56 protein-coding genes and 5 pseudogenes (1 of these 61 only partly in view) are annotated in these 55,589 nt (G+C 71.2%); 37 read left to right on the forward strand and 24 right to left on the reverse strand.

Annotated features, from left to right (window positions below; genetic code table 11):
- Positions 1–32 precede the first annotated feature (32 nt).
- Entirely contained in the window at positions 33–1,376 is a 1,344-nt protein-coding gene (locus IE212_RS25445; protein ID WP_190200273.1) for an FAD-dependent oxidoreductase, read from the reverse strand.
- 210 nt (positions 1,377–1,586) lie between these two features.
- On the opposite strand from IE212_RS25445, the gene IE212_RS25450 reads away from it, so the two are divergent.
- On the forward strand, positions 1,587–2,042 hold the full coding sequence (locus IE212_RS25450; RefSeq protein WP_190200274.1) for a DUF6214 family protein: 456 nt from the start codon (positions 1,587–1,589) through the stop codon (positions 2,040–2,042).
- 253 nt (positions 2,043–2,295) lie between these two features.
- On the opposite strand, the gene IE212_RS25455 is transcribed toward IE212_RS25450, so the two are convergent.
- Positions 2,296–2,703: a hypothetical protein gene (locus IE212_RS25455; RefSeq protein ID WP_190200275.1), complete on the reverse strand. Its 408-nt coding sequence runs from the start codon at positions 2,701–2,703 to the stop codon at positions 2,296–2,298.
- Between the two features lie 223 nt (positions 2,704–2,926).
- Complete coding sequence (locus IE212_RS25460) at positions 2,927–3,580, reverse strand: DUF305 domain-containing protein (RefSeq protein WP_190200276.1); 654 nt, start codon at positions 3,578–3,580, stop codon at positions 2,927–2,929.
- Between the two features lie 192 nt (positions 3,581–3,772).
- Between IE212_RS25460 and IE212_RS25465 the strand changes: the two genes are divergently transcribed.
- Complete coding sequence (locus tag IE212_RS25465; RefSeq protein ID WP_190200277.1) at positions 3,773–5,275, forward strand: LVIVD repeat-containing protein; 1,503 nt, start codon at positions 3,773–3,775, stop codon at positions 5,273–5,275.
- On the opposite strand, the gene IE212_RS25470 is transcribed toward IE212_RS25465, so the two are convergent.
- The 4 genes from IE212_RS25470 to IE212_RS25485 all read right to left on the reverse strand — a co-directional run bounded on the left by IE212_RS25470 (position 5,269) and on the right by IE212_RS25485 (position 9,011).
- Positions 5,269–5,949, reverse strand: a complete 681-nt coding sequence (locus IE212_RS25470; RefSeq protein WP_190200278.1) for a TetR/AcrR family transcriptional regulator — start codon at positions 5,947–5,949, stop codon at positions 5,269–5,271. The genes IE212_RS25465 and IE212_RS25470 overlap by 7 nt on opposite strands.
- Before the next feature lie 655 nt (positions 5,950–6,604).
- The gene (locus tag IE212_RS25475; RefSeq protein ID WP_190200279.1) at positions 6,605–7,300 is read right to left on the reverse strand and encodes a phosphatase PAP2 family protein; all 696 of its coding nucleotides are present in this window, start codon (positions 7,298–7,300) and stop codon (positions 6,605–6,607) included.
- Positions 7,301–7,427: 127 nt separating this feature from the next.
- Positions 7,428–8,363, reverse strand: a complete 936-nt coding sequence (locus IE212_RS25480) for a M56 family metallopeptidase (protein WP_190200280.1) — start codon at positions 8,361–8,363, stop codon at positions 7,428–7,430.
- Positions 8,364–8,462: 99 nt separating this feature from the next.
- The gene (locus IE212_RS25485; RefSeq protein ID WP_190200281.1) at positions 8,463–9,011 is read right to left on the reverse strand and encodes a DUF5134 domain-containing protein; all 549 of its coding nucleotides are present in this window, start codon (positions 9,009–9,011) and stop codon (positions 8,463–8,465) included.
- Positions 9,012–9,161: 150 nt separating this feature from the next.
- Here IE212_RS25485 and IE212_RS25490 point away from each other — a divergent pair, with 150 nt between their 5' ends.
- Together IE212_RS25490 and IE212_RS25495 are read left to right on the forward strand one after the other, a co-directional pair.
- Positions 9,162–10,844, forward strand: a complete 1,683-nt coding sequence (locus tag IE212_RS25490) for an FUSC family protein (RefSeq protein ID WP_190200282.1) — start codon at positions 9,162–9,164, stop codon at positions 10,842–10,844.
- A complete protein-coding gene (locus tag IE212_RS25495; protein WP_190200283.1) occupies positions 10,841–11,428 on the forward strand; it encodes a MarR family winged helix-turn-helix transcriptional regulator in 588 nt (195 codons plus the stop codon). Before IE212_RS25490 ends, IE212_RS25495 begins: the two co-directional genes overlap by 4 nt.
- Positions 11,429–11,462: 34 nt before the next feature.
- On the opposite strand, the gene IE212_RS25500 is transcribed toward IE212_RS25495, so the two are convergent.
- Complete coding sequence (locus IE212_RS25500) at positions 11,463–12,224, reverse strand: VOC family protein (RefSeq protein WP_190200284.1); 762 nt, start codon at positions 12,222–12,224, stop codon at positions 11,463–11,465.
- A 179-nt stretch (positions 12,225–12,403) separates the two neighbouring features.
- Here IE212_RS25500 and IE212_RS25505 point away from each other — a divergent pair, with 179 nt between their 5' ends.
- Positions 12,404–13,318, forward strand: coding sequence for a GNAT family N-acetyltransferase (locus IE212_RS25505; protein ID WP_190200285.1), 915 nt, complete (start codon positions 12,404–12,406; stop codon positions 13,316–13,318).
- Positions 13,319–13,320: 2 nt separating this feature from the next.
- On the opposite strand, the gene IE212_RS25510 is transcribed toward IE212_RS25505, so the two are convergent.
- Entirely contained in the window at positions 13,321–13,713 is a 393-nt protein-coding gene (locus IE212_RS25510) for a VOC family protein (RefSeq protein WP_190200286.1), read from the reverse strand.
- Positions 13,714–13,796: 83 nt separating this feature from the next.
- On the opposite strand from IE212_RS25510, the gene IE212_RS25515 reads away from it, so the two are divergent.
- Positions 13,797–14,339, forward strand: a complete 543-nt coding sequence (locus IE212_RS25515) for a GNAT family N-acetyltransferase (RefSeq protein WP_190200287.1) — start codon at positions 13,797–13,799, stop codon at positions 14,337–14,339.
- On the opposite strand, the gene IE212_RS25520 is transcribed toward IE212_RS25515, so the two are convergent.
- Positions 14,340–15,059, reverse strand: coding sequence for a glycerophosphodiester phosphodiesterase (locus IE212_RS25520; protein ID WP_190200288.1), 720 nt, complete (start codon positions 15,057–15,059; stop codon positions 14,340–14,342).
- A gap of 250 nt (positions 15,060–15,309) precedes the next feature.
- On the opposite strand from IE212_RS25520, the gene IE212_RS25525 reads away from it, so the two are divergent.
- Genes IE212_RS25525 through IE212_RS25535 form a run of 3 tightly spaced genes read left to right on the forward strand, consistent with a single transcriptional unit; the run spans position 15,310 to position 18,574 of the window.
- Positions 15,310–16,707 (forward strand): DUF6421 family protein, encoded by a 1,398-nt coding sequence (locus IE212_RS25525; protein ID WP_190200289.1) that lies wholly within the window; start codon positions 15,310–15,312, stop codon positions 16,705–16,707.
- A 50-nt stretch (positions 16,708–16,757) separates the two neighbouring features.
- A complete protein-coding gene (locus IE212_RS25530) occupies positions 16,758–17,507 on the forward strand; it encodes an SDR family NAD(P)-dependent oxidoreductase (protein ID WP_190200358.1) in 750 nt (249 codons plus the stop codon).
- Positions 17,504–18,574, forward strand: a complete 1,071-nt coding sequence (locus tag IE212_RS25535) for a threonine aldolase family protein (protein ID WP_190200290.1) — start codon at positions 17,504–17,506, stop codon at positions 18,572–18,574. Before IE212_RS25530 ends, IE212_RS25535 begins: the two co-directional genes overlap by 4 nt.
- Positions 18,575–18,631: 57 nt before the next feature.
- Here IE212_RS25535 and IE212_RS25540 read toward each other — a convergent pair whose 3' ends face one another.
- A complete protein-coding gene (locus IE212_RS25540) occupies positions 18,632–19,360 on the reverse strand; it encodes a lysophospholipid acyltransferase family protein (protein WP_190200291.1) in 729 nt (242 codons plus the stop codon).
- 188 nt (positions 19,361–19,548) lie between these two features.
- Entirely contained in the window at positions 19,549–19,965 is a 417-nt protein-coding gene (locus IE212_RS25545) for a DUF4395 domain-containing protein (protein WP_190200292.1), read from the reverse strand.
- A 78-nt stretch (positions 19,966–20,043) separates the two neighbouring features.
- Here IE212_RS25545 and IE212_RS25550 point away from each other — a divergent pair, with 78 nt between their 5' ends.
- From IE212_RS25550 to IE212_RS25565, 4 genes are all read left to right on the forward strand, one after another.
- The gene (locus IE212_RS25550) at positions 20,044–20,457 is read left to right on the forward strand and encodes a TlpA family protein disulfide reductase (RefSeq protein WP_190200359.1); all 414 of its coding nucleotides are present in this window, start codon (positions 20,044–20,046) and stop codon (positions 20,455–20,457) included.
- An 83-nt stretch (positions 20,458–20,540) separates the two neighbouring features.
- Positions 20,541–21,032, forward strand: a complete 492-nt coding sequence (locus IE212_RS25555; protein ID WP_190200293.1) for a flavin reductase family protein — start codon at positions 20,541–20,543, stop codon at positions 21,030–21,032.
- Between the two features lie 216 nt (positions 21,033–21,248).
- The gene (locus IE212_RS25560) at positions 21,249–22,037 is read left to right on the forward strand and encodes an electron transfer flavoprotein subunit beta/FixA family protein (RefSeq protein ID WP_190200294.1); all 789 of its coding nucleotides are present in this window, start codon (positions 21,249–21,251) and stop codon (positions 22,035–22,037) included.
- Between the two features lie 55 nt (positions 22,038–22,092).
- The gene (locus IE212_RS25565) at positions 22,093–23,055 is read left to right on the forward strand and encodes an electron transfer flavoprotein subunit alpha/FixB family protein (protein ID WP_190200295.1); all 963 of its coding nucleotides are present in this window, start codon (positions 22,093–22,095) and stop codon (positions 23,053–23,055) included.
- Positions 23,056–23,109: 54 nt separating this feature from the next.
- Here the strand turns inward: IE212_RS25565 and IE212_RS25570 are convergent, their stop codons facing one another.
- Positions 23,110–24,015, reverse strand: coding sequence for an endonuclease/exonuclease/phosphatase family protein (locus IE212_RS25570; protein ID WP_190200296.1), 906 nt, complete (start codon positions 24,013–24,015; stop codon positions 23,110–23,112).
- A 191-nt stretch (positions 24,016–24,206) separates the two neighbouring features.
- Here IE212_RS25570 and IE212_RS25575 point away from each other — a divergent pair, with 191 nt between their 5' ends.
- The gene (locus IE212_RS25575; RefSeq protein ID WP_190200297.1) at positions 24,207–25,508 is read left to right on the forward strand and encodes a DUF6986 family protein; all 1,302 of its coding nucleotides are present in this window, start codon (positions 24,207–24,209) and stop codon (positions 25,506–25,508) included.
- A 64-nt stretch (positions 25,509–25,572) separates the two neighbouring features.
- Here IE212_RS25575 and IE212_RS25580 read toward each other — a convergent pair whose 3' ends face one another.
- Positions 25,573–26,376: a hypothetical protein gene (locus IE212_RS25580; protein WP_190200298.1), complete on the reverse strand. Its 804-nt coding sequence runs from the start codon at positions 26,374–26,376 to the stop codon at positions 25,573–25,575.
- 7 nt (positions 26,377–26,383) lie between these two features.
- On the reverse strand, positions 26,384–27,448 hold the full coding sequence (locus IE212_RS25585; protein ID WP_190200299.1) for a LacI family DNA-binding transcriptional regulator: 1,065 nt from the start codon (positions 27,446–27,448) through the stop codon (positions 26,384–26,386).
- 163 nt (positions 27,449–27,611) lie between these two features.
- Between IE212_RS25585 and IE212_RS25590 the strand changes: the two genes are divergently transcribed.
- From IE212_RS25590 to IE212_RS25665, 16 genes are all read left to right on the forward strand, one after another.
- Positions 27,612–28,565, forward strand: coding sequence for an ROK family protein (locus IE212_RS25590; protein WP_190200300.1), 954 nt, complete (start codon positions 27,612–27,614; stop codon positions 28,563–28,565).
- Between the two features lie 133 nt (positions 28,566–28,698).
- A complete protein-coding gene (locus IE212_RS25595) occupies positions 28,699–29,172 on the forward strand; it encodes a helix-turn-helix transcriptional regulator (RefSeq protein ID WP_373301430.1) in 474 nt (157 codons plus the stop codon).
- Between the two features lie 10 nt (positions 29,173–29,182).
- Entirely contained in the window at positions 29,183–29,602 is a 420-nt protein-coding gene (locus IE212_RS25600) for a VOC family protein (RefSeq protein ID WP_190200302.1), read from the forward strand.
- Between the two features lie 75 nt (positions 29,603–29,677).
- On the forward strand, positions 29,678–32,071 hold the full coding sequence (locus IE212_RS25605) for an ATP-binding cassette domain-containing protein (RefSeq protein WP_190200303.1): 2,394 nt from the start codon (positions 29,678–29,680) through the stop codon (positions 32,069–32,071).
- Positions 32,072–32,180: 109 nt separating this feature from the next.
- Positions 32,181–32,456, forward strand: a complete 276-nt coding sequence (locus IE212_RS25610) for a hypothetical protein (RefSeq protein ID WP_190200304.1) — start codon at positions 32,181–32,183, stop codon at positions 32,454–32,456.
- Positions 32,457–32,506: 50 nt separating this feature from the next.
- Positions 32,507–32,722 carry a hypothetical protein gene (locus IE212_RS25615; RefSeq protein WP_190200305.1) on the forward strand — a complete coding sequence of 72 codons (216 nt, stop codon included), beginning with the start codon at positions 32,507–32,509 and terminating at the stop codon, positions 32,720–32,722.
- A gap of 76 nt (positions 32,723–32,798) precedes the next feature.
- Complete coding sequence (locus IE212_RS25620) at positions 32,799–33,017, forward strand: hypothetical protein (RefSeq protein ID WP_190200306.1); 219 nt, start codon at positions 32,799–32,801, stop codon at positions 33,015–33,017.
- Positions 33,018–33,165: 148 nt separating this feature from the next.
- Positions 33,166–34,209: an NUDIX hydrolase gene (locus IE212_RS25625; RefSeq protein ID WP_190200307.1), complete on the forward strand. Its 1,044-nt coding sequence runs from the start codon at positions 33,166–33,168 to the stop codon at positions 34,207–34,209.
- Between the two features lie 305 nt (positions 34,210–34,514).
- On the forward strand, positions 34,515–35,546 hold the full coding sequence (locus tag IE212_RS25630) for an ABC transporter permease (RefSeq protein ID WP_190200308.1): 1,032 nt from the start codon (positions 34,515–34,517) through the stop codon (positions 35,544–35,546).
- Positions 35,547–35,620: 74 nt separating this feature from the next.
- Positions 35,621–37,306, forward strand: coding sequence for an ABC transporter substrate-binding protein (locus tag IE212_RS25635; RefSeq protein ID WP_190200309.1), 1,686 nt, complete (start codon positions 35,621–35,623; stop codon positions 37,304–37,306).
- Between the two features lie 75 nt (positions 37,307–37,381).
- Positions 37,382–38,374 (forward strand): ABC transporter permease, encoded by a 993-nt coding sequence (locus IE212_RS25640; protein ID WP_190200310.1) that lies wholly within the window; start codon positions 37,382–37,384, stop codon positions 38,372–38,374.
- A 26-nt stretch (positions 38,375–38,400) separates the two neighbouring features.
- Positions 38,401–39,504 carry an ABC transporter ATP-binding protein gene (locus tag IE212_RS25645; protein ID WP_190200311.1) on the forward strand — a complete coding sequence of 368 codons (1,104 nt, stop codon included), beginning with the start codon at positions 38,401–38,403 and terminating at the stop codon, positions 39,502–39,504.
- A gap of 26 nt (positions 39,505–39,530) precedes the next feature.
- The gene (locus IE212_RS25650; protein WP_190200312.1) at positions 39,531–40,634 is read left to right on the forward strand and encodes an ABC transporter ATP-binding protein; all 1,104 of its coding nucleotides are present in this window, start codon (positions 39,531–39,533) and stop codon (positions 40,632–40,634) included.
- Positions 40,635–40,848: 214 nt separating this feature from the next.
- The gene (locus IE212_RS25655) at positions 40,849–41,511 is read left to right on the forward strand and encodes a hypothetical protein (RefSeq protein ID WP_190200313.1); all 663 of its coding nucleotides are present in this window, start codon (positions 40,849–40,851) and stop codon (positions 41,509–41,511) included.
- Between the two features lie 3 nt (positions 41,512–41,514).
- Positions 41,515–41,931 (forward strand): phage holin family protein, encoded by a 417-nt coding sequence (locus IE212_RS25660; protein ID WP_190200314.1) that lies wholly within the window; start codon positions 41,515–41,517, stop codon positions 41,929–41,931.
- Positions 41,907–42,587 carry a DUF3618 domain-containing protein gene (locus IE212_RS25665; RefSeq protein ID WP_190200315.1) on the forward strand — a complete coding sequence of 227 codons (681 nt, stop codon included), beginning with the start codon at positions 41,907–41,909 and terminating at the stop codon, positions 42,585–42,587. The genes IE212_RS25660 and IE212_RS25665 overlap by 25 nt, the downstream gene beginning before the upstream one ends.
- A 104-nt stretch (positions 42,588–42,691) precedes the next feature.
- Here IE212_RS25665 and IE212_RS25670 read toward each other — a convergent pair whose 3' ends face one another.
- Complete coding sequence (locus tag IE212_RS25670) at positions 42,692–44,053, reverse strand: dipeptidase (protein WP_190200316.1); 1,362 nt, start codon at positions 44,051–44,053, stop codon at positions 42,692–42,694.
- Positions 44,054–44,187: 134 nt separating this feature from the next.
- On the opposite strand from IE212_RS25670, the gene IE212_RS25675 reads away from it, so the two are divergent.
- Positions 44,188–45,444: a geranylgeranyl reductase family protein gene (locus tag IE212_RS25675; protein ID WP_190200317.1), complete on the forward strand. Its 1,257-nt coding sequence runs from the start codon at positions 44,188–44,190 to the stop codon at positions 45,442–45,444.
- Here IE212_RS25675 and IE212_RS35095 read toward each other — a convergent pair.
- Positions 45,428–45,581, reverse strand: a pseudogene (locus tag IE212_RS35095) (deazaflavin-dependent nitroreductase); the annotation flags it as partial. The gene IE212_RS25675 and the pseudogene IE212_RS35095 overlap by 17 nt on opposite strands.
- Between IE212_RS35095 and IE212_RS25680 the strand changes: the two are divergent.
- Both IE212_RS25680 and IE212_RS25685 read left to right on the forward strand, forming a co-directional pair.
- Positions 45,565–45,780, forward strand: a pseudogene (locus IE212_RS25680) (sensor histidine kinase); the annotation flags it as partial. The pseudogenes IE212_RS35095 and IE212_RS25680 sit on opposite strands and share 17 nt — an antisense overlap.
- Positions 45,747–45,894: pseudogene (locus IE212_RS25685) on the forward strand (DNA-binding response regulator); the annotation flags it as partial. The pseudogenes IE212_RS25680 and IE212_RS25685, both read left to right, overlap by 34 nt.
- On the opposite strand, the gene IE212_RS25690 reads toward IE212_RS25685, so the two are convergent.
- Positions 45,855–46,139 (reverse strand): DUF6332 family protein, encoded by a 285-nt coding sequence (locus IE212_RS25690; protein WP_190200318.1) that lies wholly within the window; start codon positions 46,137–46,139, stop codon positions 45,855–45,857. The pseudogene IE212_RS25685 and the gene IE212_RS25690 sit on opposite strands and share 40 nt — an antisense overlap.
- Positions 46,140–46,147: 8 nt before the next feature.
- Complete coding sequence (locus IE212_RS25695; RefSeq protein WP_190200319.1) at positions 46,148–47,071, reverse strand: SAM-dependent methyltransferase; 924 nt, start codon at positions 47,069–47,071, stop codon at positions 46,148–46,150.
- Between the two features lie 116 nt (positions 47,072–47,187).
- Between IE212_RS25695 and IE212_RS25700 the strand changes: the two genes are divergently transcribed.
- The 4 genes from IE212_RS25700 to IE212_RS25715 are packed head-to-tail and all read left to right on the forward strand — an operon-like array spanning position 47,188 to position 50,804.
- Positions 47,188–48,183, forward strand: coding sequence for a branched-chain amino acid ABC transporter permease (locus IE212_RS25700; RefSeq protein WP_190200320.1), 996 nt, complete (start codon positions 47,188–47,190; stop codon positions 48,181–48,183).
- Between the two features lie 11 nt (positions 48,184–48,194).
- Positions 48,195–49,187: a branched-chain amino acid ABC transporter permease gene (locus IE212_RS25705; protein ID WP_190200321.1), complete on the forward strand. Its 993-nt coding sequence runs from the start codon at positions 48,195–48,197 to the stop codon at positions 49,185–49,187.
- Positions 49,177–50,061, forward strand: coding sequence for an ABC transporter ATP-binding protein (locus IE212_RS25710; protein WP_190200322.1), 885 nt, complete (start codon positions 49,177–49,179; stop codon positions 50,059–50,061). The genes IE212_RS25705 and IE212_RS25710 overlap by 11 nt, the downstream gene beginning before the upstream one ends.
- A 2-nt stretch (positions 50,062–50,063) precedes the next feature.
- A complete protein-coding gene (locus tag IE212_RS25715; protein ID WP_190200323.1) occupies positions 50,064–50,804 on the forward strand; it encodes an ABC transporter ATP-binding protein in 741 nt (246 codons plus the stop codon).
- A 22-nt stretch (positions 50,805–50,826) separates the two neighbouring features.
- Here IE212_RS25715 and IE212_RS25720 read toward each other — a convergent pair whose 3' ends face one another.
- The 5 genes and pseudogenes from IE212_RS25720 to IE212_RS25735 all read right to left on the reverse strand — a co-directional run.
- Positions 50,827–52,074 (reverse strand): ABC transporter substrate-binding protein, encoded by a 1,248-nt coding sequence (locus tag IE212_RS25720; RefSeq protein WP_190200324.1) that lies wholly within the window; start codon positions 52,072–52,074, stop codon positions 50,827–50,829.
- Between the two features lie 167 nt (positions 52,075–52,241).
- Positions 52,242–52,765 (reverse strand): annotated as a pseudogene (locus IE212_RS35100) (MFS transporter); the annotation flags it as partial.
- A 22-nt stretch (positions 52,766–52,787) separates the two neighbouring features.
- Positions 52,788–53,516 carry a maleylpyruvate isomerase family mycothiol-dependent enzyme gene (locus tag IE212_RS25725; RefSeq protein ID WP_190200325.1) on the reverse strand — a complete coding sequence of 243 codons (729 nt, stop codon included), beginning with the start codon at positions 53,514–53,516 and terminating at the stop codon, positions 52,788–52,790.
- Positions 53,517–53,570: 54 nt separating this feature from the next.
- Positions 53,571–54,470, reverse strand: a complete 900-nt coding sequence (locus tag IE212_RS25730) for an SDR family oxidoreductase (protein WP_190200326.1) — start codon at positions 54,468–54,470, stop codon at positions 53,571–53,573.
- 272 nt (positions 54,471–54,742) lie between these two features.
- Positions 54,743–55,589: pseudogene (locus IE212_RS25735) on the reverse strand (MFS transporter) (it continues 324 nt past the right edge of the window).

Raw genomic sequence — 55,589 nt, forward strand, 5'->3', positions numbered from 1 at the left:
CTCCTGGCTCGTCGCCCGGTTCGCCGCGTCCCTTACGGGGCGCCACCGTGCGCGGCGTTCAGCAGGGACCGCCAATCAGGGATCTTGACCACTCCGCGTCCCAGTGACGCCCCCAGTTCCGCTTCCGCCCGCTCGATCGACTGCCAGCCCCGCCATTCGACCGGGTGGGCGCCTTCCGCGCGCAGGGCCGTGAGCGCGTCGTCCGGGACGGTCTTCCGTTCGAGCAGGTGCGCGTCCTCCAGCACGGACGTGGCGGTCTCCTTCGCGCACGGGCGATTGGTGCCGATGACGCCGGTCGGGCCCCGTTTGATCCAGCCGGCCACGTACTCGCCCGGGGCTACGACGCCCTCACGCAGGACCCGCCCGGCGAGGTTCGGCACCGTGCCGGTGCGCGCGTCGAACGGCAATCCCTCGAGGGGCACTCCGCGGTAGCCCACCGAGCGCAGGACCAGCTGCGCCTCGATGTCCTCGTACCGCCCCGTGCCCCTCACGCCGCCTTGCCCGTCCGGTGCCGTGCGCTCGAAGCGGACCGCGCGCACGTGGTCCCGTTCGGCGAGCAGTTCGACCGGGCGGAGGAAGAAACGCAGCCTGATACGGCGCCGCGCGGCCGCCGGTGGTGCCTCGGCCCAGCCGCGCAGCGCTTCCACGTTGCGGCGCTGCGGGGCGGGCAGCGCGGACGGGTCGCGGTAGCCGGGGTCCGGCGCCAGCTCCGCCGGATCGACGGTGACCTCCGTCCCCGGGAGGGTGCCCAGCTTGCGCAGTTCCTTCGTGGTGAACCGGGCCTGGGACGGGCCGCGCCGGCCCACCATGTGGATCTCCGTCACCCCGCTGGCGGCAAGCGCGCTCAGGGCGGCCTGCGGCATGTCGGTCGGGCTCAGGTCGGCCAGGCCGCGCGCCAGCATCCGGGTGACGTCCACGGCGACGTTCCCCACGCCGATCACCACCGCCGACCGGGCGTCCCGCAGGAACCCGCCGTCCACGGCGTCCGGGTGGGCGCTGTACCAGGCGACGAACTGAGTCGCCGACCAGCTCCCCGGCAGGTCCTCGCCGGGGATGCCCAGGCGCCGGTCAGTGGCGGCGCCCATGCAGTACACCACCGCGTGGTAGAGCTCCCGCAGCCGGGCGACCGGTACTCCACCGGGGCCGGCCTCGACGCCCCCGAGGAAGCGGACCCGCTCGTGCTCCAGGACCGCACGCAGGTTGTTCTGCAGCGACTTGATCTTCTCGTGGTCCGGAGCCACGCCGTAGCGGACCAGGCCGTACGGGCACGGCAGCCGGTCCAGGACGTCGACGCGCACCCCGGGGTCCAGCTGGACGAGGCTCTGGGCGGTGTAGCACCCGCTCGGCCCGGACCCTACGACGGCGACTCGCAGCACGGCGGAACTCCTTACCCGAGGGATCCCGGCGGATCTCCGGAGAGCGCTGACGCCTCCAGCATCGCACCGGCGGGGCTCCGCTGACAGGGTGCTGTGCTCCGCTCGGGGCGCGTGTCCGATCTACTGGGAAGGTGATCATTCGGTTACGTTCCGTGTGTGCTGGAAGCATCCTTTCTTAATCTTTCTGATCGCTCTCCGGCGGACGGAGCGGTGTCCGTACGGCCCGCATGGGAAGTGCGGGAGAACGGGGACGCGACACGGTGGTTCGACGTCTGCCTGGCCTTCATGGACGGCGCCCGCGTCGACGTGCTGGCCGTCGTGGCCGGGGGAAACGTCGGAGTCGAGGACGTACGTGCTCAGCCGGCGCTGTCCCTGGACGACCTGGCGGTGCTGGCCGACTGGATCGAGGACTCGCTGGCCGAGGCGTGCGGTGCCGGTGCGGCTCCGGACGGCGGCGCGGGCCAGGGGCGGCGGGCCCGGCCGGCCTGGCCGGGCGGTGCGGAGGGGCGGTGGCTGGTGGCGCAGGAGTACCGTGCGGCCCAGCGCAACGGCGCCGACCCGGTCCTCGCCGTGATGTGCGCGACCGGACACAGCCGCCGCAAGTCGCTCAGGCTGATCGGCCAGGCCCGGGACGCGGGTCTCCTGGCGCCGCGCCACGGGCGCTGAGACGGTGTCGCAGGACCGCGGTGCGGAAGCCGGCGTGCCGCGGTGCCGGGCGCTCGTCGGTGGCCGCCGGCGTGTGAGGCCGAGTCGGCGTGCCGGCCCGCGGATCGGCGGGGCACGGTGTGTGGTGGGGACGGGCGGGGCGAACGGCGTAATCAGTCAACCGCCGGCCCGGAAGGTCCCGGGTGTCCGGCATCGAGATGTGTCTCCTTCGCCCGGGCCGGTTCCCCGGAACCGGCCCGGGCGCTCCGCTGGGTCAGGTCAGACGGGTCACCGAGTAGTCGAAGGTGGTTCCGGTGACGGTGTACGTGGCCGTCTGACCGTTGTCGCAGTAGGACACATAGGAGCTGCCGAACTCATTGGTCCCACCGACTGCCTGGACGTACGGACGGACGTCGGTGCCCTCCGGCCATGAGGTGGTGGACAGGTCGATGACCCTGGCCTGGTTGATCGGATAGTCGTCGGTCGGGGCCGACTGTTCGCCCGTGCGGGCCGTGGCGGCCCAGGAAAGGACGAAGCCGGCGTTGTTGACGACAGCCATCTTCTGTACGCAGGGCTGGGCCTGCGTGGGCGCCGCCGCGGCGGTGACCGAGGGCAGGACGGCCATTGCCGTCGCGCTCGCCAGGATCGCGGCCGACCGGCGGTGTAAGCGGGTCCGGTTCATGATCGAAACTCCCTCCCGGCCGGGGCCGTCCCGGCCGGTGGCGGGCGAGTTTCCCGATGGGGCATCAGAAAACCTGTGACACTGCTGAGTTGAGATCGTCTCACCGCTGCAGGAGGGGATGTTGGTCGGTGTGGGTACGGGGGCGTGAGCTGGGACCGGGTGGTCTGAGCCGCGAGCCGAAATGATCACCGAACGTGACCAGGGCGGGCGGCGAAGAACGAGTTCAGAGCATGTCCCGCATCCTGGTGATCTCGCTCGTCTGCTGGGCGATCACCTCGTCGGCCATCTCCTCGATCCGGATGTTGTTGCCCTGTCCCTTCACGTCCGAGGCCATGGTGACCGCCCCCTGGTGATGGGTCGTCATCAGGGCCACGAAGAGCCGGTCGAACGCCTGCCCCTCGGCCGTGCGGAGCTTGTTCAGCTGCGCCGCAGTGGCCATGCCGGGCATCGTGGTGTGCTCGTGCCGTTCGGCCTTCAGCGGCTTGCCGTACGACTTCAGCCAGCCCTTCATGGCCTCGATCTCCGGTCTCTGCCCGGCGGCGATCCGCGCGGCGATCCGCTTCACCTCCGTCGACGCGGCGCGCTTCGGAGCCAGCTCCGTCATCACCAGGGCCTGTGCGTGGTGTTCGATCATCATGCGGGCGTAGGAGACGTCTGCCGAGTTGGGGGAGTCGTTCTCCGCGTTCCGGTCGGCGGCCTCCTCGGCGGACAGGGTGCGGTTCGCCTCGCCGGGCTCACCCGGCGCGATCACCGCGGGCCCGTCCGCGGCGGCCCGCCCGCGGTCGGAACCGGAGTCGCAGCCTCCCGCCGTCAGCGCGGCCAGGGCGACCAGCCCGGTGGTCAGGACGGATACACGGGACGCGCGGCGGAAGGGCACAACGACCTCCTGGGGCGAGCGGGTTGCGGGACAACTCGTGGACGTGCGGGTCCATGCGGGCGCGCTCCCGTGAGTCATGGTCCGGGAGCCCCTGATGCCCTCCCGTTGCCCCCTGTTGGGATGTGCATGACTAAGACGATACTGCGTGGTGCGTGAACCGTTCCGCAGTGAACGGAACCAGGGAGGAAAACAGTGATCCTGTTGAACGACCGCAGAACGCGCCGCAGACGCGTGGGAGTTGCGGCAGTCGCCGGTGGACTGCTGGCCGCGCTCCTCACCGCTGCCCCGGCGGGAGCCACCCCCGATCCGGGGGACGCGCCGCCCGCGCCGAAAGAGGTCTCCAAGAGCGCCCAGGCCGAGGTGCGTGAGGCCATCGCGACCGGCGCGATACCCGGACAGGACGAGATCGTCCACTCGGACAACATCCAGCACCTGGCCCATGTCCCCAAGGACGTCCTCCAGGGCACCAATTCGGACCTCGCCTTCCAGGGCAGATACGCCTTCGCCGGCAACTACGACGGCTTCCGCATCTTCGACATCGGCAACCCCGGGTCACCGAAGACCGTCGCCCAAGTGCTCTGTCCCGGTTCGCAGAACGACATCTCCGTCTCCGGCAACCTGTTGTTCCTGTCCACCGACTCCTCGCGCAGCGACAGCAGTTGCTCCAGCACCACCCAGCCCGCGACCGAGAAGTCCTCGTGGGAGGGCATGAAGGTCTTCGACATCAGCGACAAGCGCAACCCAAGGTACGTCGCCGCCGTCGAGACCGCCTGCGGCTCGCACACCCACACGCTGGTGCCCGAGCGTCGCGACATCTACGTGTACGTCTCCTCGTACTCGCCGAACGCCGCCTACCCCGACTGCCAGCCGCCGCACGACGGCATCTCCGTCATCAAGGTGCCGCGCCACGCCCCGGAGAAGGCGGCGGTCGTGGGCTTCCCCGTGCTGTTCCCCGGTGAGGGGCCGGACGGCGGCGGCAACCCGGGCGGTCCCACCAATCCGGGCGTCTCCAAGACCACCGGCTGCCACGACATCACCGTGCTGCCGTCGAAGGACCTGGCCGCGGGCGCCTGCATGGGCGACGGCATCCTGCTCTCCATCAAGGACCCGGAACGCCCGAAGGTCATCGACCGCGTGCAGGACAACGTGAACTTCGCGTTCTGGCACTCGGCGACCTTCAACCAGAAGGCGAACAAGGTCGTCTACACCGACGAGTTGGGCGGCGGCAGCGCGGCCACCTGCAACGCGGAGATCGGTCCGGACCGCGGCGCCGACGGCATCTACGACATCGTCGGCAAGGGCGACAAGCGCAAGCTCGTCTTCCGCAGCTACTTCAAGATCCCCCGCCACCAGGCGGACACCGAGAACTGCGTCGCCCACAACGGCTCGCTGATCCCGGTCAGGGGCAGGGACATCATGGTCCAGGCCTGGTACCAGGGAGGCGTCTCCGTCTGGGACTTCACCGACTCGGCCGCCCCCGAGGAGATCGCCTACTTCGACCGCGGCCCGCTGACCACCGACACGATCAAGTCGGGCGGCTCGTGGTCGGCGTACTACTACAACGGCTACATCTACTCGAACGAGTACGCCCGGGGCTTCGACGTCCTGAGGATCGACGACCGGCGCACGGCCCCGGCGCGCTGGGTCCACATGCGCGAGCTCAACGTGCAGACGCAGCCGGACTACTTCTACTGACCCAGCGGATCGCGCTCCGGTTCGGCCCCCGTGGCGAAGAACCGGGACAGATCCCTCTCCCCGCTCCCGCCGGAGGCCCCGGTCTCCGGCGGGACACCCAGCTCCCAGTCGAGCCGGTAGCGCTTGAACAACTCGGCCCTCAGCACCGCAACCGGCATCGGCACCCCGGGCACCAGAGCGGCGTACACCGCACCCATCAGCAGGGCGCGCAGCATCGGGTAGTCGCTGTCGACGTCCCGGGAACCGTGCCGGGCGACGGTGTCCCGCAGCAGTTCGGCCAGGCGGCGCTGCTCCGGGCAGGTCACAAAACCCTCGGCCTGCAGCAGCCCGGCCATGTGCTGGCGCATCAGTACCGGCCGGTCCCTCGCCAGGCCCAGGATCGCGTCGATGGCCCGGGCCATCCGCTCCCGGCCGTCCCCGGTACGCGGCTCGCGCTCCAGCGCCTCCTCCAGCGTGCGGTGCATCAGCCGGTGCACCGCGGACTGCACGAGCTGGCGCTTGCCCGGGAAGTAGTACGAGACCAGCCCGCGCGCCGAGCCCGCCCGGTCGGCGATGTCGCCGAGCGTCGTGGCCTCGAAGCCGTGCTCGCTGACCAGTTCCACCGCCGCCTGCAGAAGCCGCTCCTTCGAACGCCTCCGCAACTCTTCGTTGACCGAGGCGCTGCGCGGGGACATGCTGTAACTCCTCGTTGACTGGCTGCCAGCCAACTATACTCGGAGTCGTCCGGCCGGGACCGCGCTGTCCAGGCCGGGAATGCCGCCTGCCTCGGGCGACGCGGGGGATCGTCCGGGGCGGGCGAGCGGACGGTCAGGTGGTGGCCTCGGGCTACTGCTTCGGCCGCCAGACCGGCGCGGATCAGCGCCGAGCGCCTCGCATCGTGCCTCCCGGAGGGCGGGAGCAGGCGACGTCCGGATTCGGTGCCCCACCCGGCGGGAACTCACCCGGCGGTCGTGCGGCGCGGCGCGCGCCGCCGGGGCCGGCAGTGCGGCCAGTCGGCAGGAGCCGGTGCAGTCGGTGCGGTGCGGGGCACTGCGGTCGCGGAGCGGCCCACGCGTCGGCGAGCCCTCCGGCGTCCTGCGGGTCGGCGGCCCCGGGGCCCGCGCCCCGGGCCGCCTCCCGTGCCCGCGCCGCGGCGGAGACGCCCAGTTCGGCGATCCGGAGTCCGGCCCAGGGGGTGTTTCGAAAGTCCTGTGCGGTGCGCGGTGTCCGGTGCGTGCTCTCGGCGTGCCGGACGCAAGCCCTGGTACTGGACGTACTCGGGCTTGCGGCCGGTGCGGCGAGAGTGCGTGCCGGGCCCGTGGGTGCTGTGCGGGACTTTCGAAACACCCCCTAGGGGGCCGCGTCGTCGGGCCTGGTCCGCGGCTGCCGGTGCTCGTACGTCCACACCGCCAGGGCCACCACCAGGGCGCCCAGCAACCAGCCGCCCACCACGTCCGACGGCCAGTGGACGCCGAGCCAGACGCGGGTCAGCCCGACACCTGTCACCGAGACGACGGACACGGCCAGGGCCGTGCGCCACACCGCGCGGCCGACGCCGTGACGGTGCAGCAGCCACAGGAGGAGGCCGCAGACGACCGTGGCGGTCATGGCGTGGCCCGACGGGAAGGCCGCGTAGTGGGCCGAGTCGACGGGGTCCGGCCAGACCGGACGGGGGCGGTCCACCGCCGTCTTGAGTCCCTGCTGGAGCAGCGAGCCCAGCGTGACGGCCAGCGCCAGCCACGCCGCGGTCCAGCGTGCCGCCAGTCGCACCACCAGCCACACCACGACGACCGCGCACACCAGGCGCATCGTCCACGGATCCCACACCCAGTCCGTCAGGATGCGGCACGCCCGGGTGATGGCGGACTCCTCCACCGCCCAGCGGTGCGCCGTGGCGGAGACGTCCCCGTCCGCGCTCATCAGCGGGCTCCATCTGGCCGCGACGAGGGTCAGCAGCAGAGCCGAGCACAGCGCCAGGGCGCCGGCCGAACGGGCGGCGGTGCGGGGCTCCGGACGGGGCGGGGACTCGACGGACGTGGTGTGCATGATGCGATCCTCGCCGAAGCGGGGGCTCCGGATCCAGTACGCCGAGGATCTTCGGACCCGGGACGGCGTGCTTCGGCCACGCCTGCCTCGACGCGAAGGCCCCGAGGCGCCCGCGTCGCACACGCGTCTACCCCAGCGCCCGCAGCCCCGGTACGAACGCCACCAGCACCGGCACCACGGGCACCAGCGCGGCGGCCGCCGTCAGCCGCAGGCGCCGAGCGGCGGGCAGCCGGTCCGGGGGAGTGAGCAACCGGTGCACCCGCGCCGGCACATGGGCCTGCGGCGCCGGGCAGGGGCCGAACACGCCGCGGTGTTCGTTGAGTTCGACCAGGGCCAGGGCCGTGGTCAGGCTGCCGAAGCGACGGGACGCCGTGTCGTCGGCGGCCAGTTCGACCAGGCGGTGCATCTCGTCGCGGAACGCGGCGAACACCGGCACCTGCGGAAACCCGCCCGCCAGCGCTGAGGAGCAGTTGAGCAGCCAGTCGTGCCGGGCCCGTGCGTGCCCCTGCTCGTGGGCGAGCACGGCGTCCAGTCTGCGGCCCTTCAGCCGGCGCAACGCACCCGTGGTGACGACCAGTTGCGGCGGAGTGCCGGGCAGCCACCAGGCGTCGGGCCGCTCGCTCTCCAGGACGACGAGCCGGCCGGACACCGCCACCTCGCCCGGCAGCAGCGGAGCCCGGACCAGCAGATCGGCCCGCCGGCTGCGGCGCCGGGCGCGGGTCCGCCCGACCTCGCGGACCAGCATGGCCACGCTCCACAGCCCGCCGCAGGCCAGCGCGACCGCGGTGGTCGCCGCCCAGGGGCCCGCCGTGCCGAGGGCGTAGGCCTCTGCCACCGGACCCGGTGCCGTCGCGAAGACATGCCCGCCGACCGCGTTCCATGCGGCCGCCGCGCTGAGCGTCATCGACAGCGCACAGCACAGGATGACGGCCGCCACCGCGCACTGCCACACCCACAGCGCGACCACCGGCTCGCGGTCGGGCCAGTCCGCCCGGGCGAGCAGCCGGGGGGCGACCACGGCGGTCAGGGCGCCGAGCAGCAACAGTGCCGCGGGGAGGGTCATGAGGGGCAGCCTATGAGCGCGGCGCCGCCCACGGGTACGGCTTGTGGCGCCGAAGTGACGCAGGCAACGGGACCGTACGGCGGCAGCGGGCGGTCCCGCTCACAGTGCCAGCAGCATCGCCACCATCGAGATCCCCATGGACAGCCGGCAGGCCCGCGCCAGCTCCGGGCGGTCACCCCACCCGGCCCGCCCGCCGCCCCCGGCCACGGCGGCGACCGGAACCAGCCGTACGCCGGTCAGCAGCACGTACCCGGCGAAGTAGAGCAGCAGTGCCCCGGTCAGGAGCGGGACCCCTGATCCGCCCGGTCCGTGCGGGTGCGCGGGGGCGGCGGCCATGGCGACGGCCATGTAGACCATGGCGCCGGCCCCCACCAGGTGGTGCAGGTGATGCGCACCCGACCGTGCCGCCCACAGTGCGCGTACCGCCGCCGCGCCGAACACGGCCGCGTAGCCGGGCCAGGCCCACGAGGGCGGGGTGAAGACCGCCGCCGGCACCGCCATCGCTGCCATCCCGAAACCCATCAGTGCCTCGCCGCCCGCTGCGCTGCGCTGCTCCTCGCCGCCGCCGCGCATCCGCAGCAGGCAGGAGACGCCGGTCGCCGCGCACAGCGCCACCAGCAGCCAGCCGGACGAAGCCGGTCCGTGCACGTGCACCTCCCCGCTCGACGGTCGGTCATTCGATGCCCGGGCCATGCGGCGCGTACGCGAGCGCAAGGGTGCAGACGGGGGGCATTCGACGGAGCACCCGAGGCCAGGAAGTATCTTTCACGAGTAAAACACCTGCTAACCTTGCCTCCCATGAGCAGTGCGACCCCCACGCCCACCCCCGCCTCCCCGTCCGCCCGGCGTCTTCCGCTGGCGGGCGCGCTGCGCGTCGGGCGGCCGTCGGACATCTGGTTCAAGCCCGCGCTGAGCGTGGTCGCGGCGATCGCTCCGCCCAACCTCACCCTGCTGGCGCTCGGCCGGCTCGACCTGGCGATGTACACGATGGCCGGATCCCTGTGCGCGCTGTACGCCCACAACCGCCCGTACGCCGCCCGGGCCGGGGTCCTGGTGTGGGTGGTGCTCGGCATGGTCGGCGGGCTCGCCGTGGCCCTGGTCACGGCCTCGCTGACCGGCAGTGCCGTGGCGCTGGTCACCGTCGGTGCGCTGCTGGCCGCCGCGCAGAAGGCCATGTGCGACGCCACCGGGATCGGCCCGCCGGGCAACGTCGTCCTCACCTTCGTCAGTTCCGCCTCGCTGTTCGCGCCGCAGACCCTCGCCCAGGTCCCCGGTCACCTGGCCCTCGCCACCGCTGCGGGTGCCTGGGCCTGGCTGGTCTGCATGGCGCCCGCGCTCGTCCGCCCCCACGGACCGGAGCGCCGCGCCACCGCCCACGCCCTGAAGGCCGCCGCCGCGTACGCCGGCACGGGCGGCGCGGGCCAGGGGCATGCCCGGTCCCGCGCCGCCGGCTACGCCGCCGTGCACGCGGCCTGGCAGGCACTGTGCGCGACGGACAGGCGTTCCCCGACCCGGTGCGGCCTCGAACGGCTCGTGGTCCGGGCCGAGATCGCCCTCGCGGCGCCGACGGAAACCGACTCCGAACGCCTTGCCGCCTGGGCGCGCTCGCTGCGCGGCACCGGGCCCGTCCCGCGGACCGGACTCCCGCGGCCGGCCACCGACGAGCTGCTCGGGGTGGACGCCGCCCGGCCGCTGTGGACCCGGCTCGGCCCGCTGACCCCGATCGCCGTGCGCACCGTACTCGGCTGCGCGCTCGCGGGCTACGCCTCCCTCGCGCTCGGCGTCGGACGCCCCTACTGGGCCCTGGTCACCGCCGCCTCGCTCTACCAGGCCAACGTCGCCCTGACCTGCAGCCGGGCCGTCCAGCGCGTCGTGGGCAACGTCGCCGGAGTGCTCGTCTTCGCGGCGGTCGCGCCGCTCGCGCACCTGAACCAGGCGGCCCTCGTCCTGTGCTGCCTCGCGTTCAGCTTCGGCGCGGAGCTGCTGATCAGCCGCAACTACTGGCTGGGCAGCGTCTGCGTGACCCCGATGGCCCTGCTCATCACCGAGTTCGCCGGGTACCGGAAGCCGGGCGAGCTGATGACGGAGCGAGTCGTGGACACCGTCGTCGGTGCCCTGGTCGGCTTCGCCGCCGCCCTGGCCGTCACCGACCGGCGCGCGGGCGACCGCGTCGAACGCGCCCTGACAGCCGCCGACCGGGCCCGCGAGCGCGCCGCCCGGCTCCTGGCCGAGCCGGCCCCCCGCCCCGCCGCTCTGGAGTCCGCCCGCCGCGCACTCGCCGTCGCCCTGGCCGACCTGCGAGCCACCGCTGACGCCGCGGCCGGCGAATGGTGGCGGCGGGCCCTGCCCGAGGAGCGGGTCGTGCTCACCGAGCAGTCCGGACACCGTACGCTCGCCGCGACGGTACGGCGCCAGGGGCTGCTCCCGGACCGGGGGGCAGGCGCGGACAAGGACAACGAGACGGAGGACGTGCGGCCATGACGGCGACGGAGGGACCATCGTCCGAGCGGGACCAGGCCGGCGAGCCTCCCGAGGACCGGGAGGGTCCGGCCGGCGGCCGGCGGGGCGACACCGTCGCCGCCGTCGTGCGGCAGTGGCGTGCCGTCCACCCCGGGCTCGACACCGGGCCGATGGAGGTCATCGGGCGGATCAACCGCTGCGCCGCCCTGCTCCAGCAGGCCGAGGACGCCCCCCTGCGCCGGGCCGGGCTCAGCCGGCCCGAGTTCGATCTGCTCGGCGCGCTGCGTCGCACCGGGCACGAGCTGACGCCCGGGGAGCTGGCCCGCGAGACTTTCTCCTCGGGGGCCGCCGTCACCAAGCGCGTCAAGCAGCTGACCGAACGCGGCTTGGTCGAACGGCGCGGCGACGCCCGCGACCGCCGGGTCGCCCATCTCCGCCTCACGGACGCCGGACGCGACCTGGTCGACGGCATCCTGCCCGCCCAGCTCGCCTACGAGGCGGCAGTCCTGTCCGGTATGGACGCCCCCGATCAGGGCGAACTCGCCTCTCTCCTCGGGGAGTTGCTCGGCCAGCTGGAGGGCCGGCTGGGCGCGCTGCGGACCTGAGGCAGCAACCCGCCCGCCTGTGGGACGCCGGCGATCAGCCCTCGTCACCGGCCCGGTACACGCCGAACATCGCGCCCTGCGGGTCCCGCAGCACCGCGATGCGCGGCCCGTCGGGCACGGACGTGGGCACCATCAGGACGTCGCCGAGCCGCTGGACCACGGCGGTCGTGGCGTCCACGTCCGCCACGGCGAAGTACGGCAGCCAGTGCGCCGGCACCTCGGGCGGGAACTTGGCGTCCATCGTCACCATGCCGCCGAAGTCCGCGCCGCCGACACCCCACTGGGTATAGCGGTCCGAGGGGGCGACGGTCCAGCCGAACACCCGCGCGTAGAAGGCCACGGCCTGGTCCGGGTCGCGGGTGTACAGCTCCACCCAGCCCAGCGAACCGGGCACGTTGAACAGCCCGGCGCCCGGGAAGGTCCCGGCCTGCCACAGCTGGAACACGGCACCGGCCGGGTCCGCGGCCACCGCGAACCGGCCCACGTCGAACACGTCCATCGGTCCCAGCAGCACCGTCCCGCCCGCCTCGGTCACCGCACGGGCGGTGCCGTCCGCGTCCGTCACCGCGAACGACACGTTCCACGCGACCGGCTGCGACGGCTGGTACAGCGGGGCGAGCGCGGCCACAGCCGCGTCCCCGAGGTGCGCGACGGTGTACCCGCCCGCCTCCTGACGCGGGTCCCGCTCGGGCCGCCAGCCGAACAGCCTGGTGTAGAACCGCTGGGCCGCCTCGAGGTCCGTGGTGCCCAGCTCGGCCCAGCAGGGACCGCCGGTCACCGGTGCGTCGAGCTTCATGGCGTTCCTTCCGCAGGGGGAGCCCCCGGACGTGAGGTTCTCCTGCACGCTAAGCCGCTGCCCGTCCCGCCTGCCATCCGGGAAAACCCACTGGTGTGCCGTACCCGCCCGCCGTACGCTCGCCCCGTACCGCACCGTGTGGCGGCCGCCGGCTCCTTCACCCTGCCCGGAGGTTTCCCATGCCCGTGCTCGAGGTGCGGCCCTTTCGCCGAGCCGACCGCGACCAGCTCACCGATCTGGTCAACATGCACGTCGCGGCCGTCGTCCCCGGCGTCTCCGTCTCCGTGAACACCGTCCTGGGCGGCCTGGAGCGGCAGCCCGGCGAATTCATCACCGACCCGTGGGTGGCCGAGCGGACGACGCTCGTCGCCGAGCAGCGCGGCCACGTCGTCGCCGCCGCGCACCTGCTGCGCTACCGCGCCGACGGCGAGGTCGGCGAGGCCTACCGGGACGCCGCCGGGATCGACTGGTTCGTGTGCCGTCCGGCGGCCTCCTTCTGGCCGGACGCCGACCAGGCCGCGGACCTGCTGATGCGGGCGTGCCTGGCCCGGTTCGCCCGCTGGGACGTCCGCGTCCGGTACGCCGACGGCGCGCTGCCCGCCCCCCTCGTCTACGGCCTGCCCCGCAACTGGCCGCACATCCGGGCCGTCTACGAACGCGCGGGCTTCCGGCACGTCGGGGACACCGAGGTCGTCCTGATCACCCGCGTGGCCGACCTGCCGGAGCCCGAGCCCCGGCCGGGCGTCTCGGTCGAGCGCACGCTGGGGGAGTGCGGCACCCGTCTCACGGCCTGTGCCGGCACGCGCGTCCTCGGCTTCGTCGAGATCGACACGGGCCTGGCCCGCCCGGAACGCCACCCCCGCGCGGCCGGCCTGGCCGACATCGGGAATCTCCACGTCGAGCCCGCGCAGCAGGGCACCGGCCTCGAACACTGGCTGCTCGCCCAGGCCGGCGACTGGCTCCGCATGTGCGGCGTCGACCGGCTCGCCGCCTGCGAAACCGCCGGCGACGGCGCCGGGCTCGATCTCCTGACCAGCGCGGGCTTTCGCGAGCTGACGCGTACCGACCGGGGGTGGGAGCACCGCCCGGGGTGACCTCAGATGCCCGGCCGGTAGCGCATCGGATGGTCCGCCGGCACCTCCACCAGCACGATCGGCGTGCCGTCCGGGTCCTCGATCCACATCTCGACCAGGCCCCACGGCTCCTTCACCGGCGGCCGCGCGATCTCCACCCCTTTCGCACGGAGCTCCTCCCGGGCCGCGGCCACGTCGTCGACCTGAAGCCACAGCCGCGTGGCCGGCGCGGGGGGAGTCTCGGACCGCCCCGAGATCTCGAGGAAGCCGCCGCCGAGGAAGTAGACCGTGCCGCGTTCCGGGCCCGTGCCGAACTCCCGGTAGACGGGGAGCCCCAGCTGTTCGCCGTAGAAGGCCCGGGAACGCCCGGGATCGGTGGGGCGGAGCAGGATCCGGCTGCTGAGTACATGCACCATGCACGGGAGCCTAGTGCCGCGGCACTGTTGGGGGCGTTACCCTCTTCCGTGCTCGAGCCGCGCTCGGAAAGGGAGACGTACTCATGGACACCGCCGCCACCGGACTGATCTTCCGCGACGCCTCCGACGCCGACGTGGACGAGCTGGTCGCGCTGATCGAATCGGCGTACCGGGGTGACGCCAGCCGGGTCGGGTGGACCACCGAGGCGGACATCCTGGAGGGGCAGCGGACCGACCCGGAGGGGGTGCGGGCCGTCATCAAGTCGCCGGACAGCCGGCTGCTGACGGTGGAGCGGGAGGGGCGGATCGTCGCCTGCTGCCAGCTCGAGCACCGCGGTGACCACGCCTACTTCGGGATGTTCGCGGTCAGCCCCCGACTGCAGGGCGCGGGTTTCGGCAAGGTGATCATGGCGGAGGCGGAGCGACAGGCCCGCGAGACGTGGGGCGTGACGGAGATGCACATGACCGTGATCTCCGTACGCGACGACCTGATCGCCTGGTACGAGCGCCGCGGCTACCGCCGTACGGGACGGATGACCCCGTTCCCGTACGGCGACGAGCGCTTCGGCATACCCCGGCGAGACGACCTGCAGTTCGAGCTGCTGGTCAAGGAGCTCGTGCGATGACTAGGCCGTGAAGCGGCCCGTGCGCTTGATGTCCGGGTGGTCGGTGGTGGCGCCGTCCAGCCCGAAGGCCCGGACGAGACGCAGATGGTCCTGCGTGTTCACCACCCAGCCGATGATGTTCAGGTCGGCCTTGCGCGCGTGCTCCACGATCTCCAGGGTCAGACGGCGGATGTTCAGGCAGACGGTCGCGGCACCGGCCGCGACGGCGCGTTCCACGATGTCGGTGCCGGTGGGGGTCCCCCCGCTCGAGTTCTTCCGAGAATGGCGGAGGCTGGAGATCAGCGCGGTGCGCACGCCCGGCACCAGGCGCTTGATCTCGGCGATCGCCTCGTCGTGGAACGAGGACACCTCGACCCGGCCGGCCAGGTCCCGTGCGTTCATCACCTCGGCCAGGGCCCGGGCCGCCTGCACATCCTTGATCTCCGCCTGGAGCGGCGCCTGAACGGCCTCCAGGACCTCCTCGAAGACCGGGACCCGCTCGCCGAGGCCGGCGTCCAGGGCCCGTAGCTCCGCGAGTGTCTTCTCGGCGATCGGACCGGTGCCGTCGGTCGTGCGGTCCACGTCCGTGTCGTGCATGACGACGAGCGCGCCGTCCTTGCTCAGATGCAGATCGAGTTCGATGGCGTCGAGACCGGCCTCCTGGGCGGCGACGAAGGACCGGAGGGTGTTCTCGGGCTCCACACCCATGACTCCGCGGTGACCGATGGTGAGGAAGTTCAAGACGCGACTCTCTTCCGTCGACAGGCGGCACTGGGGGCCTTGCGGCCCACCTGGACCGTATCGCCTGTGGCCACCCCCTGCAGAGGGAGAGGGCATGGCTGACGCACATACGGGCACAAGCATGACCGGCAGGAAAAAGTGCGGTGAAGGCCCCTGTGAGGCAGGATAATTTCCTGAGGCCGCCCTTGCTGGAAGGAACCTCGCGTGTATACGGTCTGCACACGTGAGATTCTCCCGTGGAGGATGGGACATGACGGAAATTCTTGTGCAGGTGGGTTCGGAGGAGCGGGTTCCTCCCGTGGCCAGGGTGGTGGAGCACCCGGCATGGCCCGTGCTCAAGGATGCCGTGGAGCGGATCCGGCCATGGCAGTCCAAGGACGGGTCGATCGACTTCGGCGCCGAGGGCGCCCCGGACCGCGCCGATGCCGAGCACGCCGTCCGCCAGGTCGCCGACGCGGTCCAGCAGCTCTCCCCGCTGCTCCCGCACGACCGTGACTACCACGAGGCCCTGGTGACGGACCTCGGCCGGTGGGCGGACGGCGGCTTCCAGGTGCCCGACTTCCTCGACTCGCTGCTGGCCTTCCAGCCGGCCGCCCACCGCGCCGACGGCCTGCAGCACCTGGTCGTCTTCCCGATGTACACGCAGAACGGCAACCCGGACCGCAACCTGGAAGCGGTCGTGCTGCGCATGGTCTGGCCGCAGTGGCTGGCCGAACTGGAGCGCACGCGCTACGACAACCCGCTCTTCTGCGGCATCAAGTTCGAGGACTTCACGTCCGGTTACGACACCAACTCGGCCGTCCTCTTCCCCGAGACCATCGCCGTGCGCGAGGCGCCGGAACGGTTCTCCTGGGGCGGCATCTTCTGCGACCGCGAGGCCGCCCGCTTCCGCCGTGTCACGGCCGCCGCCGTCGACATCCTGGGCCTGGAGCTGCCGGAGGACGTCGCCGCGATGGTGCACGACCAGAAGCGCTGCGAGGAGGCCTTCGTCCTGTGGGACATGGTCCACGACCGCACCCACAGCCACGGTGACCTGCCCTTCGACCCGTTCATGATCAAGCAGCGCCAGCCGTTCTGGATGTACGGCCTGGAGGAGCTGCGCTGCGACCTCACCGCCTTCAAGGAGGCCGTGAAGCTCGCCCAGGACGGCGTACCGCAGGCCCGTGACGTGCAGGTCGCGGTCCTCTTCGACCGCATGTTCCGCTTCCCGGTCACCGGCGAGCGGGTCCGCAACTACGACGGCCTCGGCGGCCAGCTCCTCTTCGCCTACCTGCACAAGCACGACGTCGTCCGCTGGACCGACAACAAGCTCACCATCGACTGGGAGCGTGCCCCGCGGGTCACCAACCAGCTGTGCGCCGAGATCGAGCAGCTGTACCGCGACGGCATCGACCGCCCCAAGCTCGTCCACTGGTTCGCCGGCTACGAGCTGGTCTCCACCTACCTCGCCCCGCACCCGGGCTCGAAGTGGGCCAAGGGCCCCGACGCGCTCGACGTGACACAGCCGCCCCGGAAACTCGTCGATGACGTGCTTCCGGACGAGTTTCCGCTGAGCATGTTCTATGAGGCACTGTCCAAGAAGCTCAAGAACGTGATCGCCTCCACCAAGGGCATCACGGCGGACGGCGCCGAGCGGATCGCCGCGTGAGCGGCGGCACCGTGCGCGCGACCGGGAACACTGCTCAGGAGGCGAAGAAGATGGCGGGGAACGGAGCTCTCAGCGGTGCGGTGATCGCGGTGGCCGGCGCGGGCGGCCCCGCCGGCCGGGCGGCGCTGCTCAGGCTGGCCGAGGCGGGCGCGACCGTCGCGGCGGCGGACAACGATCCCGAGCGGCTCGCGGAGGCCGTGGACGCGGCGCGTTACGCCTCGGGCGGCGCCACCGTCACCGGCGAACCGGTCGACCTGCTGGACCTGCGGTCCACCCGTGACTGGGCGAGCCACATCGAGAAGGACTTCGGCCGCGTCGACGGCCTGGTCCACCTCGTCGGCGGCTGGCGCGGCAGCGAGACCTTCATCAAGACGAGCCTCGACGACTGGGACTTCCTGGAGCTGCTGCTGATCCGCACCGTGCAGCACACCTCCCTCGCCTTCTACGAGAGCCTCCAGCGCAGTGACCGCGGCCGGTACGTACTGATCAGCGCCGCCGGTGCCTCGAAGCCCACCGCGGGCAACGCCTCGTACGCCGCCGCCAAGGCCGCGGCCGAGGCCTGGACGCTCGCCCTGGCCGACGCCTTCCGCAAGGCCGGGGGCCCCGAGGGCCCGACCTCGGCGGCCACCATCCTGGTGGTGAAGGCGCTGGTGCACGACGCGATGCGCGCCGACCGCCCCAACGCGAAGTTCGCGGGCTTCACCGACGTCGACGACCTGGCCGAGGCCATCGCCGAGGTCTGGGAGAAGCCCGCCGCCGAAGTGAACGGAAACCGTCTGTGGCTCACCGAGAAGCCGTGAACCCGCCCAAGACCGACGCGCGTCGCCATCACGACCCCGAAGTCCGCGGTTTCGCCAGCGACAACTACGCCGGGGCCCACCCGGAGGTACTCGCCGCGCTGGCCCTGGCCAACGGCGGACACCAGGTGTCCTACGGCGAGGACGCCTACACCGACAACCTCCAGAGCGTCGTGCGCAGCCACTTCGGCCCCACCGCCGAGGCGTTCCCGGTGTTCAACGGCACCGGCGCCAACGTGGTCGCCCTCCAGGCGGTCACCGACCGCTGGGGCGCGGTGATCTGTGCCGAGAGCGCGCACATCAACGTCGACGAGTGCGGGGCGCCCGAGCGGGTCGGCGGCCTGAAGCTGCTGACCGTGCCGACACCGGACGGCAAGCTCACCCCCGAGCTGATCGACCGGCAGGCGTACGGCTGGGACGACGAGCACCGCGCCATGCCGCAGGTCGTCTCCATCGCCCAGGCCACCGAACTCGGCACGGTCTACACGCCGGAGGAGATACACGCCCTGTGCGAGCACGCCCACGCGCACGGCATGAAGGTGCACCTGGACGGCTCCCGGCTGGCCAACGCCGCCGCCACCCTGGACGTCCCGATGCGGACGCTCTCCAACGCCGCGGGTGTCGACATCCTCTCCCTGGGCGGGACGAAGAACGGCGCCCTGTTCGGCGAGGCGGTGGTGGTGATCAACCAGGACGGCGTCCGTCACATGAAGCACCTGCGCAAGCTGTCCATGCAGCTCGCCTCCAAGATGCGCTTCGTGTCGGTGCAGTTCGAGGCCCTGCTCGCCCGGGACCTGTGGCTGCGCAACGCCCGCCACTCCAATGAGATGGCCCAGCGCCTCGCCGAGGGCGTGCGTTCCGTGCACGGGGTGGAGATCCTGTACCCCGTGCAGGCCAACGCCGTGTTCGCGCGCCTGCCGCACGACGTGAGCGAACGCCTCCAGAAGCGCTTCCGCTTCTATTTCTGGGACGAGGCCGCGGGTGTCGTCCGCTGGATGTGCGCCTTCGACACGACCGAGGACGACGTGGACGCGTTCGTCGCGGCGCTCAAGGAGGAGATGGCCCGCTGACGCTCCCAGAGCGCTCTGAGGCGGCAAGCCCCCCCCGGCCGGGGGGGGCTTGCCGCCTCAGAGCGCCTCGGCCGCCTTCACCTGCTCCGGCGTCGGCGCGGTGCCGCCGAGGTGCGCCGGCATCCACCACGTGTCGTCCGGGCCCTTCGGGCGCACCGGGTAGGCGCGCTGGGCGGCCTCGAGGAGTTCCTGCACGCGCTCGCGCAGCTGGCGGGTGATGGCGCCCGCGTACTTGTCGCGGGAGGCCTCGATCGCCTCGCCGACCCGGATCGTGATGGGGATGTGACTCCGCTTGAAATTGCGGGGGTGCCCCTTGGTCCACAGCCGCTGAGTGCCCCACACCGCCATCGGGACCAGCGGCACGCCGGCCTCCTGCGCCAGGCGCGCGGCGCCCGACTTGAAGCTCTTCAGCGTGAACGACGGCGAGATGGTCGCCTCCGGGAAGACCCCGACGATCTCGCCCGACCGCAGCGAGTCCAGGGCGTGCGCGTAGGCCGCCTCGCCCTGCTTGCGGTCCACGGGGATGTGCTTCATCCCGCGCATCAGCGGGCCCGAGATCCTGTGGCGGAAGACGGACTCCTTCGCCATGAACCGCACCAGACGCTTCTGCGGCAGCGCCGCCAGGCCGTTGAAGACGAAGTCCAGGTAGCTGATGTGGTTGCTCACCAGCACGGCGCCGCCCGAGCGCGGGATGTTCTCCGAACCCTGGCAGTCGATCTTGAGGTCCCACACCTTGAAGAGCGTGCGGGCGAAACCGACGACGGGACGGTAGACGAGCTCTGCCATGGGCGGGTCGGACCCTTCCTGCTCTGCCTGGGAAGGGATTCCCAGTGAAGAAGTTACGCAGCCGTAGGTTTGCGGCTTGTCGCAGATCGTGCCCCAAGAACGGCCGGGTAGCCAGTCCTCGTGCCCGCGCGCGGCGAGATTCTCGTCACGTCACCTCCCGGACTCCACCTCGGGCTTTTACGGCCCCATTACTCCGCGGGCACCGTCACCCGTCGCACGAGCAGGTACAACTCGCATCCCAGGCAGTACCCGAACGCCGCGTTCAGGAACGCGGCGGCCAGTGCCGCGCCCGTCGCCGCGAGCCCCAGCCAGCCGGGCCCCAGCGTGTAGCCGACGAGACCGAGCCCGGCGAAAAGCAGCCCGACCGCCTGAGCGAAGCGCGGCGGTTCGGGCGCCTCGAACCCGGTCGGCGGCCCGAGCCGCGGCCGCACGGCCGCGCGGAACAGCCGGCCGTACGGTGACCGGCTCACCCCGCCCGCGGCGCCCAGCAGGAAGGCGAACGTCTGCCAGGCCAGCAGCCACACGCTCCCGGTGACCAGAACGACCGCCAGGACGACGGTCGTCACGGCCGCACCGAAGCGCGGCCCTCTTGCGTCGATGTCCATGGGAACCAAGCATTCCGCATCGCGGCCCCTGTGCAGGGGCGGGAATCTTTGCGGTCTCGTGAACGCTTGCAGTGGGTGATGACCGGACTGGTGGTGTGCGTGGCGGTGCTCGCGGCGGCGAGCGCCTGCGGAGTGCTGCAACGGCGGCGGAGCGGGAGAGTGCGGGTGCGCGGGCGGGACGACGGCAAGCGGCTGGACGCGTCGGAGCTGGGCGCGGAACTCGGCGAGCGGGCCACGCTCGTACAGTTCTCCAGCGCGTTCTGCGCGCCCTGCCGGGCGACCCGGCGGGTGCTCGGCGAGGTCGCCGGCATGGTTTTGGGGGTGGCCCACGTCGAGATCGACGCCGAGGCCCACCTGGACCTCGTGCGACGGCTGGACATCCTCAAGACCCCGACCGTGCTGGTCCTGGACGCCGACGGCCGGGTGGTGCGGCGGGCCACCGGCCAGCCCCGCAAGGCCGACGTGATCGCCGCGCTGGGGGAGGCGGTATGAGCCGGGTGACGCGGGCAGTGAGTCATCTCCCACATCACGGAACGGACTTGACTGCGCGAACCATTTATCGTCAGCCTGACCCCATGCCTCCGGACCTCCTCGCCACGCCCGATCTCCTGCGCTCGGTCTTCCGGCGGCACGCGGCGGGTGTCGCCGTGATCACCGCGCGGGGCGGCGCCGGTCCGGTGGGCTTCACCGCGACCTCCCTGAGTTCCGTCTCGGCCGAGCCGCCCCTGCTGTCCTTCGGGGTCGGCACCGGCTCCTCCAGCTGGCCCGCGATCGCCGGTGCCGGCCATGTCGGCGTGCACATCCTCGGAGAGCACCAGCAGGAGCTGGCGGCGACCTTCGCCCGCAGCGGGGCCGATCGTTTCGCGGCGCCCACCCGGTGGCGCGAGGGGCCGGAGGGCGTCCCCGTGCTCGACGGTGTGCTCGCCTGGCTGGTGGGCCGGGTCGTCGCCCGCGTCCCCGCCGGAGACCACCGGATCGTGATCGCGGAGGTCGTGCACGGCGATTCCTCGGGCACCGGCCGGCCGCTCCTCTACCACCAGGGACGCTTCGGCCGTCTGCGCGACTGACCCGCGTACCCCCGGCTGCGGGGCCGTCGAGTTCCGGTTACGCTGCGTTGCGAAGGTCACAGTTCAAAGCGCTTGCTTAGCGGGCATGAACTGGATGTACTGACGAGTAATATTTCGCTCGGAGCGTGGGCCGCCCCGACCGGGATCGGCCGCTTGAGGCGCCTATGCTGCCTGCAAGCAGGCACCGAGAAATGACGATGCAGTAGGAGAGCCGGCGTGAGCTTGAGGATCGTTGTCACTGTGAAGTACGTGCCCGACGCCACTGGCGACCGGCACTTCGCCGATGACCTGACCGTCGACCGGGACGACGTGGACGGTCTGCTCTCCGAGCTCGACGAGTACGCGGTCGAGCAGGCGCTGCAGATCTCCGAGAACTCCGACGACGACGTGGAGATCACCGTCCTGACGGTGGGTCCGGAGGACGCCAAGGACGCCCTGCGCAAGGCGCTGTCCATGGGCGCCGACAAGGCCGTCCACGTCGAGGACGACGACATCCACGGCACCGACGCCATCGGCACCTCCCTGGTCCTGGCCAAGGCGATCGAGAAGGCCGGCTACGACCTGGTGATCTCCGGCATGGCCTCCACCGACGGCACCATGGGCGTCGTGCCCGCGCTGCTCGCCGAGCGTCTGGGTGTCCCGCAGGTCACCCTGCTCTCCGAGGTCTCCGTCGAGGACGGCACGGTCAAGGGCCGCCGCGACGGCGACGCCGCCTCCGAGAACCTCGAGGCGTCCCTGCCGGCGGTCGTGTCGGTGACCGACCAGTCCGGCGAGGCGCGCTACCCGTCCTTCAAGGGCATCATGGCGGCCAAGAAGAAGCCGGTGGAGTCCTGGGACCTGTCCGATCTCGACATCGAGGCCGAGGAGGTCGGCCTGGAGGGCGCCTACACCACGGTCGACAACGCGGCCGAGCGTCCGGCCCGTACCGCGGGCACGATCGTCAAGGACGAGGGCGAGGGCGGCAAGCAGCTCGCTGAGTTCCTCGCGGGCCAGAAGTTCATCTGAGCCCGGCATTCGCTGACCGCCCCTCATCTTTCGCAAGCAGGAGAGAAGAAGTCCCATGGCTGAAGTTCTCGTCTACGTCGACCACGTGGACGGTGCCGTCCGCAAGCCCACCCTCGAGCTGCTGACCCTGGCCCGCCGCATCGGCGAGCCGGTCGCCGTCGCGCTGGGCAACGGCGCGGGTGACACCGCCGCCACCCTCGCCGAGCACGGCGCGGTCAAGGTCCTCACCCACGAGGCCGCCGAGTACGCCGACTACCTGGTCGTACCGAAGGTGGACGCCCTGCAGGCGGCGCACGAGGCCGTGTCCCCGGCCGCCGTGCTGGTCCCGTCCTCCGCGGAGGGCAAGGAGATCGCCGCCCGTCTGGCGCTGCGCATCGGTTCCGGCATCATCACCGACGCCGTCGACCTGGAGGCCGGCGACGAGGGCCCGGTGGCCACCCAGTCGGTGTTCGCCGCCTCCTTCACCACCAAGTCCCGTGTCTCCAAGGGCACCCCGGTCATCACGGTCAAGCCCAACAGCGCCGCCGTCGAGCCGGCCCCGGCCGCCGGCGCGGTCGAGGCCCTGTCCGTGTCCTTCTCCGCTCAGGCCACCGGCACCAAGGTCACCGGCCGTACGCCGCGTGAGTCGACGGGCCGTCCGGAGCTGACCGAGGCCGCGATCGTGGTCTCCGGTGGCCGTGGCGTCAACGGCGCGGAGAACTTCGCGATCATCGAGGCGCTCGCCGACTCCCTCGGTGCGGCCGTCGGTGCCTCGCGTGCCGCGGTGGACGCCGGCTGGTACCCGCACACCAACCAGGTCGGCCAGACGGGCAAGTCCGTCTCGCCGCAGCTGTACATCGCCTCCGGCATCTCGGGCGCGATCCAGCACCGGGCCGGTATGCAGACCTCGAAGACGATCGTGGCGATCAACAAGGACGCCGAGGCCCCGATCTTCGACCTGGTCGACTACGGCGTCGTCGGCGACCTGTTCGACGTCGTCCCGGCCCTGACCGAGGAGATCAAGACCCGCAAGGGCTGATCGACTCAGGCTGCGAGGCCCCCGTGACCGTGCGAACGGTCACGGGGGCTCTTCTCATCCCAGGGTCATCGTGGCCTGCACCGGCAGGTGGTCGCTCGGGTAGGTCCCGCCCATGCTGAAGGTGTTCATCCCGGCCCAGTGCGTGGTCACCCCGGGCGTTGTGAGGATCCAGTCGATGCGCCGCCCGCCGGGTCTGGGCCCCCGGTAGCCGTGGTACGTCCCGTACGCCGGACCCCGTGAGGCCGCCGCGTCCCAGGCGTCCACCAGCCCGATGTCCAGCATGAGGTCGTACACCCGGTTGTCGTGGGCGCCCGCGTTGAAGTCGCCGGTGACGATGACCGGTGACGACCGGTCCCACCCGCCGATCGTCTCGCCGATGAGCCCCACCGAGCGTTCCCGGGCGTACTGGCTGACGCTGTCCAGATGGGTGTTGAGGACGTAGAACTCCCGTCCCCGGTCGGCGAGGTCGGCGAAACGGACCCAGGTCACCATGCGCAGCCAGTCCGCGTTCCAGGTGTTCGAGGCGATGGTGTACGGGGTGTCGGACAGCCAGAAGTGGTCGAACTCGACCGGCTCGAGTCTGCGCGTGTCGTAGAAGACCGCCATGAACTCGTCCTTGCTGCCGCCCCCGCGTCCGGTGCCGATCCAGTCGTAGTGCTCGCCGAGATCCCTCTCGATCATGCGCACTTGCCGGTACAGCCCTTCCTGGATGCCGATGACGTGCGGTCGCTCGCGGCGCAGCAGTTCCCGCATCACCGGCCGGCGCACGGCCCAGCGCGGTGTCTCGTCGACGACGGTCGCGAAGCGCACGTTGAACGTCATGACGTTCAGGGCGCCCGGGTGCTCGCCGGCCGAGGCGGGCCGGGTGGGGCCCGCGGTGGTGAGCAGCGGTCCTGCGACGGCGGCGGCCGCCGCTGCCTTGAGCCCGTGGCGGCGTGTCACTCCGGCCTCGTTCGGCACGTGGTCTCCTCCCCTTGTGCGTCAGGATGAAGCTTTCCTTCTGAATACGGAAGAAGACGCCGGGACATCAGCGGCCGATGGTGAAGCATGGTCAATCGCACTTCAAGACGGTGTTGACCAGGGAGAAGACCGGCAGATAGCTTCGATCTGCGGACTACGGATTCCGCTGTGCGGAAAATGGAGGGTGTGGAATGGGGCAGGGTCGGCAGGAGAACGTGGCGACGAGTCTCGCGGGTGCCGTCAGCGAGGAGATCAGCGCCTCACTCGCCCCCGTCGACGCGGAACTGGAGCGCCGCTACCCGGGAGACCCCGGCACCCGTCAGCCCGTGCACACCGTCTACGTCCCCGGAGACGTCTTCGCCGCCGACACCGTCCGCACCTGGGGCGACCGGGCCCTCGCCGCCCTCGACGAGCACGCTCCCGACGCCGAGTCCTTCGCCGCCGTCCTCGGCCTCGGGGACGAGCTCGCGACGCCCGTGTACGACCGGGTCCGCGCCAAGCTGGAGCGCGAGCCCGTCGAGGACCTCCGCGTCGACTTCGAGGACGGCTACGGCAGCCGCCCGGGCGCCGAGGAGGACGCGGCCGCCGCCCGCACCGCCCGGATCATCGCCGAGGCGTACGAGGACGGCACCGCGGCCCCGTACATGGGCATCCGTATGAAGTGCATGGAGGCGCCCGTCCGCGACCGGGGCATCCGCACCCTCGACGTCTTCCTCACCGGCCTGATGGAGGCCGGCGGCCTGCCCGCCGGACTCAAGCTCACGCTGCCGAAGGTGACGTACCCCGAGCAGGTCACCGCCATGGCACGGCTGCTGGACGCCTTCGAGAAGGCACACGGCCTGGAGCCCGGCCGGATCGGCTTCGAGATCCAGGTCGAGACCAGCCAGTCCATCCTCGCCGCTGACGGCACCGCCACCGTCGCCCGCATGATCCAGGCCGCCGAGGGCCGTGCCACGGGCCTGCACTACGGCACCTTCGACTACAGCGCCTGCCTGGGCGTCTCCGCCGCACACCAGGCCTCCGACCACCCCGCCGCCGACCACGCCAAGGCGGTCATGCAGGTCGCGGCGGCCGGTACGGGCGTCCGCGTCTCGGACGGTTCGACGAACGTCCTCCCGGTGGGCCCCACCGGGAAGGTCCACGCGGCCTGGCGGCTGCACTACGGCCTCACCAGGCGCGCCCTGGCCCGCGCCTACTACCAGGGCTGGGACATGCACCCCGGCCACATCCCGACCCGCTACGCCGCCGTCTTCGCCTTCTACCGTGAGGGCTTCGAGCAGGCCGCCGCCCGCCTCGCCCGTTACGCGGGCCGCATCGGCGGTGACGTCATGGACGAACCCGCCACCGCCAAGGCCCTCAGCGGCTATCTGCTGCGCGGCCTGGACTGCGGCGCCCTGGACATCGGCGAGGTCGCCCGGCTGACCGGCCTGACCCGCGCGGACCTGGAGAGCTTCGCGGCGCCCCGGCGGGGCGATCTGACGGCTTCCGCCTGACTCGCGGCCACCGCCGCCCACTTCTCCCGCCGGGCACAACCCCGGTCCGCCGCCTCGGTGGTGTCTACGTCAGGGGCTGCGGCGACGCGCCCGTCCCGTGGCTCCCGTCGTGCGCTGAGGCGGCCACGTACCGCTCAAGACCGGAGGCCGTCACCAGCTTCTCCTCGATGAACAGCCGCGTGCCGCGCTCGCACAACCGCCGGTCGGCGCGCGCCCGCTCACAGAACTCCTCGGGCACGACGCCGAACAGCTCCCGCAGGCGTGGCAGGCCGATGAGCAGTTCGGTGAGGATCTCCCGTTGTCCCGGGTGGGTGCGCGGCTTGCCGGTGCCGTCGTGCAGGACACCGTGCCGGTTGACGTAGGCGTACGCGCCCGGCAGGCGGGTGCCGTCAGCGAGGCCTATCCGCACGTCGGGCGCGGGCAGCCAGGCCCGGTCGAAGTTCCCGCCCGGCACCGGCGCGCCCTCGCTGGCGTCGATCACCGCGAGCTGCTCGTCGTCGAGCCAGAGGACGAACAGTTCCCGCACCGTGTCCGGGGCGCTGACCGGCGAGGCCGACACGTATCCCATACGGCTCACGTGCGCCGAGACACCGGCGTCGACGCCGGTCACCCGGGCCCTCACCATCGGGATCGGCGACATGATCCCGAACTCCAGCATCTTGTGCCGCAACTGCCCAGGGCAGGCGTTCGAGCCGATGGCGAGCACCGGTGTGCGGTCCGCGTACCACGTCCGGTCCAGCGGCAGGAAGCGGTCCCCGTCGAGCAGCCCGGAGCCGGCCGGCCACGCGCCCGGATAGAGCAGAGGATGCTCACGCGGCGCCTCGGCCAGGCCGAGTGCCCGCAGTGTGCGGTCGGCGTCGTGATCCATGACAAGCTCAGTCCGCCGGGGGAAGCTCACCCGAGCCGCGGCTGATCAACCGGGTGGGCAGCTCGATACGTTCCGGTGTGACCAGTGTGCCGTCCAACTGCCGGAAGAGGCGTTCCGCGGCGGTACGGCCGAGGGCCGCCGCGTCCTGGGCGACGACCGTGACGCCCGGCTGGAGCAGGTCGGCGAGCTCGATGTCGTCGAATCCGACGAGGGCGACGGGGCGGGCATGCTCGGCGAGCACCCGGATCACGGTGACCGTCACCCGGTTGTTGCCCGCGAACACCGCGGTGACCGGGTCCGCACCGGACAGCATCTCCTCGGCGGCCCTGCGCACCCGCTCGGGGTCGGTGGCGCCGAGCGACATCCAGGAACCCGCCACGGGTATGCCCGCGTCCTCCATCGCCGCCCGATAGCCGCGCAGCCGCTCCGCGGCGGTGTGGATCCGGGGCATGTCGCCGATGAAGCCGATTCTGCGGTGCCCGTGCGCGATGAGGTGGGCGACCCCGTCCCGGGCGCCGCCGAAGTTGTCCGACAGGACCACGTCGGCGTCGATGTGCCCGGCCGGACGGTCCACGAACACCGTGGCGACACCCGCCTTGAGCTCCGGCTCCAGATACCGGTGGTCGTCACCGGCCGGGATCACCACCAGCCCGTCCACCCGTCGCGCGCACAGCGCCAGCACCAGCTCCTGCTCACGGTCCGGGTCCTCCGCGCTGGAACCGTTGATCAGCAGGGCGCCGTGCGCGCGGGCCACCTCCTCGACCGACCGGCTCAGCGGACCGTAGAAGGGGTCCGCGAGGTCCTCCAGGACCAGGCCGATGCTCGCCGTGCGGCCCTTGCGCAGCACCCGCGCGCTGTCGTTGCGGCGGAAACCCAGGGCGTCGATCGCCTCCTGGACCCGGCGCTCCGTCTCCGGTGTGACGCCCGGCTCCCCGTTCACGACCCGGGAGACCGTCTTGAGTCCGACCCCGGCGCGTGCCGCGACGTCCTTCATGGTCGGGCGGGTGCCGTAGCGCCTTGCGGATCGGAGGTTGGTCTGGGGCACGGTGCGGTGTCCTGTCCTGTCGTCCACGGGGGTGCGTCGGTCCTGGGTTTGTATGAGGATGTGGCGTCGAGCATAGGGCCTGGACAACGTTGTCAGGCTCGGGGGAGACTGTCCACCGTCATCTCCGGACGGCGCCCCACCGCCCGGCCGGTCCAGTCCTTTTCACCGTCGAGCGGGAGATCCGACACTGATGCACACCGACCTCGTGGCCGCGCTCGACATCGGCGGCACCAAGATCGCCGGCGCTCTGGTGGACGGCCACGGCCGGATCCTGGTCCGCGCCCAGCGGCCGACGCCCGCCCGGGAGGACGGCGACACCGTGATGCGGGCTGTCGAGGAGGTGCTCGGCGAGCTCACCGTGTCGCCCTTGTGGGAGCGTGCCGCGGCGGTGGGGATCGGCAGCGCGGGGCCGGTGGACAGGCCGGCGGGCACGGTGAGCCCGGTGAACGTACCCGGCTGGCGCGACTACCCGCTCGTCGGGCATGTCCGGGCCGCGGCCGGGGGACTGCCAGTCGAGCTGATCGGCGACGGGGTGGCGATCACGGCGGCCGAACACTGGCAGGGCGCCGCCCGGGGTCACGACAACGCGCTGTGCATGGTCGTCTCCACGGGCGTCGGCGGCGGTCTGGTGCTCGGTGGCCGGCTGCATCCCGGGCCCACCGGCAACGCCGGCCACATCGGCCACATCAGCGTCGACATCGACGGCGATCCGTGCCCGTGCGGCTCGCGCGGATGCGTGGAGCGCATCGCCAGCGGCCCCAACATCGCCCGCCGCGCCGTGGAGAACGGCTGGCGGCCCGGCCCCGACGGCGACGCGTCCGCCGCGGCGGTGGCCGCCGCGGCCCGGGCCGGTGATCCGGTCGCCGTGGCCTCGTTCGAGCGGGCCGCCCAGGCCCTGGCCGCGGGGATAGCCGCGACCGCGACCCTGGTGGAGATCGAGATCGCCGTGATCGGCGGGGGAGTGGGCAAGGCGGGCGAGGTCCTCTTCGCGCCCCTGCGCAAGGCCCTGAGCGCCTACGCGACGCTGTCCTTCGTCCGGCACCTGACGGTGGCACCGGCCCGGATGGGCACCGACGCGGGTCTGGTGGGCGCGGCGGCGGCCGCGATGAACCGACGGACGGACGCGGCCGCGGCGGGTGTCTGAGACCGGGCAGGAACGTTCCAGCGGCTCGGTTTTCCACCGTTCCTGAGGCGGAACGAACCGTTCCTGAGGCGGAACGAACCGTTCCTGAGCTGCGCCGGTCCAGGACACCGGGTTTCCCCCGGAAAACGACCGAATGCCCGTGCGATGTGGCACGATCGCGCATGTGAGCAGCAGACCCGCCCCGGCGCAGCGCCTGCACGATCTCGCCCGCCTGCGCCGGGTCAAGGACCGGATCGACCGGGAGTACGCGCAGCCCCTGGACGTGGAGGCGCTGGCCCGGGGGGTGCACATGTCGGCCGGGCACCTCAGCCGCGCGTTCAAGCTCGCCTACGGGGAATCGCCCTACAGCTATCTCATGACCCGGCGCATCGAGCGCGCGATGGCGCTGCTTCGCCGTGGCGACCTCAGCGTCACCGAGGTGTGCTTCGAGGTCGGCTGCTCTTCCCTCGGCACGTTCAGCACGCGTTTCACCGAGCTGGTCGGTATGCCGCCCAGTGCCTACCGGCGCGCGGCGAACCAGGCCACGGCGGGAATCCCGTCCTGCGTGTCGAAGCAGGTGACGAGACCGGTCAGGAATCGAGAAGCGCCCGCCCCGGGCCGGAACTAGCGTGATGGCCATGGACCTCACCATTCACGCCAGTTTCCTTCCGCACGACGACCCGGACGCCGCCCTGGCCTTCTACCGCGACACCCTCGGCTTCGAAGTCCGCAACGACGTCGGGTTCAAGGGGATGCGCTGGATCACCGTCGGCCCCGCCGGCCAGCCGGAGACCAGCATCGTCCTGCATCCGCCGGCCGCCGACCCCGGTGTCACCGAGGACGAGCGCAAGACCATCGCCGAGATGATGGCCAAGGGCACCTACGCCAGCCTCGTTCTCGCCACGCCCGACGTCGACGGCACCTTCGAGCGGGTACAGGCGGGCGACGCCGAGGTGGTCCAGGAGCCCATGGACCAGCCCTACGGGGTGCGCGACTGCGCTTTCCGCGACCCCGCGGGCAACATGATCCGCATTCAGGAGCGCAAGCCGACTCAGTAGGCGCGAGCCCACCCAGCAGCAGTCCCGCTGACCGACGCACCGCCCGAGCCGGGTTCGTAGAAGAGAGGGAGACCGATGAGCATGGCCACGAGGACGAACGCCATGTCGTCCGGGCCGCACGTCGCCGACAGCCACGACGTGATCCGCGTGCACGGCGCGCGCGAGAACAACCTCAAGGACGTCAGCATCGAGATCCCCAAGCGCCGGCTCACGGTGTTCACCGGCGTCTCCGGCTCGGGCAAGAGCTCGCTCGTGTTCGACACGATCGCCGCGGAGTCGCAGCGGCTGATCAACGAGACCTACCCCGCCTTCCTCCAGGGCTTCATGCCGAACCGGTCCCGGCCCGAGGTCGACGTCCTCGACGGGCTGACGACCGCGATCGCCGTGGACCAGCAGCGCATGGGCGGTGACCCGCGCTCCACGGTCGGCACCGCCACCGACGCCAACGCGATGCTGCGCATCCTCTTCAGCCGCCTCGGCGAGCCGCACATCGGCCCGCCCAGCGCGTACTCCTTCAACACCGCCTCGGTCCGGGCGAGCGGCGCGATCACCGTCGAGCGCGGCGACAAGACCAAGGCCCAGAAGGCGACCTTCGAGCGCACCGGCGGCATGTGCACCCGCTGCGAGGGCCGCGGCAAGGTCTCCGACATCGACCTCACCCAGCTCTACGACGACTCCAAGTCGATCGCCGAGGGCGCGTTCACCATCCCCGGCTGGAAGTCGGACAACGTGTGGACCGTGGGGCTCTACGCCGGGTCGGGCTTCCTCGACCCGGACAAGCCGATCCGCAGCTTCACGAAGAGGGAGATGCACGACTTCCTCTACCGGGAGCCGACCAAGGTCAAGGTCAACGGCGTCAACCTCACCTACGAGGGGCTGATCCCCAAGATCCAGAAGTCGTTCCTGTCCAAGGACAAGGAGGCGATGCAGCCGCACATCCGGGCGTTCGTGGAGCGGGCGGTGACCTTCACCGTCTGCCCCGACTGCGACGGCACCCGGCTCAGCGAGGGCGCCCGATCCTCCAAGATCAAGGAGATCTCCATCGCCGACGCGTGCGCGATGGAGATCCGTGACCTGGCCGAATGGGTCCGTGGCCTCGACGAGCCTTCGGTGGCGCCCCTGCTCACCCCCCTGCAGGGGACGCTCGACTCGTTCGTGGAGATCGGCCTCGGCTACCTCTCGCTCGACCGGTCGGCCGGCACGCTGTCGGGCGGCGAGGCGCAGCGCGTCAAGATGATCCGCCACCTCGGCTCCTCGCTCACGGACGTCACCTACGTCTTCGACGAGCCCACCATCGGACTGCACCCGCACGACATCCAGCGGATGAACGACCTGCTGCTGCGCCTGCGGGACAAGGGCAACACGGTGCTCGTCGTCGAGCACAAGCCGGAGGCGATCGCGGTCGCCGACCATGTCGTCGACCTCGGTCCGGGCGCCGGTGCGGACGGCGGCACCGTCTGCTTCGAGGGCACGGTCGAGGGGCTGCGGGCGGCGGACACCGTCACCGGCCGTCATCTCGACGACCGGGCCGCGCTCAAGGAGACGGTCCGCGTGCCGGACGGCGCGCTGGAGATCCGCGGCGCGTCGGCGAACAACCTCCGGCACGTCGACGTCGACATCCCCCTCGGGGTGCTCACCGTCGTCACCGGTGTCGCCGGCTCCGGCAAGAGCTCCCTCCTGCACGGCTCCATCCCGGCCGACGCGGGGGTGGTCGCTGTGGACCAGAGCCCGATCAAGGGCTCACGGCGGAGCAACCCCGCGACCTACACCGGACTGCTCGAACCGATCCGCAAGGCGTTCGCGAAGGCCAACGGCGTCAAGCCGGCCCTGTTCAGCGCCAACTCCGAGGGCGCCTGCCCGGCGTGCAACGGTGCCGGCGTCATCTACGTCGACCTGGGCATGATGGCGGGCGTCGACACCCCCTGCGAGGACTGCGAGGGCAAGCGGTTCCAGGCGTCGGTGCTGGAGTACCGCCTCGGTGGCCGCGACATCAGCGAGGTGCTCGGGATGTCGGTGACCGAGGCCGAGGAGTTCTTCGGCGACGGCGAGGCCCGCACCCCGGCCGCGCACCGGATCCTGGAGCGGCTCGCCGACGTCGGGCTCGGCTACCTCACCCTCGGCCAGCCGCTCACCACGCTGTCCGGCGGCGAGCGGCAGCGGCTCAAGCTGGCCACGCACATGGCCGACAAGGGCGGCGTCTACATCCTCGACGAGCCCACCACCGGCCTCCACCTCGCTGACGTGGAACAGCTGCTCGGACTCCTCGACCGGCTCGTCGACTCGGGCAAGTCGGTCATCGTCATCGAGCACCACCAGGCGGTCATGGCGCACGCCGACTGGATCATCGACATGGGCCCCGGCGCCGGACACGACGGCGGCCGGGTCGTCTTCGAGGGCACGCCGACGGACCTGGTCAAGGCCCGCTCGACCCTGACGGGGGAGCACCTCGCGGCCTACGTCGGTGCCTGAGCGAGGCTCCGGAACCGCCAATTACGGACATAGCGGGAGCAAAAGTGAATAGCGTGACGACTCACGGGGCACTCCGTTCCCTGGAACCCCACAGAGAACGGAGCCGCAGATGATCATCAAGAAGATGCACGAGATGGGCGTCCGCAGCGAGCACGCCTACATGGCCGCCGTGGCCTCCGTCGGTTTGAGCGTCGTCGCCTGGGTGGGCTCGCTGAAGATGGAGCACGGCACCGGCCTCGCCCGCGCCGACCGCTGGGGCATCTTCGTGGGCGAGTGGGCCCCGACGTTCTTCGGCCTCGGTCTCGCCCTGTCCCACTACGAACAGCAGGACGGCACCCTCACCGCCGACGTCCACGAGTTCCGGCAGCCGCGGAAAGCCGGCTGAACGGCCCACTCCGGCGAGCCCGCGGCACCGTGGGCGCGCACCCTGGTGCCATGGCGTCCGTGAAACCCGTCGTGGTCCACCCGCCCGCCGCGGACGGCGGCCGGCGGGTCAGCGTGGACGGCCGGTTTCTCGGGATCGCGTACGGTTTGCTGGACGTCGCCGAGTTCCTGCGGAGGGCGGGCATCGAGGACGCGGACGAGGCGTACGCGGCGGCGTCGGGGCTGATCGAGTGGCGCGGCGGCGGGCCCGGCACCTGGGGCCGCTGACTCCGCGTGACGGTGCCGCTTCCCCCGGATGGACCAGTCGCGTGACCCCGGGGCGCCTTTCGCAGTTGTGCCGAGCATGAAGAAGCGCAGCATGCTCGCCATCGCCTCCCTCGCCACCGGCTTCGTCGTCGCGGCGGTCACTCCTTCGCATGCCGTCGGAGAGGGCCTCGGCCCCATCAGCGTGGACGACACCCTCAAGACGCTCGACCAGACCGTCGCCAAGGACGGCCTCTCCGTGGCCAAGAAGGACGGCGTCAAGAGGGCCACCAAGAAGGTGGCGAAGAAGAAGGGCTGACGATCCGCTCCGGTTCCGGGCCCACGGCGTCGGCGCTTCCCGCGTGAGGGGAGCGCCGGCGCCGTTGTCATGCGCCCTCAACTGGACCTGGTTTCCGTGGCAGGGTGGAGCGGGCAAGCCTCAGGGGGCCAACAGCAGAGGGGGACCTGTGACCGTCGTCTGGATCAACGGCGCGTTCGGTGCGGGGAAGACCACCACCGCACGGGAACTGATCGAACTGATCCCGAACAGCACGCTCTTCGACCCGGAGGTCATCGGCGGTGCGCTCGCCCACCTGCTGCCACCCAAACACCTCGCCGCGGTCGGTGACTTCCAGGACCTGCCGATCTGGCGACGGCTCGTGATCGACACCGCGGCCGCGATGCTCGCGGAGCTGGGCGGAACCCTGGTGGTCCCCATGACCCTGTTGCGTCAGGAGTACCGCGACGAGATCTTCGGCGGTCTGGCCGCCCGCAGGATCGAAGTCAGTCATATCCTGCTCACTCCGGCCGAAACGATCCTGCGGGAACGTATAGCGGGCCGCGAGGTACCACCCGACCTTCCCGACGGCGAGGCGCGAATACGTCAGTGGTCCTTCGACCACATCGAGCCGTACCGCGCGGCCCTCGCCTCCTGGCTCACCGCCGACGCCCACCCGGTCGACACCAGCGACCTCACGCCGTACCAGGCCGCCGCCCGTATCGCCGAGGCCGTGAGCAACGGCTCCGTGCCCGCCTGCGACATCGTGCAGACCCCCGAGCCCACCGCCGAGACAGTCGCCGCCGGTGTGCTCCTCTTCGACGAGCGGAACCGCGTGCTGCTCGTCGACCCCACGTACAAGCCCGGCTGGGAGTTCCCCGGCGGGGTCGTCGAGCCCGGTGAGGCGCCCGCGCGTGCCGGGGTGCGGGAGGTCGCAGAGGAGACCGGTATCCGCCTCGACGAGCCGCCGACCCTGCTCGTCGTCGACTGGGAACGCCCCGCACCCCCCGGATTCGGCGGTCTGCGGCTCCTCTTCGACGGCGGCCTCCTCGACTCCGCGGACGCCGGACGGCTGGTGCTGCCCGGGCCGGAGCTGCGCGACTGGCGGTTCGTCACCGAGGAGGAGGCGGCCGAACTGCTGCCCCCGGTGCGCTACGAGCGGTTGCGCTGGGCGCTGCGGGCACGCGAACGCGGGGCGGCGATCTATCTGGAAGCCGGAGTACCGGTCGGCTGAAGCCGGCCCGTCCGAAGTGCACTTTACCCGGGGTGGGGGATTCAGAAGGAGAAGCAAGAGGAAACGGCGCCGCAGTCACCGCCAATCGCTGCCCAAGGAATCCCCCGCACTCCTTCAGGCTCCGGGTAATCACATTCCCAGCCCGCGTCAACACTCCTCCATGACGGCAAACAATCCCTTTCCCGGCCCCTGCTCGCCTTGACCGGACTCAAGTGCCATTGCGAAAGTCCGCAATGTCTCACGGCGGCGTTCACGACCGCCGATCAATTTCCTTGCCCCAGGGGCAGATCCGGGATGTCAGTACGATGACCACGCAACACCAGCCGGTCGACACCGGTGGCGGCACCGCGCCGCCGACCGAGCCGCCGACACAGGATTCCAGACCCGGCGGCCCGGTCGTCGCCGGGCGTTCACCGGCCCGGATGGCCTGGAAGCGGATCAGGCGGGACAAGGTCACCACCGTCGCCCTGGTGGCCACCCTCCTGTTCATCGCGGTCGCACTGCTCGCTCCGGTCCTCACCTCGCTGACCGGCTGGGGACCGATCACCCCCGACAACAAGGCGATCAACCCGGACACGGGCAACTTCCCCTACGGGTCGCTGGGCGGCATCGGCGCGGAGCATCTCCTCGGCGTGGAACCGGGCACGGGCTACGACCTCTTCGCCCGCGTCGTCTACGGCCTGCGCACTTCCCTCTACGTGGGCTTCGCCTCGGCCGTGCTCTCCACGGCCGTCGGTGTCGTGGCGGGGCTCGCGGCCGGCTACTTCGGCGGCTGGGTCGACTCCCTGCTGTCCCGGGTCATGGACGTGATGCTGGCGTTTCCGCAGCTGCTGTTCATCATCGCGCTCACCCCGGTCATCCAGAACGCGCTGCAGACCGACAGCCACGGCGGCACGGACGAGAACCTCCGCCTGCTCGTGCTGGTCCTGAACATCGCGGTGTTCGCGTGGGCCTACACGGCCCGCCTGGTGCGCGGACAGGTACTGTCCCTGCGCGAGCGGGAGTTCGTCGACGCCGCCCGGCTGATGAGCGCAGGCCGGCGGCACATCCTCTTCCGGCAGCTGCTGCCCAACCTGTGGGCGCCGGTCCTCATCTCCTTCGCGCTCGCCGTCCCGCAGAACATCACCACCGAGGCGGCCCTGTCGTATCTGGGCGTCGGTGTCATCCCGCCCAGCCCCGACTGGGGAGCGCTGCTGTCGGACGCCTCCCAGTTCTTCCTGCAGGACCCGATGTACCTCTTCGTGCCCGGCATCCTGCTCCTCCTCCTGGTCCTGGCGCTCAACCTCCTCGGGGACGGCGTCCGGGACGCCCTGGACCCCCGTGCCAGGCGCGGCTGACAAGCACCCCCGAGTGTCGGCCCGGCGGTCCCACCAACGGCCGCCTCGCCCGTAGCAAGAACGGAGTTTCCCCAATGACGCGCACACCGCGCACCACGCGCAGATCGCGCACGGTCGCTCTCTCGGCAACCGCCGTGGTGATCGCCCTCGGAGCCACCGCATGCGCAGGGCCCTCCAGCGGCAGCGGCAGCGGCGCTCCCGGCAAGGGCGGCACGCTGACCATCCTGGACAAGGCGGACTTCGACCACCTCGACCCCCAGCGCGTCTACACGACCGAGGGCTCGAGCATGGATGAGGAGATCGTCCGCACCCTCACCGGCTGGGACGAGACGGGTCCGAAGCCGAAGCTGGTGGGCGACCTGGCGACCGACACAGGAACGCCCAGCAAGGGCGCCACGGTGTGGACCTTCCACCTGCGGCACGGCGTCAAATACCAGGACGGCACCGAGGTCACCGCACCGGACGTCAAGTACGGCGTCGAGCGGTTCTTCTCCTCCGACATCAACGGCGGCCCGCCCTACGCCTCCCAGTGGCTCGTCGGCGGCGCCGACTACAAGGGCCCCTACCAGGGCAAGGAACTCGGCTCCATCCGGACGCCGGACATGTACACCATCGTCTTCCACCTGAACCAGCCGGTGGCCGACTTCAACGAGACCACCGCGATGCCGGGCTGGTCCGCCGTGCCCAAGGCCCATGACACCGGCTCGACGTACGACACCAAGGTCTGGTCCGACGGCCCGTACATGATCAAGTCGTACACAAAGAACAAGGAACTGATCCTCACCCGCAACACGCACTGGTCCCAGTCGACCGACCCGATCCGGCAGCAGAACGTCGACGAGATGGACGTCGAGTTCGGCCAGGACGAGGCAGCCATCGACCAGCAGATCAAGGCCGACGCCGGCACCGCGCGGACCTCGATCCAGCAGTGGCCGATCGCGGGCTCCGACCTGGCCCAGCTGGCAGGCGACCCCTCGCTGAAGAGCCGTTACTACAAGATCCCCGCGCCCGGCATCAACTACCTGGCCATCAACACCACCCGCGTCAAGGACCTGAAGGTCCGCCAGGCGATCGAGTACGCCATCGACAAGACCACGGTCCGCGGTGCCTTCGGCGGCTCGGCGTACGGCGACTACGCCACCACGATGCTGAGCCCCGGCATCGGCGGATACCGGAAGTTCAACCTGTACAGCGCCAATCCGGCGGGCAACCTCGCCAAGGCCAAGGAGCTGATGCAGCAGGCCGGCAACCCGAGGCCGGCCATGTCGATCGCCGTGGAGAACACCCCCACCCAGGAGCACTTCGCCGACGCGGTGAAGACCGCGCTGGGGCGCATCGGCATCCACGTCAACATCTCCCCGATCGACGCTGCCGACTACTTCAGCACCGTCGACAACGTGAAGAACCAGTACGACCTGACCTGGGGCGACTGGATCGCCGACTGGCCGAACGCCTCCACCGTGCTGCCCACTCTCTTCGACGGCCGGCTCATCAAGAAGAACCCGCAGGCCAACCAGGATCTGTCGTACCTGAACGACCCGAAGGTCAACGCGCTGATCGACAAGGCCGCCGGGATGACGGACGTCAAGCAGCGCAACGCCGCCTACGGGCAGATGGACCGGCAGATCCTCAAGGACGCCGCCGTGGTCCCGCTGACGTACATGAACTTCAGCGACATGTCCGGCTCCAAGGTCGGCGGGGTCATCCCCGACACGATCCTGGCCGAGCCGAGCCTGGTCCACGTCTACGTCAAGCATTGACGCACCTGTTCTTCAGCCCCGCCGGCGGCCCCGGCCGCCGGCGGGCATCCCACTCACGTCAGGTCCCGGCACCCCATGTTTCGTTACCTCGTCAGACGCCTGCTGGCAGCGGCCCTGATCATGCTGGTGATCACCACGATCACCTTCTTCGTCTTCTTCGCGCTGCCGTCCGACCCCGCCCTCCTGGCCTGCGGGAAGACGTGCTCCCCCTCGCGCCTCGCGGAGATCAAGCACTCTCTGGGCCTGGACCAGGGCTACCTCACGCAGTACTGGGAGTTCCTCAAGGGGCTGTTCGCCGGCCGTGACTTCGGCGACCAGAGCGTGCGCATCCACTGCGGCGCGCCCTGCCTCGGTGTCTCCTTCCAGACCGACACCCCGGTCCTGACCACCCTGCTGTCGGACTTCCCGGCGGACCTCTCCCTCGGTCTGGGAGCCGCGGTGGCCTTCCTGGTCCTGGGCGTGGGCCTCGGCACCGTCGCCGCGGTGCGCAGGGGCAGGGCCGCCGACAAGGCGGCGGTCGGACTGGCCCTGTTCGGCGTGTCGGTGCAGATCTACTTCATCGGCCTGCTGCTGCTGTACCTCTTCGTCGACAAGTTCCAGATCCTGCCGGCCTCCGGGTACACCTCGATCACCGAGGACCCGGCCGGCTGGTTCAAGGGCCTGATCCTGCCGTGGACCACCCTGGTCATCGTCTACCTCGCGATGTACACCCGGCTCAGCCGCTCCTCCATGCTGGAGGTCTTCGCCGAGGACTACATGCGCACCGCCCGCGCCAAAGGCCTGCCGGCCGCCACCGTCGTCCTCAAGCACGGACTTCGCGCGGCCATCACCCCGATCATCACCATCTTCGGCATGGACGTCGGCTCCCTGATCGGCGGCTCAGCCGTCATCACCGAGTCGGTGTTCGGCATCAACGGCATCGGCAAACTCGCGGTCGACTCCGTGCAGAACTCCGATCTGCCGGTCATCCTCGGCACCACGCTCTTCGCCGCGAGCTTCGTCGTCCTCGCCAACGTCGTCGTCGACCTGGTGTACGGCCTCGTCGACCCGCGCGTGCGCCTCGCCTGAGCCCTTCCTCGTCCTTGGGAACAACCGTGTCCGTATCGACCTCACCGCGGCCCGCCGGCCTCGCGCCCGCGCCCGCACCCTTCCTCGACGTCCGTGACCTGAGGGTGCACTTCCCGACCGAGGACGGCCTCGTCAGTGCCGTCGACGGCGTCTCCTTCACCCTGGAGAAGGGCAGAACCCTCGGTATCGTCGGCGAGTCCGGATCCGGCAAGTCGGTGACATCACTGGCCCTGCTCGGACTGCACAAGGGCACCCGAGCCCAGGTGTCGGGCGAGATCTGGCTGGAGGGCAGGGAACTCGTCGCCCTGCCCGAGACGGAGATGCGCGCCCTGCGCGGCCGCACGGTCTCCATGATCTTCCAGGACCCGCTGTCCGCGCTGCACCCCTTCTTCACGGTCGGCTCCCAGATCGCCGAGGCCTACCGCGTGCACCACAAGGTGTCCAAGAAGGAGGCCAGGGACCGCGCCGTGGAGATGCTGAGGCGGGTCGGCATCCCGCAGCCCGAACGCCGGGTCAGGGACTACCCGCACCAGTTCTCCGGCGGTATGCGCCAGCGCGCCATGATCGCCATGTCCCTGGTCTGCGACCCCGCCCTGCTCATCGCCGACGAACCCACCACCGCCCTGGACGTCACCGTCCAGGCGCAGATCCTGGACCTGATCCGCGATCTGCGGGAGGAGTTCGGCTCCGCCGTCGTCATCATCACCCACGACCTCGGCGTGGTCAGCGACGTCGCCGACGACATCCTGGTGATGTACGGCGGTCGCCGCATCGAGTACGGCACCTCCCGCGAGGTGCTCACGCAACCCCAGCACCCCTACACCTGGGGCCTGCTGCAGTCGATGCCGCACCTCACCGGCGACGTCGGCGAACGGCTGAACCCGATCCCCGGCACACCGCCGAGTCCGATCAACCGGCCGGACGGCTGTTCCTTCCACCCGCGCTGCGCCTGCAAGGGCTGGGTTCCTCAAGGGCGTTGCACCGTGGAACGGCCCGAGCTGCGCCCCGTCGCCGGCGCCGCGGGGCACTTCACCGCGTGCCATCTCACCGACGCGGCGAGGCAGGAGATCCGCGGCGGGACCGGCCTAACGGAAGAACGCGGTACCGGCACCACACGGGCCGCCCGGTGACGGCGGCGGACGAAAGGAAACACGCCGTGAGCACCACCCAGCCCCTCACCGGGCGGACGACCGACCGCCCGGCCGGAGAGAACCTCCTCGAAGTGCGCGGTCTGCACAAGCACTTCCCCCTGCGGCAGGGCATCATCTTCCAGCGGCGGGTCGGGGCCGTACGCGCCGTCGACGGCATCGACTTCTCGGTCGGACCGGGGGAGTCGCTGGGGCTCGTCGGTGAGTCCGGCTGCGGCAAGTCGACCACGGGCCGTCTGATCACCCGGCTGCTCGAACCCACCGGCGGATCAGTCGTCTTCGACGGCGAGGACATCACCCACCAGCCCGCCGCGCGGATGGCGCGGGCCCGCCGCAACCTGCAGATGATCTTCCAGGACCCGTACTCCTCGCTGAACCCCCGGCACACCGTCGGCACCATCATCGAAACGCCCATGCGGCTGGGCGGCGTCAACCCGCCGCAGGGCCACAAGAAGCGGGCCCAGGAACTGCTGGAGACGGTCGGCCTCAACCCCGAGCACTACAACCGCTACCCCGACGAGTTCTCCGGCGGCCAGCGCCAGCGCATCGGCGTCGCCCGCGCCCTCGCCCTGCGGCCGAAGCTGATCGTGGCCGACGAGCCCGTCTCCGCGCTGGACGTGTCCATCCAGGCCCAGGTGGTCAACCTGCTCCAGGACCTCCAGCGGGAGTTCGGGATCGCCTTCGTCTTTATCGCCCACGACCTCGCCGTCGTACGGCACTTCTCCGAACGGGTCGCCGTGATGTACCTCGGCAAGATCGTCGAGGTCGCCGACCGGGAGTCCCTCTACACCCGTCCCCGGCACCCCTACACCCACGCGCTGCTGTCCGCCGTCCCCGAGGCCGACCCCGACGCCATGCGGCGGCGCGAGCGCATCCGGCTGGCCGGGGACGTGCCCTCACCGATCGACCCGCCCTCCGGCTGCCGCTTCCGCACCCGCTGCTGGAAGGCCCGGGACAGGTGTGCCGCCGAGGAACCGCCCCTGCTGAGGGCCGACGGCAGCGCGGCAGGCCATCTGACCGCCTGTCATTTTCCCGAGGAGCCGTCGGTCCGGGCGCGGGCCGAGGACATCGTCCTGGACCCGGCGCTCGCCGGGCCCGAGGGGAAGTCCTGACGCGGCCGGAATGGCGGCGGCTGAAGATCGCGGCACGTCGTCGTGGCAGCCGGAGCATGGTGCACCGCCGTGAAGGCGAACGCCATGGCGCCGACGGCCTGTGCACGGCCAAGAAATCCTCCTTTTCACGTGTGAATGCGGGCATAGAAGACACTCGTGAATAAATCGGACTGAACGTGTGAACGTGTGAACGGGTGTCGAGGAGGAGTGGCTGATGAGTGACGCAGTGCAGGGCAACGCGGCGCGGTTGCAACAGACCGGCGACACGGCCCGGGAAGAGGCGTCGGCCACCGCCGGTGAGGCGAGGCAAGCCACAGGACAGCTCGCGGGTACCGCCGCGGATCAGGCCAGGGCGGTTGCGGGTGAGGCGCGGCAGCAGGCCGGCGTCGCGGTCCGCGACCTGCGAAGCCGCGCGATGAGCGAGGTCGAGGAGCAGAGCAAGCGGGCTGCCGGGACGCTCCGCCAGTGGGCGGACGACCTGTCCGGACTGGCGGAGAACGCCCAGAGCGACTCACCTGCCCGCAGCCTGGCGGGGCAGGCGGCCGATGGTGGTCACCGGGCGGCCGACTACCTGGAGAAGCAGGGAGTCGAGGGCGTCCTGGCCGATGTCCAGGATTTCGCCCGCCGCCGCCCCGGAGCCTTCCTGGGAGGTGCGCTCCTGGCCGGGCTGGCCGTAGGACGGCTGGTCAAGGTGGCGGCCAAGGCCGACCGGTCTTCCGGGAACGGGCATCAGGAGGCCGCGCGGACGCCGGAGCAGGTGCCGCCCGGCACCGGGCGGGAGTCGCCGCCGACGGTGGCCCCGGCTCCGCCACAGGCCCCGCCGGCTCCCGGTGTGCCCTCCGGCGGTGCGCCGTCCCGTCCGTATCCGGAGGTGTGAGCGATGTCCTCGCTCCAGTCCAGCCCGACCCGGGCGCACGGCCGGGACAGCTCGGTGGGCGAGCTGCTGTCCGACGTCACGACGGACGTCCAGACCCTGTTCCGCCAGGAGGTCGAACTGGCCAAGACGGAGGTCAAGGAGGAGGCCACCAAGGCGGGCAAGGCCGCCGGCATGTACGGCGGCGCCGGATTCGCCGGCTACATGGTGCTCCTGTTCCTGTCACTGGCCGCCGTGCTGGGGCTGGCCAACGTGATGGACGGGGGCTGGGCCGCCCTGATCGTCACCGCCGTGTGGGCCGTGATCGCGGCCGTCCTGTACCAGCGGGGCCGCACGCGGATGCGCACCGTGTCACCGAAGCCCGAGCAGACAGTCGAAACCATGAAGGAGAATGCGCAATGGGCACGTCATCCGACCAGATGAGGGCCGAGATCGGCGCGACTCGGGAGCGGCTGTCCGCGGACGTGGACCGGCTCGCGGAGCGGGCCAGCCCCCGGCGTGTGGTCCGCCGCCGCACCCGGAGGATGCGCGGCGCGGTCTCGGGCATGCGTGAGCGGGTCATGGGCTCCGCCGCACAAACCGCCCACGGAGTCAGAGGCGGCGCCCAGTCGGCGGCCGGCTCGCTGCAGGAAGGGACCCAGCAGGCGGCCGAGACGGCTCGCGACATGGCCGGGCAGGCCGGGGAAGCCGTACGGCAGGCACCGGACCAGGCCATGCGCCAGACCCAGGGCAGCCCGCTGGGCGCGGGCCTGATCGCCTTCGGCACCGGCATGCTGGTCGCCTCGATGCTGCCCGCCTCAGAGGTGGAGCAGCAGAAGGCCGCCGACGTGATGCAGGGCAGTGGCGAGGCGCTGGAGCCGGTGAAGCAGGCCGCACTCGACTCCGCTCAGAAACTGAAGGAAGAGGCCAAGGACACCGCGCAGAGCGCGGCGCGGGAAGTGAAGGACACGGCGGCGGACGCCGCACGTACCACTCAGGACGAGGCCCGCGACCAAGCCACCCGAGTGACCGACCAGGCCCGTGAATCCGGCAGGCAGGTCACGGACGAGGCGCGGCGGCAACAGAGCGGCCCCACCTGAGCCGGGGCGGGAGCGTGTCCTGAAATCGTCCGGGCCCGGCCCTGTGCAAGGCCCGGGCCCGGCCGTGTGCAAGGCCCGGGCCCGGCCCTGTGGCGCCGGCGGACTCAGCCCGCGCTGACCGCGTAGTTCCGCAGGAACAGCGCCTCCGCCACCGACAGCCGCTCCAGCTCCTCGGGGGAGACGCTCTCGTTCACCGCGTGGATCTGCGCCTCCGGCTCGCTCAGCCCGATGAGCAGGATCTCCGCCCGCGGATACAGGGCGGCGAGCGTGTTGCACAGCGGAATGGAGCCGCCCTGGCCGGCGTACTGCATCCGCTGACCCGGGTAGGCGACCGCCATCGCGTCCGCCATCGCCTGATAGGCGGGGCTGGTGGTGTCGGCGCGGAAGGCCTGGCCCTGCCCGATCTGCTCGACGCTCAGCCGCGCGCCCCACGGCGTGTGCGCCTCCAGATGAGCCTGGAGCAGCTTGGTCGCCTCGGCCGCGTCCACCCCCGGCGGCACCCGCAGGCTGACCAGCGCACGGGCGCTCGCCTGCACGGAAGGGGTGGCGCCGATGACGGGCGGGCAGTCGATGCCGAGGACCGTCACGGCCGGCCGAGCCCAGATGCGGTCGGCGACCGTGCCGGAGCCGATCAGCTCCACGCCGTCCAGCACCTTGGCGTCCTGCCGGAACTGCTCCTCGTCGTAACTCAGCCCCTCCCAGGCCGCGTCCGCGGTCAGTCCGTCGACGGTCGTCGTACCGTCCTCGGCACGCAGCGAGTCCAGGACGCGGATCAGCGCGGCGAGGGCGTCGGGCGCCGCACCGCCGAACTGGCCCGAGTGCAGATTGCCGGCCAGGGTGTCGACCCGTACGCGGACCGCGGTCATGCCTCGCAGAGTGGACGTGACCGTCGGCAGGCCGACGCGGAAGTTGCCCGTGTCGCCGATGACGATCGTGTCGGCCTCCAGCAGCTCCGGGTGCTCCTCGGCGTACCGCTCGAGGCCGCCCGTGCCCTGCTCCTCCGAGCCCTCGGCGATCACCTTCACGGTGACGGGCACGCCGCCGTTCGCCTTCAGCGCGCGCAGGGCCAGCAGATGCATGACCAGGCCGCCCTTGCAGTCGGCGGCCCCTCGCCCGTACCAGCGCCCGTCCCGTTCGGTCAGTTCGAACGGCGGGGTCGTCCAGCCGTCCTCGTCCAGCGGCGGCTGCACGTCGTAGTGGGCGTAGAGCAGGACGGTCTTGGCACCCTGCGGGCCGGGCAGACAGCCGTAGACGGACTGCGTGCCGTCGGGGGTGTCGAGCAGGGCCACGTCCTTGAAGCCCTCGGCGGCGAGCGCGTCGGCGACCCAGCGTGCGGCGCCCTCGCTCTCGCTCCTCGGGAACTGGTCGAAGTCCGCCACCGACCGGAAGGCCACCAGTTCGGCGAGCTCCTCCTTCGCCCTGGGCATCAGCGAGGCGACGGTCTCGGCGACCGGATTCGACGACATGGGCACGCTCCTCGTGGGTGCGACGTTGTAGCGGTGAGTGCTGTAGATCCTCCCACAGTGGCCTGTGACCAGGTCGGCCGTAGGATGCGGGAGGTAGCAGCGGCAGGCGGCTTGATCGGGAGCAGTAGACCATCGTGAGCAGCGAGAACTCTTCAGCGGACGACGCGCGGCAGGTGTGGGACGTCGTCGTGGTGGGCGCGGGACCGGCGGGCGCTTCGGCCGCGTACGCGGCGGCGGTCGCGGGCAGACGCGTGCTGTTGCTGGAGAAGGCGGAGCTGCCGCGGTACAAGACGTGCGGCGGCGGCATCATCGGCCCCTCGCGCGACGCGCTGCCGCCCGGCTTCGAACTGCCGCTCAGGGACCGGGTGCACGCGGTGACGTTCTCTCACAACGGCCGTTTCACGCGGACGCGCCGGTCCAAGCGGATGCTGTTCGGGCTGATCAACCGGCCCGAGTTCGACCAGCAGCTCGTCGAGCACGCGCAGAAGGCGGGCGCCGAGCTGCGGACGGGCGTCACGGTCCAGCGGGTCGAGCAGCACGGCTCGGCGGTGCCCGACCGGCGCACGGTCGCCGTGGTCCTCCAGGGCGGCGAGGTCCTGCTCGCGCGGGCCGTGGTGGGAGCCGACGGCAGCGCCAGCCGCATAGGGGCCCATGTCGGGGTCAAGGTCGACCAGGTCGACCTCGGCCTGGAGGCCGAGATTCCCGTCCCGGACACCGTCGCCGAGGACTGGAAGGGGCGGGTTCTCATCGACTGGGGCCCGATGCCGGGCAGTTACGGCTGGGTCTTCCCCAAGGGCGACACCCTGACGGTCGGGGTGATCTCGGCGCGGGGTGAAGGAGCCGCGACGAAGCGGTACTTGGAGGACTTCGTCGCGCGGCTGGGACTCGCCGGCTTCGAACCGAGCATCTCCTCCGGTCACTTGACCCGGTGCCGTGCCGACGACTCGCCGCTGTCGCGCGGACGGGTGCTGGTGTGCGGCGACGCGGCGGGGCTGCTGGAGCCGTGGACCCGCGAGGGCATCTCCTTCGCGCTGCGCTCCGGCCGGCTCGCGGGGGAGTGGGCGGTACGGATCGCGGAGGCGCACGACGCGGTGGACACGCGCCGCCAGGCCCTCAACTACGCGTTCGCGGTCAAGGCCGGTCTCGGGGTGGAGATGAGCGTCGGCAAGCGGCTGCTGAGCGCGTTCGAGCGCCGTCCCGGCCTGTTCCACATGGCGCTGACGAGCTTCCGTCCGGCATGGCGGGCGTTCAAGGACATCACGCAGGGGGCGACGTCGCTGGGCGAGATCGTCCGCACGCGTCCGGTGGCCCAGCGGGCCCTGACCGCGCTCGACCGTCGTCCCGCCGTGACGGGCGAGGCGCAGACGGACGAGGTCAGCGCGTCATCGTGACCTCGAAGACCGGGTGGTCGGGGGCGATGCGGCGGAGCTGGTCGTCGGGGGAGTCCGGGCCGACTCCGTTGAAGAAGACCCCGACCTCGGGCCTTCCAGCGCCTGAGGTAGGCGCGCAGGATCGGGGTCTTGTCGTCGGTGCTCGACACGCTGCGTGCACACGGTGACGCGCCGCGCGCTCCCGTGCCGGGGCTGGACCGGCTGCCCGAGCTGGTGGAGCAGGCGGAGAGCGCGGGCCTGACCGTCGACGTCGAGGGCGAGCTGCCGGGCCTCGCGCCCGGCCCGGACCTCGCCGCCTTCCGGATGAGATCGCCCGCCGCCTGGTCGTCGGTCCGCTCACCGCGAAGATTCACGTCAGCCGCACGATGGTGAAGCCGGGCGCCCGCGACCGGGCCCATGGTCGTGCTCGCCTACGAGTCGGGGCCGGTGCGGCTGGGCCGGCTGGGCTGACCCCCCGAGCGGAACCGGAGCAGCACACTGACGACCCGGGCGGCGAAGAGTAGGGGCGCGAGCACCAGCCCGGCGCGCAGCAGCAGGCTCTCCGCAGTGTCCGGGAGGTCGAAGAGCAGCGCGGGACCGGCCACGGCCCCGAAGACGAGCGCCGCCGCGAAGGCCGCACTGCACAGCGCGTACCCGATCTCGACGGTGATCGCGTCCCGTTCGGCCTGGGTGCGCCGTCCCCCGTGACTGGTCATTCGCCGAGTCAAACAGGAGGGCGCCCGGTGGGCAAGCCTGCGGGTTTGTCGAGGACGTACGCCGTGTAGCGAGTGACGCGCCCGATGGCCCGGTGAGCCCGGACGACGGCGATGACCTCGTCCCAGTCCCGTGCGTCGAGTGTCCTGAGGCCGGGCCACCGCACGCACAGGGCCTGCCGGCCGGCCCGGGTGGACGCGGTGGCGGCGAACAGGGCACAAAGCTGGGCCGCCCTGTGGAGTACCGGAGTGGTCCAGTCGGCGATCCGGCGCGTGGTGAAGCCGGCGGCGGAAGCCATCAGCGGGTACCGCTCGCAGGGTTCGATGTCGTCGAAGCGCCAGGTCCCGCGTACGAGGCCGTTCGGGTCGAGGGTCTCGACCGGCTGATCCGTACGGGAGGTGACATCCACGAGGACGAGCCGGCCGCCTGGGCGGAGCAGGCGGAAGCTCTCGTTCAGGAACGACCTGCGGCCCTCATGGCCGAAGTGGAAGGCGGCCTCCAGGCAGTGCACTCGGTCGAACGAACCATCCGCCAGTGGGATTTCCGCTGCCCGCCGCGGCAGAGCCGTGGCGTCGCCGACGGCGAGACGCACGCCGGTCAGGCCGCCGAAGCGGCGACGCGCCTGGTCGATCTGCGCGGGCTGGATGTCCACCCCCAGCGCCCGGCACCCCGCGGCGCCCAGCCGCGCCGTCGTGTCGCCGCGACCGCATCCGGCGTCCAGGACGAGCTGTCCGGGCCGGGCGTCCAGCAGCGCCAGCGACCGGCGGACCAGACGGCGCTGGAAGGGCACCGGCCCGGTCAGCGCCGCGAACGGCAGGGTGAGCGGCGTGAAGTAGCCGATGTTGGCCAGACTGTCCCAGCCGAGGTGCCGCAGCACCCGGAAGAGCACACTGTCGTCGCCGTACGCACGCGCGAGGTCCTGGCTGTCGTCCATCCCGCATCCTCCGCTTCCCGTGGGCACCGATACCGGGTTCGCACTGCCCGTGTCACCGCCCCGACCTGCGCTTACACTGGGCCCACAAGGGATGTTCGTGACGTACCGGAACCGTCGTGCGCTATCAGCGGCTGCTCGTACCGGCCCTCGCCCTGATCCTCCTGACGGTGCCCGCGATCTCCGCCCGGGCACAGGGTGAGGAAGTTCCGCGCGGCCCCACCTTCGCCGCCCGCGCTCTTCAGGCGCTGATCGACGGCATCCAGTTCGGGGTGATCATCGCGATCACCTCGGTCGGGCTCTCGCTGATCTTCGGCACCATCCACCTGATCAACTTCGCGCACGGCGAGTTCGTGACGATCGGCGCCACCTTCGCGTTCTTCCTCAACGTCTCCGCGGCCGGTCCGGGCTGGCACCTTGTCCCCGCGGCCCTCGCCGCGGTGGTCTTCGGCGCCCTGCTCGGCGGGGCCGTCGATCGCGGCATCTGGCGCCCGCTGCGTGCTCGGGGCACCGGGCTGATCAACATGTTCATCGTCACCATCGGGCTCTCGCTGGTGCTGCGCCACGTTGTCCTCGTGCTGTACGGAACCCGGCCCGCCTCCTACGCGCAGTACGACATCCAGAGCACGATCGACCTGGGGCCGGCCGGCATCACCCCACGGGACCTCACCGTCACCCTGCTCGCCGTGCTGGTGCTGCTCGGCGTCGCCGCGCTCCTCCAGAGGACGCGGATCGGCACGGCCGTGCGGGCCGTCTCCGCCAACCGCGATCTCGCGGAGGCGTCGGGCATCGACGTGCAGCGGGTGGTGCTGTTCGTGTGGATGCTCGCCGGTGGGCTGGCCGCGCTCGGCGGGGTCTTCTTCGGCCTGGTCGAGATCGTCAGCTGGGACATGGGCTTCAAGCTCCTGCTGCTCATGTTCGCCGGGGTCATCCTGGGAGGGCTCGGCTCCGCCTACGGTGCGATGGTCGGCAGCCTCGTCATCGGCGTCGTCGCCCAGATGTCCACCCTGTGGTTCCCGGTGGACCTGCAGTACGCCTGGGCGCTGATCGTCCTCATCCTCGTTCTCCTCGTCCGGCCGCAGGGCATCCTCGGCCGGGCCGAACGCGTCGGGTGAGGAGGTGCGCCATGGACTTCTCCGCCATCGTCACCGATGCCCTGCGCTCGGGAATCGGCCCTATCGCCGCCGTCTACGCGCTCGCCGCGATGGGGCTGAACCTGCACTTCGGCTACACGGGGCTCCTCAACTTCGGCCAGGTCGGTTTCATGATGGTCGGCGGCTACGGGCTCGCCATCACGGTGTCGACGTACGACGGCCCGATGTGGCTCGGCGTCCTCGGCGGAATGGCCTGCGCGATCGTGCTGGCACTGCTCCTCGGCCTGCCCACCCTGCGGCTGCGCGCCGACTACCTCGCGATCACCACGATCGCGGCGGGGGAGACGCTACGGCTGTTCTACCGCTCCAACTGGGCCGAGCCGGTCACCGGTGGGGTGTTCGGGCTCCAGAGGTTCGCGAACGACTTCTACGCGCTCAACCCCATCGAGCCCGGCACCTACGGTGTCTGGCTCGTGCGGTTCAGCTCCCGCGACCTCTGGGTGATGATCGTCGGATGGGCGCTGGTGCTGGTGGTCGGCGGTCTGCTGGCCCTGCTGATCCACAGCCCCTGGGGCCGTGTCATCCGGTCGATCCGTGAGGACGAGGTCGCCGCGCGCAGCCTCGGCAAGAACGTCTACGCGTACAAGATGCAGAGCCTCGTGCTCGGCGGGGTCATCGGGGCGGTCGCGGGAATGGTGCAGGCGATCCAGGTGCAGTCCGTGAACCCCGACAACTACGACCCGGGCGTCACGTTCTTCCTGTACACGCTGCTCGTTCTCGGAGGCGCCGGGCGGATCCTCGGGCCGGTCCTCGGCTCGATCCTGTTCTGGTTCGTCCTCAGCTTCCTCGACAGCGCGCTCCGCCAGGCCATCGACGCCGAGTACATCTCACCGGACCTCATCAGCACCTCGGAGGTCGGCGCGGTGCGGTTCGCCTTGGTCGGGGTCGCCCTGATCCTGCTGGTCGCGTTCCGGCCGCAGGGCATTCTCGGCAGCCGGAAGGAGATGCTGCTCAGTGGCCGCTGACACCCATGTATCCCGCACCGGCCGGCTCTCCGCGATCGATCCCGAGCCGGGGGTGCGCAAACCCCACCCCCTGCTGGTCCTGGACCAGGTGACCCGCACCTTCGGCGGTCTCGTCGCCGTGCGGGTCGAGCACCTGGAGGTGCAGCGCGGGGCCATCACGGCGCTCATCGGGCCGAACGGGGCCGGCAAGACCACGCTGTTCAACGTGGTGAGCGGGTTCGACCGGGCCGACGGCGGCCGGTGGTCGTTCGACGGACAGCCGCTCACCGGCTCCCCGGCGCACCGGGTGGCGCGGCGCGGAATGGTCCGTACGTTCCAGCTCACCAGGACGCTCGCCCGGCTCACCGTGCTGGAGAACATGCTGCTTGCCGCGCCCGGGCAACGCGGCGAGCGGGCGCTGCCCGCGCTGCTGCGACCCCTGTGGCGCGGGCAGGAGCGGGAGTCCGAGCGCCGGGCCGACGAACTGCTGGACCGGTTCCGGCTCGGGCCCCTGCGCGACGACCACGCAGGCACGCTGTCCGGGGGGCAGCGCAAACTGCTGGAACTGGCCCGTGCGCTGATGGCCCGGCCGGTGATGCTCCTGCTCGACGAGCCGATGGCCGGGGTGAACCCCGCGCTGACCCAGTCGCTGCTCGGACACATCACTCAACTGCGCGACGAGGGACTCACGGTGTGCTTCGTCGAGCACGACATGGACGTGGTGATGGGCATCAGCGACTGGGTGGCCGTCATGGCCGACGGGCGCCTGGTGGCCGAGGGCCCACCGCACATGATCGGCCGGAACACCGCCGTCGTGGACGCCTACCTGGGTAAGCGCCACGACGAGCCGGAGGCGACCGAGGAGAAGGGCGAGGAACAGGGAAAGGAGGAGTAGCGATGTCCGCCGAGGAACAGACACCGGTGCTGGCGGCCGACGACATCGTCGCCGGTTACGTCCCCGGAGTCGACGTACTGCGCGGATGCAGCATCGAGGTGCGGCCGGGCGAGGTGGTCGGTGTGATCGGCCCCAACGGCGCCGGTAAGTCGACGCTGGTCAAGGCCGTCTTCGGGCTGCTGCGGGTGCGTGGCGGGACGGTGCGGCTGCGTGGCGAGGACATGACCGGCCGGCCCGCGCACGAACTGGTCCGGCGGGGTGTGGGCTACGTACCGCAGTTGCAGAACGTGTTCCCCACGCTGACCGTCGAGGAGAACCTGCGGATGGGGGGCTATTTGCGGCCCAGGAACCACACGCGGCGGGTCGCGGCGGTCGAGGAGCTCTTCCCCATGCTGGCCGACCGCCGCAGGCAGAAGGCCGGCGCGATGTCGGGCGGCGAACGCCAGATGCTCGCGATGGCCCGTGCCCTGATGATGGAGCCGCAGCTGCTGCTGCTCGACGAGCCGTCGGCCGGCCTGTCACCAGTCCACCAGGACCACGTCTTCGACCGGTGCAGGGTGATCAACAGCGCGGGCGTCGCCGTGCTCATGGTCGAGCAGAACGCCCGCAGGTGCCTTCAGCTCTGCGACCGCGGCTACGTCCTCGACCAGGGCCGCAACGCGTACACCGGTACGGGCACGGCCCTGCTGCACGACGAGAAGGTGATCGAGCTCTACCTCGGCACGCTCGCCCGCGTCCGTTGACTCCCGCTGTCGGTCCTCCCGGTCACTGCTCGGCCTTGCTGGTCTCGGTACGCAGGGTCTGCAACGCTCCCTTGTCGTCGTAGCCGTACACCTCGATCGTCGCCTGGCCGGGTTCGCCCTTGTCGGTGAAGTTGAGCGGACCGCTCACACCGTCGTAGTCGATGTTCCTGCCGTCGGCGAGCAGTTCCTTGCAGGCGGCGAACGAGTTGCACTTCTCGCCGTCCTTGGTGATCCCGTTCATCTCCTTCACGTACTCGCCGGGATCGTCGGACTCCGCCTTCTCGGCGGCGAGCGCGATCGTCGTCACGCAGTCGAACACCTGCGGTGCGAACTGCAGTTCCTTCAGCTTCGGCGCGAATTTCTTGAGGTCCTTCACGTACTGCTCGTTCTCCGCCGAGGCCGGTGCGGTCCCCTTCATCCCGGAGAGCCTCTCGGGCTGGCCCGGGGCGACCAGCGAGGGCAGTTCCTCACTGCGCAGTCCGTCGGCGCCGTAGACGCCGATCCGGTCGGGTCCGATTCCGGACTCGATCATGCCCTGAAGGATCTGGGCGCCTTCCTCGAAGGCGATCACCACGGCGGCGTCCGGCCTGGAGTTCTCGATCTGCTGGGCGACCTGGTCGAAGTTGGTCGCCTTCGGGTCGTAGGTCTCCGCCAGCGTCACCGTCGCACCGCGCTCCTCCAGCGACTTCCGGGTGGACTCCATCAGGCCGCGCCCGTAGTCGTCCGCCCGTGCGACCAGGGCCACCCGGTTGTGGCCGTCGTCGCGGACGACATCCGCCAGGATGGGCCCCTGCAAGGCGTCGCTCGGGACGGTACGGAAGTAGAAGCCGTCGTCCTCGTAGTCGGTGAAGGTGGGAGCGGTGTTCGACCCCGAACACTGCACCACACCAGCTCCGGTCACCCGGTCGATGAAGGACAGTGACATGCCGGAAGCCGCGGCGCCGATGATCGCGTCCACGCCTGCCGCGAGGACCCGGTCCGCCGACTGCGCGGCGACGGCCTCCTGGCCCGCCTCGTCACTGGAGACCACAGTCGGCACGGACTTGCCCAGGACTCCGCCGGCGTCGTTGATCTTCTGTATCGCGAACTTCAACGATTCGATCTGGGGTGGGCCGAGGTAGGCCAGCTGTCCCGTCTCCGGCAGGACGTAGCCGAACTGGAGCTCACCATCGCCCGGCTCGGCCTGGGCGGTGCCCGTCGTACCGCAGACGGCTATCGCAAGAGCGGCCGCGCTCGCGAAGATCGCGGACCGCCGTATCGACGCTTTCATCTCCGCCTCCGCTCATGTACATGCGGCGGTGGTCGACTGGCCGGCCATCGCCCGCCATCTGTACATGAGGGTAAGACCCTTTCGTAATCCGGAAAAGCATAAAACGTACACTTTTTCGATTGGCTGCGCTTCGCGCCTCGCCCTGCGTCCCCTCACAGGTCACGCAGCGTCACGATCACCAGTCCGGGCCGGTAGCTGTCGAGGACGGCCTGCGGGGAGGCGTTGCCCTGCTCGGGGGAGTTCGCGTCACCGCCGCGGTCACCACGGCGAGGAAAATCGCGCCGCCCACCTGGACCGAGGTGTCGAGCAGCCGGAGACCATGCCCTGCTCGTGCTCGTCGACGCCGTTGGTGCCTGGACGTTGAGGGAGCCGGGCCGTGCCGAACCGGTCGATGACGGCCCCCACCTTCGTCGCCGACAGCGTGACCGGCGCGCCTGGCGGCAGGAAGGCTAGGGCTGTGTGCAGCGCCGACCAGCCGAGCAACTAACTGCTGTAGAGGGTCACCAGGAACTGGAAGCCGATGTAGCTGCCGAGGAACGTCAACGCGCCCAGCCGCGCACCCACTTGCGGCCCCGAGCGCAGCACGCCGAGCCGGATCGGCGGGCGGGGCTGCGCCGCTCGACGGTGACGAAGGCCGCCAGCAAACGGCGACGGCGGCGAAGGACAGGATGGTCCGGGCCGATCCCCAGCCCTGGACAGCACACCTGGTCCAGTCAGATCCCGGATGTCTCCCGCCACAGTTCGGCGAGCGCCTGGTCGCCCCTGACCGACGGCAGGGGAGCCCGGTTCCACAGCGCCAAGTACAACCGCTCGGCCGTGCCGGACAGTTCGCACTCCGCCTCCCCGGTGGCGCCTCGGGTGGTCACCGGGGGCTCGGACGACAGCCGTACGGTCCACACGGCGCCGGTGTCGTCCGTGCGCACCCGCAGGACGCGCGGCTCCTGCGTGCGCACCCGGCTCCTGGAGCGGGCGTGGAAGCCGCGCAGCAGTTCGTCGATGCCGTCGGTCGCGAAGTCCGGGGCGACGGCAGTGGTTCCTGACCCGCGTGCGGACTCCGCGTCGAACCGGTGCACGGCCGTCTCGTGCGCCTGCCGCCGGGTCCAGAAGGCCAGCGGGGACGGCGCGGGCAGGAAGGACCAGCACTTCACATCGGGCGCGGCGTCGGCCAGTGTGCCGACGAGGAGACGGTGGCTGTCGCGGTACCAGGCCACGAGCTCCGCACCGTCGAGGTCCGGGACCTCACCCAGCGGACGGCCCTCGGTGTGCCGCTCGGCGACGTACGACGCGGCCCACCGGTGCACCGCGCCAGTGTGCCGCAGCAGATCGCGCACGTACCACTCCGGGCACGTCGGCACCTTGGCGTCCGTCCCGGCCTCCTCGGCGGCCGCGGCCAGCAACCGGCCCTCAGTCTCCAGCGTTCGAAGGAACTCGGCGGTCTCCATGACGCGAGTCTGCCGCACGAAGCGCACTCGGGCGCCGGAATTTCCCAGGCGACGTCAGGGCAGCGGCGTGCCGCCCGTGGCGTTGACGATCTCCGCGGTGATGTACGACGCGTCCTGGGAGGCGAGGAAGACGTACGCCGGAGCCATCTCGGCCGGTTGCGCAGGCCGCCCGATGGGCGCCTGCTGGCCGAATTTCTTGGTGTCCGGCATCGTCGCCGGGATGAGCGGCGTCCACACCGGTCCGGGTGCCACGGCGTTGACGCGGACGCCCTTGTCGATCACCATCTGCGCCAGCCCCTGCGTGAAGGTGACGATCGCGCCCTTGGTCGTCGCGTAGTCCAGCAGATGCGGACTGGGCTTGTAGGCCTGCACCGACGTCGAGTTGATGATGCTCCCGCCCTCCGGAATGTGCGGCAGGGCCAGCTTGCACAGCCAGAACATGCCGTACAGGTTGGTGCGCATCACCCGGTCGAACTGCTCGGTGGAGATCGCCTCGATGCCGTCGGGCTGCGACATCTGGTACGCCGCGTTGTTCACCAGGACGTCGATCCGGCCGAATTCCGCGACGGCACGGTCGATCAGCGCCCGGCAGTTCTCCTCCTCCCGTACGTCGCACGAGACGGGTACGGCACGCCGTCCGGCCTCCTCGACCAGCCGGGCGGTCTCGGCGGCGTCGTCCTTCTCATCGTCCAAATGGGTGAAGAGCACATCGGCTCCCTCGCGGGCGAACGCCAGGGCGACCGCGCGGCCGATGCCGGAGTCCCCGCCGGTGATCACAGCCTTGCGGCCGTCCAGCCGGCCACTGCCCCGGTAGGACTCCTCACCATGGTCCGGGGGCGGGTCCATGGGGCCGGTCCAGCCCGGATGCGGCTGGTCCTGGGAGGGAAACTCCGGGGTGGGGTGCTGTTCGCCGGGGTGCTGCTGTCCGGTCACGGGTCTGCCTCCTTCGTCCATGGTGAGCCCGGTGATCACAACGGGCGAGTCCCGGGTACCCCGGTGCCGGGACACCGATCACCTCGAAGGACGGTCGGACGCCGGCGCCGCCGGCATCAGGTCCACCGCCCGGGACGGGGCGCGGCCTTCCACGCCACCGAGGAGACCAGGAGGCCCGGTGGCTCGGCCCGGGGCGGCTTCACCCCCGGGTTCGCGAGGCTCGGCCTGTTCCCGCTCGCCTCGATGGCGAGGCGAGTTGAGCCGGCGGCCCCGCGATGCGTGGGCCGTGCGCGTCAGCGGCCCGCGGCGCGGTGTGCCGCGAGGCAGACGACCGCGGCCACGCCGGCCAGGACGGCCACGCTGGTGAGCGCGGTGGGGAGGGAGAACCAGTCCGCCATGAAGCCGATGGCGGGCGGCCCCAGCAGCATGCCGCCGTAGCCCAGCGTGGATGCGGTGGCGACCCCGCCGGGGCCGGCGAGGGCGCCCGCTCGTTCCACCGCCACCGGGAAGAGGTTCGCCAGGCCGATGCCCGTCACCGCGTACCCGAGCAGGGCCGCCCACAGGGAGGGGGCGAGCGAGCCGAGCAGCATGCCCGCCGCCGCGGTGGTGCCGCCGACCACGACGGTCCTGGTCCGTCCCAGGCGTTCCAGGAGCGTCGTGCCGGTCAGGCGGCCGACCGTCATGGCGAGCGCGAAGCAGGAGTAGCCGACGGCCGCGGCGCCCGGCGAGGCGTCCAGGTCCTGTTCGAGGTGCAGGGCACCCCAGTCGGCCAGCGCCCCCTCGCCGTACGCGGTGCACCCCGCGATCAGCCCGAAGACCAGCACCAGGCCCCTGGTGCGGCGGTGCGGCCGACGCGGGGCACTCGCCTCGGGTCGCCGCCGCTCCGGTGGGGCGGGGGGCTCGCACCGCAGGAGCGTACGGCCCGCCACGGCGGTCACGAGCAGCCCGGCGACGGTGAGCAGCAGCAGATGCCGGGTGGGGGAGAGGGCGTGCGCGACCAGCCCGCCCAGCCCCGCCCCGATCATGCCGCCCAGGCTGAAAGCGGCGTGGAAGCTCGGCATGACCGGCCGCCGCAGCGCGGTCACGAGATCGACGGCGGCGCTGTTGAAGGCGACGTTGATCCCGCCGTACGCGGCGCCG

The organism is Streptomyces djakartensis, assembly GCF_014651075.1.
GTDB lineage: Bacteria > Actinomycetota > Actinomycetes > Streptomycetales > Streptomycetaceae > Streptomyces > Streptomyces djakartensis.

Coding starts and splice junctions, on each gene's coding strand:
- IE212_RS25540 (WP_190200291.1), bottom strand. CDS start 19,360: ATGGCAGAGCTCGTCTACCGTCCCGTCGTCGGTTTCGCCCGCACGCTC.
- IE212_RS25600 (WP_190200302.1), top strand. CDS start 29,183: ATGGACCTCACCATTCACGCCAGTTTCCTTCCGCACGACGACCCGGAC.
- IE212_RS25580 (WP_190200298.1), bottom strand. CDS start 26,376: ATGGATCACGACGCCGACCGCACACTGCGGGCACTCGGCCTGGCCGAG.
- IE212_RS25695 (WP_190200319.1), bottom strand. CDS start 47,071: ATGGACGACAGCCAGGACCTCGCGCGTGCGTACGGCGACGACAGTGTG.
- IE212_RS25555 (WP_190200293.1), top strand. CDS start 20,541: ATGCCTCCGGACCTCCTCGCCACGCCCGATCTCCTGCGCTCGGTCTTC.
- IE212_RS25705 (WP_190200321.1), top strand. CDS start 48,195: ATGGACTTCTCCGCCATCGTCACCGATGCCCTGCGCTCGGGAATCGGC.
- IE212_RS25565 (WP_190200295.1), top strand. CDS start 22,093: ATGGCTGAAGTTCTCGTCTACGTCGACCACGTGGACGGTGCCGTCCGC.
- IE212_RS25500 (WP_190200284.1), bottom strand. CDS start 12,224: ATGAAGCTCGACGCACCGGTGACCGGCGGTCCCTGCTGGGCCGAGCTG.
- IE212_RS25505 (WP_190200285.1), top strand. CDS start 12,404: ATGCCCGTGCTCGAGGTGCGGCCCTTTCGCCGAGCCGACCGCGACCAG.
- IE212_RS25730 (WP_190200326.1), bottom strand. CDS start 54,470: ATGGACGAAGGAGGCAGACCCGTGACCGGACAGCAGCACCCCGGCGAA.
- IE212_RS25480 (WP_190200280.1), bottom strand. CDS start 8,363: ATGACCCTCCCCGCGGCACTGTTGCTGCTCGGCGCCCTGACCGCCGTG.
- IE212_RS25620 (WP_190200306.1), top strand. CDS start 32,799: ATGAAGAAGCGCAGCATGCTCGCCATCGCCTCCCTCGCCACCGGCTTC.
- IE212_RS25515 (WP_190200287.1), top strand. CDS start 13,797: ATGGACACCGCCGCCACCGGACTGATCTTCCGCGACGCCTCCGACGCC.
- IE212_RS25590 (WP_190200300.1), top strand. CDS start 27,612: ATGCACACCGACCTCGTGGCCGCGCTCGACATCGGCGGCACCAAGATC.
- IE212_RS25630 (WP_190200308.1), top strand. CDS start 34,515: ATGACCACGCAACACCAGCCGGTCGACACCGGTGGCGGCACCGCGCCG.
- IE212_RS25605 (WP_190200303.1), top strand. CDS start 29,678: ATGAGCATGGCCACGAGGACGAACGCCATGTCGTCCGGGCCGCACGTC.
- IE212_RS25525 (WP_190200289.1), top strand. CDS start 15,310: ATGACGGAAATTCTTGTGCAGGTGGGTTCGGAGGAGCGGGTTCCTCCC.
- IE212_RS25545 (WP_190200292.1), bottom strand. CDS start 19,965: ATGGACATCGACGCAAGAGGGCCGCGCTTCGGTGCGGCCGTGACGACC.
- IE212_RS25720 (WP_190200324.1), bottom strand. CDS start 52,074: ATGAAAGCGTCGATACGGCGGTCCGCGATCTTCGCGAGCGCGGCCGCT.
- IE212_RS25615 (WP_190200305.1), top strand. CDS start 32,507: ATGGCGTCCGTGAAACCCGTCGTGGTCCACCCGCCCGCCGCGGACGGC.
- IE212_RS25490 (WP_190200282.1), top strand. CDS start 9,162: ATGAGCAGTGCGACCCCCACGCCCACCCCCGCCTCCCCGTCCGCCCGG.
- IE212_RS25690 (WP_190200318.1), bottom strand. CDS start 46,139: ATGACCAGTCACGGGGGACGGCGCACCCAGGCCGAACGGGACGCGATC.
- IE212_RS25610 (WP_190200304.1), top strand. CDS start 32,181: ATGATCATCAAGAAGATGCACGAGATGGGCGTCCGCAGCGAGCACGCC.
- IE212_RS25475 (WP_190200279.1), bottom strand. CDS start 7,300: ATGCACACCACGTCCGTCGAGTCCCCGCCCCGTCCGGAGCCCCGCACC.
- IE212_RS25575 (WP_190200297.1), top strand. CDS start 24,207: ATGGGGCAGGGTCGGCAGGAGAACGTGGCGACGAGTCTCGCGGGTGCC.
- IE212_RS25455 (WP_190200275.1), bottom strand. CDS start 2,703: ATGAACCGGACCCGCTTACACCGCCGGTCGGCCGCGATCCTGGCGAGC.
- IE212_RS25510 (WP_190200286.1), bottom strand. CDS start 13,713: ATGGTGCATGTACTCAGCAGCCGGATCCTGCTCCGCCCCACCGATCCC.
- IE212_RS25550 (WP_190200359.1), top strand. CDS start 20,044: ATGACCGGACTGGTGGTGTGCGTGGCGGTGCTCGCGGCGGCGAGCGCC.
- IE212_RS25595 (WP_373301430.1), top strand. CDS start 28,699: ATGCCCGTGCGATGTGGCACGATCGCGCATGTGAGCAGCAGACCCGCC.
- IE212_RS25715 (WP_190200323.1), top strand. CDS start 50,064: ATGTCCGCCGAGGAACAGACACCGGTGCTGGCGGCCGACGACATCGTC.
- IE212_RS25635 (WP_190200309.1), top strand. CDS start 35,621: ATGACGCGCACACCGCGCACCACGCGCAGATCGCGCACGGTCGCTCTC.
- IE212_RS25665 (WP_190200315.1), top strand. CDS start 41,907: ATGGGCACGTCATCCGACCAGATGAGGGCCGAGATCGGCGCGACTCGG.
- IE212_RS25530 (WP_190200358.1), top strand. CDS start 16,758: ATGGCGGGGAACGGAGCTCTCAGCGGTGCGGTGATCGCGGTGGCCGGC.
- IE212_RS25660 (WP_190200314.1), top strand. CDS start 41,515: ATGTCCTCGCTCCAGTCCAGCCCGACCCGGGCGCACGGCCGGGACAGC.
- IE212_RS25670 (WP_190200316.1), bottom strand. CDS start 44,053: ATGTCGTCGAATCCGGTCGCCGAGACCGTCGCCTCGCTGATGCCCAGG.
- IE212_RS25655 (WP_190200313.1), top strand. CDS start 40,849: ATGAGTGACGCAGTGCAGGGCAACGCGGCGCGGTTGCAACAGACCGGC.
- IE212_RS25470 (WP_190200278.1), bottom strand. CDS start 5,949: ATGTCCCCGCGCAGCGCCTCGGTCAACGAAGAGTTGCGGAGGCGTTCG.
- IE212_RS25495 (WP_190200283.1), top strand. CDS start 10,841: ATGACGGCGACGGAGGGACCATCGTCCGAGCGGGACCAGGCCGGCGAG.
- IE212_RS25640 (WP_190200310.1), top strand. CDS start 37,382: ATGTTTCGTTACCTCGTCAGACGCCTGCTGGCAGCGGCCCTGATCATG.
- IE212_RS25725 (WP_190200325.1), bottom strand. CDS start 53,516: ATGGAGACCGCCGAGTTCCTTCGAACGCTGGAGACTGAGGGCCGGTTG.